This is a genomic window from Thioalkalivibrio sp. ALMg9 (assembly GCF_000380625.1).
Classification (GTDB): Bacteria; Pseudomonadota; Gammaproteobacteria; order Ectothiorhodospirales; family Ectothiorhodospiraceae; genus Thioalkalivibrio; species Thioalkalivibrio versutus.
On the sequence record NZ_AQYC01000007.1, the window covers coordinates 285,075 to 342,745 of the forward strand.

Annotated in this window: 46 protein-coding genes, 1 tRNA gene and 1 pseudogene (1 of these 48 only partly in view); 22 read left to right on the plus strand and 26 right to left on the minus strand. The window is 67.9% G+C overall.

Annotated features, from left to right (window positions below; genetic code table 11):
- Window positions 1-199: 199 nt before the first annotated feature.
- Window positions 200-1,867: an energy-dependent translational throttle protein EttA gene (gene ettA / locus F792_RS0104900; protein WP_018168610.1), complete on the minus strand. Its 1,668-nt coding sequence runs from the start codon at window positions 1,865-1,867 to the stop codon at window positions 200-202.
- 369 nt (window positions 1,868-2,236) lie between these two features.
- Between ettA and F792_RS0104905 the strand changes: the two genes are divergently transcribed.
- Both F792_RS0104905 and F792_RS0104910 read left to right on the plus strand, forming a co-directional pair.
- Window positions 2,237-2,884 (plus strand): biliverdin-producing heme oxygenase, encoded by a 648-nt coding sequence (locus F792_RS0104905; RefSeq protein WP_018168611.1) that lies wholly within the window; start codon window positions 2,237-2,239, stop codon window positions 2,882-2,884.
- Window positions 2,885-2,924: 40 nt separating this feature from the next.
- Entirely contained in the window at window positions 2,925-4,952 is a 2,028-nt protein-coding gene (locus tag F792_RS0104910) for a sensor domain-containing diguanylate cyclase (protein ID WP_018144333.1), read from the plus strand.
- Window positions 4,953-5,013: 61 nt separating this feature from the next.
- Here F792_RS0104910 and F792_RS0104915 read toward each other — a convergent pair whose 3' ends face one another.
- Window positions 5,014-7,722, minus strand: a complete 2,709-nt coding sequence (locus F792_RS0104915) for a cation-transporting P-type ATPase (protein ID WP_018168613.1) — start codon at window positions 7,720-7,722, stop codon at window positions 5,014-5,016.
- A 157-nt stretch (window positions 7,723-7,879) separates the two neighbouring features.
- On the opposite strand from F792_RS0104915, the gene F792_RS0104920 reads away from it, so the two are divergent.
- Window positions 7,880-8,785, plus strand: a complete 906-nt coding sequence (locus F792_RS0104920; protein WP_018168614.1) for an alpha/beta hydrolase — start codon at window positions 7,880-7,882, stop codon at window positions 8,783-8,785.
- An 88-nt stretch (window positions 8,786-8,873) separates the two neighbouring features.
- Here F792_RS0104920 and F792_RS0104925 read toward each other — a convergent pair whose 3' ends face one another.
- The 15 genes from F792_RS0104925 to F792_RS0104995 all read right to left on the minus strand — a co-directional run bounded on the left by F792_RS0104925 (window position 8,874) and on the right by F792_RS0104995 (window position 23,483).
- Window positions 8,874-10,592, minus strand: a complete 1,719-nt coding sequence (locus F792_RS0104925) for a complex I subunit 5 family protein (RefSeq protein WP_018168615.1) — start codon at window positions 10,590-10,592, stop codon at window positions 8,874-8,876.
- On the minus strand, window positions 10,589-12,109 hold the full coding sequence (locus F792_RS0104930; RefSeq protein ID WP_018168616.1) for a complex I subunit 5 family protein: 1,521 nt from the start codon (window positions 12,107-12,109) through the stop codon (window positions 10,589-10,591). The genes F792_RS0104925 and F792_RS0104930 overlap by 4 nt, the downstream gene beginning before the upstream one ends.
- Entirely contained in the window at window positions 12,109-13,593 is a 1,485-nt protein-coding gene (locus F792_RS0104935) for a complex I subunit 5 family protein (protein WP_018168617.1), read from the minus strand. Before F792_RS0104935 ends, F792_RS0104930 begins: the two co-directional genes overlap by 1 nt.
- On the minus strand, window positions 13,590-14,012 hold the full coding sequence (locus F792_RS0104940; RefSeq protein WP_018168618.1) for a cation:proton antiporter subunit C: 423 nt from the start codon (window positions 14,010-14,012) through the stop codon (window positions 13,590-13,592). The genes F792_RS0104935 and F792_RS0104940 overlap by 4 nt, the downstream gene beginning before the upstream one ends.
- Window positions 14,009-15,004: a hydrogenase subunit MbhD domain-containing protein gene (locus tag F792_RS0104945; protein WP_018168619.1), complete on the minus strand. Its 996-nt coding sequence runs from the start codon at window positions 15,002-15,004 to the stop codon at window positions 14,009-14,011. Before F792_RS0104945 ends, F792_RS0104940 begins: the two co-directional genes overlap by 4 nt.
- Window positions 15,001-15,297, minus strand: coding sequence for a monovalent cation/H(+) antiporter subunit G (locus tag F792_RS0104950; protein ID WP_018168620.1), 297 nt, complete (start codon window positions 15,295-15,297; stop codon window positions 15,001-15,003). Before F792_RS0104950 ends, F792_RS0104945 begins: the two co-directional genes overlap by 4 nt.
- Window positions 15,287-15,613 (minus strand): monovalent cation/H+ antiporter complex subunit F, encoded by a 327-nt coding sequence (locus F792_RS0104955; protein WP_018168621.1) that lies wholly within the window; start codon window positions 15,611-15,613, stop codon window positions 15,287-15,289. Before F792_RS0104955 ends, F792_RS0104950 begins: the two co-directional genes overlap by 11 nt.
- Window positions 15,610-16,173 (minus strand): Na+/H+ antiporter subunit E, encoded by a 564-nt coding sequence (locus F792_RS0104960; RefSeq protein ID WP_026305897.1) that lies wholly within the window; start codon window positions 16,171-16,173, stop codon window positions 15,610-15,612. The genes F792_RS0104955 and F792_RS0104960 overlap by 4 nt, the downstream gene beginning before the upstream one ends.
- Window positions 16,174-16,216: 43 nt before the next feature.
- Window positions 16,217-16,786 (minus strand): invasion associated locus B family protein, encoded by a 570-nt coding sequence (locus F792_RS0104965; RefSeq protein WP_026305898.1) that lies wholly within the window; start codon window positions 16,784-16,786, stop codon window positions 16,217-16,219.
- A gap of 102 nt (window positions 16,787-16,888) precedes the next feature.
- The gene (locus tag F792_RS0104970; protein WP_018168624.1) at window positions 16,889-18,400 is read right to left on the minus strand and encodes a glycosyltransferase family 39 protein; all 1,512 of its coding nucleotides are present in this window, start codon (window positions 18,398-18,400) and stop codon (window positions 16,889-16,891) included.
- Window positions 18,397-19,077 carry an HAD-IB family hydrolase gene (locus F792_RS0104975; RefSeq protein WP_018168625.1) on the minus strand — a complete coding sequence of 227 codons (681 nt, stop codon included), beginning with the start codon at window positions 19,075-19,077 and terminating at the stop codon, window positions 18,397-18,399. Before F792_RS0104975 ends, F792_RS0104970 begins: the two co-directional genes overlap by 4 nt.
- 286 nt (window positions 19,078-19,363) lie before the next feature.
- A complete protein-coding gene (locus F792_RS0104980) occupies window positions 19,364-20,116 on the minus strand; it encodes an SDR family oxidoreductase (RefSeq protein WP_018168626.1) in 753 nt (250 codons plus the stop codon).
- Window positions 20,117-20,121: 5 nt separating this feature from the next.
- Window positions 20,122-21,420: an FAD-binding oxidoreductase gene (locus tag F792_RS0104985; protein ID WP_018168627.1), complete on the minus strand. Its 1,299-nt coding sequence runs from the start codon at window positions 21,418-21,420 to the stop codon at window positions 20,122-20,124.
- A 213-nt stretch (window positions 21,421-21,633) separates the two neighbouring features.
- Complete coding sequence (locus F792_RS0104990) at window positions 21,634-22,608, minus strand: lysylphosphatidylglycerol synthase transmembrane domain-containing protein (RefSeq protein WP_018168628.1); 975 nt, start codon at window positions 22,606-22,608, stop codon at window positions 21,634-21,636.
- A complete protein-coding gene (locus F792_RS0104995) occupies window positions 22,605-23,483 on the minus strand; it encodes a decaprenyl-phosphate phosphoribosyltransferase (RefSeq protein WP_018168629.1) in 879 nt (292 codons plus the stop codon). Before F792_RS0104995 ends, F792_RS0104990 begins: the two co-directional genes overlap by 4 nt.
- Window positions 23,484-23,606: 123 nt before the next feature.
- Here F792_RS0104995 and F792_RS0105000 point away from each other — a divergent pair, with 123 nt between their 5' ends.
- The 4 genes from F792_RS0105000 to F792_RS0105015 are packed head-to-tail and all read left to right on the plus strand — an operon-like array spanning window position 23,607 to window position 26,494.
- A complete protein-coding gene (locus F792_RS0105000; RefSeq protein WP_018168630.1) occupies window positions 23,607-24,119 on the plus strand; it encodes a hypothetical protein in 513 nt (170 codons plus the stop codon).
- A 39-nt stretch (window positions 24,120-24,158) separates the two neighbouring features.
- A complete protein-coding gene (locus F792_RS0105005; RefSeq protein ID WP_018168631.1) occupies window positions 24,159-25,049 on the plus strand; it encodes a DMT family transporter in 891 nt (296 codons plus the stop codon).
- 56 nt (window positions 25,050-25,105) lie between these two features.
- Window positions 25,106-25,495 (plus strand): hypothetical protein, encoded by a 390-nt coding sequence (locus tag F792_RS0105010; RefSeq protein ID WP_018168632.1) that lies wholly within the window; start codon window positions 25,106-25,108, stop codon window positions 25,493-25,495.
- A 33-nt stretch (window positions 25,496-25,528) separates the two neighbouring features.
- A complete protein-coding gene (locus F792_RS0105015) occupies window positions 25,529-26,494 on the plus strand; it encodes an arsenic resistance protein (protein WP_018168633.1) in 966 nt (321 codons plus the stop codon).
- A gap of 259 nt (window positions 26,495-26,753) precedes the next feature.
- On the opposite strand, the gene fdxA is transcribed toward F792_RS0105015, so the two are convergent.
- The gene (gene fdxA, locus F792_RS0105020) at window positions 26,754-27,077 is read right to left on the minus strand and encodes a ferredoxin FdxA (RefSeq protein WP_018168634.1); all 324 of its coding nucleotides are present in this window, start codon (window positions 27,075-27,077) and stop codon (window positions 26,754-26,756) included.
- A 166-nt stretch (window positions 27,078-27,243) separates the two neighbouring features.
- Here fdxA and F792_RS15080 point away from each other — a divergent pair.
- Window positions 27,244-27,872 (plus strand): annotated as a pseudogene (locus F792_RS15080) (TolC family protein).
- 15 nt (window positions 27,873-27,887) lie between these two features.
- Here F792_RS15080 and mutS read toward each other — a convergent pair.
- Window positions 27,888-30,485: a DNA mismatch repair protein MutS gene (gene mutS / locus F792_RS0105030; RefSeq protein ID WP_018168636.1), complete on the minus strand. Its 2,598-nt coding sequence runs from the start codon at window positions 30,483-30,485 to the stop codon at window positions 27,888-27,890.
- A 582-nt stretch (window positions 30,486-31,067) separates the two neighbouring features.
- Here mutS and F792_RS0105035 point away from each other — a divergent pair.
- The 9 genes from F792_RS0105035 to F792_RS0105075 all read left to right on the plus strand — a co-directional run bounded on the left by F792_RS0105035 (window position 31,068) and on the right by F792_RS0105075 (window position 42,570).
- Window positions 31,068-31,370: a PilZ domain-containing protein gene (locus F792_RS0105035; protein WP_018144308.1), complete on the plus strand. Its 303-nt coding sequence runs from the start codon at window positions 31,068-31,070 to the stop codon at window positions 31,368-31,370.
- Between the two features lie 7 nt (window positions 31,371-31,377).
- The gene (locus F792_RS0105040) at window positions 31,378-31,902 is read left to right on the plus strand and encodes a CinA family protein (protein ID WP_018168637.1); all 525 of its coding nucleotides are present in this window, start codon (window positions 31,378-31,380) and stop codon (window positions 31,900-31,902) included.
- 717 nt (window positions 31,903-32,619) lie between these two features.
- Window positions 32,620-35,940, plus strand: coding sequence for a mechanosensitive ion channel domain-containing protein (locus F792_RS0105045; protein WP_026305900.1), 3,321 nt, complete (start codon window positions 32,620-32,622; stop codon window positions 35,938-35,940).
- A 228-nt stretch (window positions 35,941-36,168) separates the two neighbouring features.
- Window positions 36,169-37,215: a recombinase RecA gene (gene recA, locus F792_RS0105050; RefSeq protein WP_018144305.1), complete on the plus strand. Its 1,047-nt coding sequence runs from the start codon at window positions 36,169-36,171 to the stop codon at window positions 37,213-37,215.
- Window positions 37,190-37,669 (plus strand): regulatory protein RecX, encoded by a 480-nt coding sequence (locus F792_RS0105055; RefSeq protein WP_026313031.1) that lies wholly within the window; start codon window positions 37,190-37,192, stop codon window positions 37,667-37,669. The genes recA and F792_RS0105055 overlap by 26 nt, the downstream gene beginning before the upstream one ends.
- Window positions 37,670-37,915: 246 nt before the next feature.
- Window positions 37,916-40,525 (plus strand): alanine--tRNA ligase, encoded by a 2,610-nt coding sequence (gene alaS, locus F792_RS0105060; protein ID WP_018168640.1) that lies wholly within the window; start codon window positions 37,916-37,918, stop codon window positions 40,523-40,525.
- 291 nt (window positions 40,526-40,816) lie between these two features.
- Entirely contained in the window at window positions 40,817-42,061 is a 1,245-nt protein-coding gene (locus F792_RS0105065; protein ID WP_018168641.1) for an aspartate kinase, read from the plus strand.
- Window positions 42,062-42,129: 68 nt separating this feature from the next.
- A complete protein-coding gene (gene csrA, locus F792_RS0105070; RefSeq protein WP_018144301.1) occupies window positions 42,130-42,384 on the plus strand; it encodes a carbon storage regulator CsrA in 255 nt (84 codons plus the stop codon).
- A gap of 95 nt (window positions 42,385-42,479) precedes the next feature.
- Window positions 42,480-42,570: transfer RNA gene (locus F792_RS0105075), tRNA-Ser, on the plus strand.
- A gap of 350 nt (window positions 42,571-42,920) precedes the next feature.
- On the opposite strand, the gene cydC is transcribed toward F792_RS0105075, so the two are convergent.
- From cydC to F792_RS0105090, 3 genes are read right to left on the minus strand one after another with little or no spacing between them, the layout of a single operon-like run.
- Window positions 42,921-44,606: a thiol reductant ABC exporter subunit CydC gene (cydC, locus tag F792_RS0105080; RefSeq protein ID WP_018168642.1), complete on the minus strand. Its 1,686-nt coding sequence runs from the start codon at window positions 44,604-44,606 to the stop codon at window positions 42,921-42,923.
- On the minus strand, window positions 44,599-46,326 hold the full coding sequence (gene cydD / locus F792_RS0105085) for a thiol reductant ABC exporter subunit CydD (RefSeq protein WP_026305901.1): 1,728 nt from the start codon (window positions 46,324-46,326) through the stop codon (window positions 44,599-44,601). Before cydD ends, cydC begins: the two co-directional genes overlap by 8 nt.
- 3 nt (window positions 46,327-46,329) lie before the next feature.
- Window positions 46,330-47,715 carry an NAD(P)/FAD-dependent oxidoreductase gene (locus tag F792_RS0105090; protein ID WP_018168644.1) on the minus strand — a complete coding sequence of 462 codons (1,386 nt, stop codon included), beginning with the start codon at window positions 47,713-47,715 and terminating at the stop codon, window positions 46,330-46,332.
- A gap of 368 nt (window positions 47,716-48,083) precedes the next feature.
- Here F792_RS0105090 and F792_RS0105095 point away from each other — a divergent pair, with 368 nt between their 5' ends.
- From F792_RS0105095 to F792_RS0105115, 5 genes are all read left to right on the plus strand, one after another.
- Complete coding sequence (locus F792_RS0105095) at window positions 48,084-49,490, plus strand: cytochrome ubiquinol oxidase subunit I (protein ID WP_018168645.1); 1,407 nt, start codon at window positions 48,084-48,086, stop codon at window positions 49,488-49,490.
- Between the two features lie 3 nt (window positions 49,491-49,493).
- Entirely contained in the window at window positions 49,494-50,498 is a 1,005-nt protein-coding gene (cydB, locus tag F792_RS0105100; protein WP_018168646.1) for a cytochrome d ubiquinol oxidase subunit II, read from the plus strand.
- 103 nt (window positions 50,499-50,601) lie between these two features.
- Complete coding sequence (locus tag F792_RS0105105; RefSeq protein ID WP_018168647.1) at window positions 50,602-52,083, plus strand: sigma-54-dependent Fis family transcriptional regulator; 1,482 nt, start codon at window positions 50,602-50,604, stop codon at window positions 52,081-52,083.
- A 176-nt stretch (window positions 52,084-52,259) separates the two neighbouring features.
- Window positions 52,260-52,916: a hypothetical protein gene (locus tag F792_RS0105110; RefSeq protein ID WP_018168648.1), complete on the plus strand. Its 657-nt coding sequence runs from the start codon at window positions 52,260-52,262 to the stop codon at window positions 52,914-52,916.
- Window positions 52,917-53,100: 184 nt separating this feature from the next.
- Window positions 53,101-53,727, plus strand: a complete 627-nt coding sequence (locus tag F792_RS0105115; RefSeq protein WP_017941735.1) for a peroxiredoxin — start codon at window positions 53,101-53,103, stop codon at window positions 53,725-53,727.
- 124 nt (window positions 53,728-53,851) lie between these two features.
- Here the strand turns inward: F792_RS0105115 and gloA are convergent, their stop codons facing one another.
- From gloA to F792_RS0105135, 4 genes are all read right to left on the minus strand, one after another.
- Window positions 53,852-54,352, minus strand: coding sequence for a lactoylglutathione lyase (gloA, locus tag F792_RS0105120; protein WP_018168649.1), 501 nt, complete (start codon window positions 54,350-54,352; stop codon window positions 53,852-53,854).
- A 715-nt stretch (window positions 54,353-55,067) separates the two neighbouring features.
- On the minus strand, window positions 55,068-55,718 hold the full coding sequence (locus F792_RS0105125) for a hypothetical protein (RefSeq protein ID WP_018168650.1): 651 nt from the start codon (window positions 55,716-55,718) through the stop codon (window positions 55,068-55,070).
- A gap of 628 nt (window positions 55,719-56,346) precedes the next feature.
- Entirely contained in the window at window positions 56,347-57,102 is a 756-nt protein-coding gene (gene aat, locus F792_RS0105130; protein ID WP_018168651.1) for a leucyl/phenylalanyl-tRNA--protein transferase, read from the minus strand.
- Between the two features lie 216 nt (window positions 57,103-57,318).
- Window positions 57,319-57,671: the 3' end of a GNAT family N-acetyltransferase gene (locus F792_RS0105135; protein ID WP_018168652.1), read on the minus strand. Its footprint extends 925 nt past the window's final position; the window shows 353 of its 1,278 coding nt (coding positions 926-1,278); its start codon lies beyond the right edge, outside the window — the gene reads right to left on this strand; it ends in the stop codon at window positions 57,319-57,321.

Genomic DNA, 57,671 nt, shown 5'->3' on the forward strand with positions numbered 1-57,671 from the left:
GGAGCCGGTACCCAGATCGTCCCACAAGCCGCTCGAGCCCGCTCGCCGTGGTGTTGGATTGGGCGGTGAGCTTCGAGCCGATTGCCTGCCCCCCTGGTTTGCCGTGGTGGCCCTTTGCGAGCCGGGACGCTTTCAAGGGTTCGCGTAGGTGAAGGGCAGAAACCAAAAGGCCCGGCGGGTGCCGGGCCTTCGGGGTGGATCAGGAGGCGAGTCGCTTGTACTTGACCCGGTGCGGCTGGTCGGCCGCGGCGCCCAGGCGCTTGTGGCGGTCTTCCTCGTACTCCTGGTAGTTGCCGTCGAAGAACACCACGTTGCCGTCTTCCTCGAACGCGAGGATATGCGTGGCGATGCGGTCGAGGAACCAGCGATCATGCGAGATCACGATCACGGAGCCGGGGAAGTCCAGCAGCGCCTCTTCCAGCGCGCGCAGGGTCTCCACGTCCAGGTCGTTGGTCGGTTCGTCGAGCAGCAGGAAGTTGCCGCCGCTTTGCAGCAGCTTGGCCAGGTGCACGCGGTTGCGCTCCCCACCGGAGAGATCCTTCATGCGCTTTTGCTGGTCGGTGCCCTTGAAGTTGAAGCGGCCGACGTAGGCGCGTGACGGCATCTGGAAGTTGCCGACCTGGATGATGTCCTGGCCGTTGGAGATCTCCTCCCAGACGGTCTTCTCGTCCTGCAGGGCATCGCGGCTCTGGTCGACATAGGCCAGCTGCACGGTTTCGCCCAGCTCGATGGTCCCTTCGTCCGGTTGTTCCTGGCCGGCGATCATGCGGAACAGGGTGGTCTTGCCCACGCCGTTCGGGCCGATCACACCGATCAGCGCACCGCGCGGAACGGAGAGAGACAGGCCCTGGTAGAGCACGCGATCGCCGAAGTGCTTGGACAGGTTGTCCACCTCCAGCACCTTGTCGCCCAGACGCGGGCCCGGCGGGATGTAGATCTCCTTGGTCTCGGAGCGCTTCTGGTAGTCGGTGGAGGCGATCTCCTCGAAGCGCTTCAGGCGGGCCTTGCTCTTGGCACCACGGCCCTTCGGGTTGGAGCGCACCCACTCCAGTTCGGACTCCATCGCCTTCACGCGGGCCGCCTCGGATTTTTCTTCCTGCTTCAGGCGCTTTTCCTTCTGTTCCAGCCACTGCGAGTAGTTGCCCTGGAACGGGATGCCCTGGCCACGGTCCAGCTCGAGGATCCAGCCGGCCACATTGTCGAGGAAGTAGCGGTCATGGGTCACCGCAACCACGGTGCCCTGGAACTCCTGCAGGAAGCGCTCCAGCCAGGCCACGGATTCGGCGTCCAGGTGGTTGGTCGGCTCATCGAGGATCAGCATGTCCGGGTTGGACAGCAACAGCCGGCACAGCGCCACACGGCGGCGTTCCCCCCCGGAGAGGTTCTTCACGTCGGCATCCCACGGCGGCAGGCGCAGGGCGTCGGCAGCCACCTCCAGCTTTCGCTCCAGGTTGTGGCCGTCGGCGGCCTCGATCTTCGCCTCCAGCTCGCCCTGCTTCGCGGCCAGGGCGTCGAAGTCGGCCTCCGGCTCGGCATAGGCGGCATACACCTGATCCAGCTCGGCCAGGGCTTCCTTGACCGGGGCCACGGCCTCTTCCACGTTGCCGCGGACATCCTTGTTCTCGTCGAGCTGCGGCTCCTGCGACAGGTAGCCGATGTGGATGCCCGGCTGCGGGCGCGCCTCGCCGACAATGTCGGTATCCACGCCTGCCATGATGCGCAGCAGGGTAGATTTGCCCGCGCCGTTGTAGCCCAGCACGCCAATCTTGGCGCCCGGGAAGAAATTCAGGTTGATGTCCTTGAGGATGTACTTCTTCGGCGGGACGATCTTGCCCACGCCGTTCATGGTGAAGATGTACTGCGCCATGGTGCTCCTGCGACGAATTCGGTTTGGATGAGGGGGCTGGCCACTCGTGGCCCGCGCTGGGTCGGCACTTTACCATCCCAAGGGGGTCAGGGGCGTGTCTCGCGGACTGCCAGGGTTCCACCGCGGGCGGTCCCCGCAACTCCGCGATCCTTGTGGGTGTGTGTCGAATGAAGCGATCAAGGCGTTCAACGAGCGGGCGGGGGGACTGGCACGCCCTGGAAAGCTCGGGCCGTCCCATGAATCGGGGAGCGCAGCGGCCCTGCGACGGTGCCACATGCGACTGCGCCTCCTTTCTGCCACCCGGGACTGGACCCGGAGGCATCAAGCCGGGGCTCGAGGAATATCGGCGCGAAAGCCCCAATACTCGGAATGCTGGACGGCACAGGCTCAGCGCAAGCTGCTACCATTCATGCAATGAGAAGGTATCAAAGGGGGCGCGCGCACCAGGCCTTGCGCAGGGGCACGGTGCCCGCGCACAAGGCGCTGGATCAGCACCGGTTGATGCAGCGGCTGACCGGTAGCGAGCTTACCCGCGAGCAGTACGCGGAATCGCTTGCGGCCATGTGCCGACCGCATGCCCGACTGGAGCGGCGGGTTCATGCAAGCCGCCATCATGCGGAGTCGGGATTTGAGCTGTTACCACGTCTCGCGCGATTGGAAGCGGACCTGGTCGCGTTGGGCCAGCCCGTCCCTCCGGTCTCGCAGACGCCGCCGGACCTTTCGGATGGACGTGCGGCCTGGTGGGGCCGGGTTTATGTACTGGAGGGATCGCGTCAGGGCAGTGCGGTGATTGCCCGGTGCATTCGTTCCAACCTGGGCGATACGGTGCCTTGCCGTTTTTTCGGTGAGACCATCGTGCCCGACGACTTTGGTCGCTTGCTGGCGACGCTCGAGCGCGAGCTGGAAGTCGAGGACGCTCTCGCGCAGGCTGTAGCAGGCGCCCGAGAGGCGTTCGCCGACTACAAGGCCGAGCTGGATGCCTTCGACAGCAGGAAACGCGCTGTCGAAATGCGATAAATTCATTGCCCGCTGTCACTCCGCGAAGGAGATGAAGGATATGGACGAGCCGGAACTGGATGCCGCGCTCGAGGCTTGCGACCGTGAGCCGGTGCATATCCCGGGAGCGATTCAGCCGCATGGTGCGCTGGTTGCCATGGACGAGCAGCTCCAGGAGGTTCGCCAGGTCAGCGCCAACCTCGAAGCCATCCTCGGTGTGGCGCCGGCCGATGCCCTTGCCATGACACCCGAGCGGATGTTCACTCGCCGCTGGCTCGATCAGATCCGCATCCAGCTCGATTCACGGAACCGTTACGGTGCGCTGATCGTGTCGCTGCGTAGCCGTGGCCGGTCGCAGCGTTTTCGCCTGCTGTCGTATCGCAGTGGTGCGCGCGTGGTGGTCGAACTCGAACCGATTTCCGGCAATCCCGAACGCTGGCTGTTCGGCGCGATGGCCGACTGGCAGACCGAGCTGTCCGGACACACGACCCGTGACGGGCTGCTGCGCGCGCTTACCGCCCTGGTGCGCGAACTGGCCGGCTACGATCGGGTGATGATCTATCGGTTCGACGAGGACTGGAACGGCAGCGTCGTCGCCGAAAGCCTGGCCGACGGTGCCGACACCTACCTGGGTCACCACTTTCCGGCCAGCGACATTCCCGCCCAGGTGCGGCAGCTCTACAGCATCATGCGGGTGCGCGACATCCCGGATGCTTCGGCGGCAGCCGTGCCGCTCGTCCCGACAAGCGACCCGGCCGACGCTTCTCCCCTCGATCTTTCGTGCGGCATCCTGCGGGCGGTCGCACCGATCCATGTCACCTACCTGGCCAACATGGGCGTGGTCGCCTCGATGTCGATCGCCCTGCACCTCGATGGACGGTTGTGGGGGTTGCTGGCCTGCCATGCAGCGGCACGCAATATCCTGTCGCCGGCGTTGCGTGATGCCCTGCGCGCCATGGTGCAGACCACCTGTGTTCAGCTCGAATTGGTCCAGGCCCGCGAGGAGGCCGCGCTGATTCAACGGGCCAACGACAGTCGTGACGTCCTGGTCGATCAGCGTGGGGAGTTTCCCGAACCGGAAGAACTGCTGGCAAGCCACGGCAAGGAATGGTTGCGGATCTTCCGGGCCAGTGGCGCGGTTCTGGCCGCCGGTGATCAGAGCGCCGGCGTGGGCACGGTGCCGGATGCGGAATCGATCGACGGGATCGTCGCCTGGTTGAACAGGCATCACTCCGGCGATCTGGCCTGGTCATCGCGAGAACTCGGCCGGACCGAACTGGGAAGGTTCTGCGAACCCGCCCGGGCCTCGGGCTTGCTGGCGGTACCGCTGCCGATCCGGAACCCGCGTGACGCCTGGCTGCTGTTCTTTCGATCAGAGAAGGCCGAAACGCGCATCTGGGCGGGCAACCCCGAAAAGACACTCGACCGACAAAGTGGGCGAATTTCGCCGCGCGAGAGCTTCGCCTCCTGGAAGGAAATCGTGCGCGGACAGAGTGTCCCGTGGCAATCGGCGGAGCTGCGTGCGGCGACCGACCTGGCCAGCGATCTGGCCGTGCTGATCGCGGCCGGCGAAATCAGTCAGCTTAACCAGCGGCTCGAGCGCCTGGCCACCCGTGACCATCTCACCGGCCTGTGGAACCGCTACCGCATGGAGGAGGCGATCGACCAGGAGGTCGCCGTGGCCGAACGCTACGGGCGACCTTGCGCGCTGGTCATGTTCGATATCGACCATTTCAAGCGCTTCAACGATACCTGGGGTCACGATGCCGGTGATGAAGTGCTGGTCACGGTGGCGCGGACCGTCTCGACCTTCATGCGCGATGCCGATCTTGCGGGTCGCTGGGGCGGTGAAGAATTCCTCGTACTGGCTGCCAATACCGGTCTCGAGGGTGCAACCCGCCTGGCAGAACGGTTGCGCGCGGCGATCGCGGGCCTGGAGATCCGTGACTACGGCAGTGTGACCGCCAGTTTCGGCGTGGCGGTATACCGGGAGGGTGATCAGAGACGCGGAATCGTCAAGCGTGCTGATCTGGGTCTGTATGCCGCCAAGGAGGGCGGGCGCAACCGGGTAGAAGTCAGCGCGGGTTGAAGCCGCGATCCCTCCAGATCGGATTTCCCCTGGTTATGGCGTTCCTGCGCAGCACCGGGATTTACTGGTGCGGGTTGAAGCCGCGGCGGCGCAGGAAGGCCTTTTCCAGCTCGACGAGGGTGAACAGGACGATCCCGAACACGAGGATGCGGCCCCATTCCTCCAGGCCGATGGCGGTGGTGCCGAACAGGAACTGCAGCGGTGGGGCGTAGGTAAACATGCCCTGTAGCAGGATCAGGGCGCCGACGGCGATCAGCACGGGGCGGCTGCCGAACAGGCCCTCGCGATTGCAGGACGGTTCCAGGATGTAGCGGCTGTTGAACAGGAAGAACAACTGGCCCATGACCAGGGTGTTGATCGCCACGGTGCGGGCGAATTCGTCGGCCACGCCCTGTTGTTCCAGCCACAGGAAGTGGCCGAAGGTGCCGGCGACCAGCAGTGCCGAGACGAACCCCACGCGCCAGATCAGGAAGCCGGACAGCAGGGGGGTGCGCGGCGGGCGTGGAGGGCGCTGCATCACGCCGGGTTCGGTCGGTTCGAAGGCCAGCGCCAGCGCCAGGGTCACGGCGGTGACCATGTTCACCCACAGCACCTGCACCGGGGTCAGCGGCAGCGTCAGGCCGAGCAGGATGGCGGCGACGATGGTGAAGGCCTGGCCGCCGTTGGTGGGCAGCAGAAACAGGATGGCCTTCTTCAGGTTGTCGTAGACCGTGCGGCCTTCTTCCACCGCGTTGGCGATGGAAGCGAAGTTGTCGTCGGCCAGCACCATCTCGGAGGCCTCGCGCGCGGCCTCGGTGCCCTTGATGCCCATGGCGATCCCGACATCCGCGCGTTTGAGCGCCGGGGCGTCGTTGACGCCGTCGCCGGTCATCGCCACCACCTCGTGATGGCTCTGGATGGCGCGCACCAGGCGCAGCTTGTGCTCGGGCGTGGCGCGGGCGAACACGTCCACGTGGCGGACCTGCTCCTCCAGCTCTTCGTCGGTGGCGTTCTCCAGTTCGTGGCCTACCACCACGCCGCCCTCGGTGCGGATGCCCAGTTCGTCGGCGATGGCGCGCGCGGTGACGCCGTGATCGCCGGTGATCATCTTTACGCGGATGCCGGCTTCCTGGCAGTGGGCCACTGCCTTGATGGCCTCTTCGCGGGGCGGGTCGATGATGCCGCAGACGGCGACCAGGGTGAGACCGCCATCCTCGATGTCGGCAAACTCCAACTCCCGGCGATGATCCTCCATGCTCCGCGTGGCCAGGGCGAGCAGGCGCTGGCCGCGCGCGGCGACGCCGTCCATCCACTGCTGCCAGTGTTCGGCGTCCAGGGGCTCTTCGCCGTCGGCGGTGCGCTGGGTGCTGCAGACGGCCAGCACGCGTTCCGGCGCGCCCTTCAGGAAGACGAATGCCCCGCCTTCGTGATCGTGATGCAGGGTCGCCATGAACTTGTAGGACGACTCGAAGGGGATCACGTCGTCGCGTACATAGCGCTCGTTGACCTCCTTCGGGTCCAGCCCGCCCTTCATCGCCGCAGTGATCAGCGCCCCCTCGGTGGGGTCCCCCTCCATGGTCCAGGCGTCGTCCTTCGGGTAGACCTCGGCATCGTTGCACAGCAGGATGCCGCGCAGGATCTCCGCGAGCAGCGGGTCGGATTCCGGATCGGCCTCCTGGCCGTCGCGGGTAATCCCGCCGTGCGGCTCGTAGCCGACCCCGGTCAGTTCGTACTCCGCCGCGGTGGTGACGATGCTCTTCACCGTCATCTCGTTGCGGGTCAGGGTGCCGGTCTTGTCCGAGCAGATGGTGGTGACCGAGCCGAGGGTCTCCACCGCCGGCAGGCGGCGGATGATCGCGTGGCGCGCGGCCATGCGCTGTACCCCGATCGCCAGGGTGATGGTCATGATCGCGGGCAGGCCCTCGGGGATGGCCGCGACCGCGAGGCTGACCGCCGCGAGGAAGGTCTCCACCAGGTCGTAGTCGCGCACCCAGAAGCCAAAGGCGAAGGTGGCCGCGGCCAGTATGCCGATCGCCACCGACAGCCAGCGGCCGAACTGCGCGATCTGGCGCAGCAGCGGCGTCGTCAGGGTCTCCACCTCGCCGATCAGGGTGGAGATGCGTCCGATCTCCGTATCGGCCCCGGTGCCGATCACCACGCCGCGCCCCTGGCCGAAGGCGACGAGTGTGCCGGAATACGCCATCGAGACGCGGTCGCCGAGGTCGGCCTCTGGCTCCACCGGGGCGGTCTGCTTCTCGCTGGCGACCGATTCGCCGGTCAGCGCGGCCTCGTCGATGCGCATGTTGTGCGCCCCGGTCAGGCGCAGGTCCGCCGGGACGCGGTCTCCCGCCTGCAGGTAGACGATGTCGCCGGGGACCAGCTCTTCCGCAGGGATACTCCGGCGCTGGCCGTCGCGCAGCACCTGCGCCTTCGGCGAGAGCATCTGGCGGATCGCGTCCAGCGCCTTCTCCGCCTTGCCCTCCTGGATGTGGCCGATGATCGCGTTGATCAGTACCACCCCCAGGATCACGCCGGTATCCAGCCAGTGCCCGAGGAAAGCGGTGCCGATGGCCGCGGCGATCAGTACGTAGATCAGCACGTTGTGAAACTGCAGCAGGAAACGCCGGATGGGTCCGGTGCGTGCGGTTTCCGGCAGGCGATTGGGGCCGACGTCCTGCAGCCTATGTTCGGCATCCGGAGACTTGAGCCCGTGCTCGTCCACCTCCAGGCGCTTGAGGACCTCGTCGGTCTTCAGGGCGTGCCAGTCGAGGGATGGGTCACGATTGCTCATGCGTCTACCGTCAAGGTGGCGGCGGCGGGGCCGTTCCAGATTTGTCTATCATGCGCTGCGCAGGCCGCGCTGTCAGGACTACGCCCACGCGTTCGGGCGGAATTTTCCCACCGCTACTGAGTCTATTGGATCACGCTAACCACCCAGGAGGTTCCCCATGTCCCGTTGGATCGCCACGGCCGCCCTTGCGGCCGCAGCATTGTTGGTGGCCCCGGCCGCTCAAGCCGCGGAGAAGGTCACGCTGGAACACGATGATTTGACCCTGGTCGGGCATATGAAGGAAGGCATGGGGGCGAGCCCCTCCGATGGTGTGGTGCTGATGCTGCACGGCACCCTGGCGCACGGGCGCATGGAGGTGATGGCGGGGGTGCAGGACCTGCTGGCCGAGCACGGACTGAACTCCCTGTCGATCAACCTGAGCTACGGGATCGATGCACGTGAAGGGATGTTCGAGTGTGACGCCCCGGTGCGTCACGGGGTCGACGATCACCTGCAGGAGGTCAGCCTGTGGCACGAGTGGCTGCAGGACGAAGGCTACGGCCCGGTCACCCTGTTCGGGCACTCCCGTGGGGCCAATCAGGTCGCCCGCTACCTGACCGAGCACGACCCGGACGGCATCCGCGCCCTGGTGCTGGTGGCGGCTTCCACCTTTGACGAGGATGAGGCTGCGGCGGATTTCGAGGAGCAAAGCGGCCTGCCGCTGCAGGTGATGCTGGATCGTGCCCGCGAACTGCAGCGCATGAACCAGGAAGAGACCCTGATGGAGGACGTGCGCTTCCTCTATTGCGAGGAGCTGGACGTGACCCCGCGCGCCTTCCTTGGCTACTACGAACCGACTCGCCAGAACGACACCCCCTCGGTGATCCGCGGGATGCAGATCCCGACGCTGGTGATCGTGGGCTCCGAGGACGACGTGGTCCCGGATCTTCCGCAGAAGGTCGAGGCGGTGAAGGACAGCGGCGACATCACCCTGATGACCGTGGACGGTGCCGATCACTTCTTCCGCGACTTCTTCGCGGATGACGTGGCCGATTTCACCGCGGACTTCATCGATCAGAACTGATCGGTAAGCCCTCAAGAACAAGTCGGCGCTAGTGCAAGGCCGGCCCGGGAATTCCCCGGGCCGGCCTTTTTCGTGCCCGTGTTAGGGGCTATTCGACCAGCAGCGTCAGGTAGAGCCCGAGCATCGCGGCGGAGAACAGCAACCCGATGGTCTCCCATCGGGTCAGGACGCGTTCGGCGTCTTCCAGGCGCTGGCGCAGTTTCAGGCGCAGTAGCCGGAGGCGTGCCGGCATCCGGCGCGGCCGGGGTGGTGGCAGGGCCAGGTTTCGGTGTGTACGCCGGGCGCCGCTCCAGGCGGCCTCGGCCAGGGCGGCCAGATCGCCCTCCGGCACGCGCGGGGTCTCGCCGTCACGGATCAGCTGGTAGGCGATGCCGGCGAGGACGAGCCCGAGGGCGATCGGCCACAGCAGGGCCAGGCCATAGAGGTCCCGAGGCTCGACGGGCAGGCCGCCGGGCCCGACGGCCAGGACCCCGAACGGGAGCAACAACCCCGTCAGTGCAAGTGCGCCCCAGGCCCACCACCGGTGCCGGTCAAGTCCGTTGGCGGGTGCCTGCAGCCCGGCCTGCCAGCACCACAGGAAACGCAGCAGCAGCACGGTGGTGCCTGCCGCGGCGAGGGTCAGCAGCAACTCCGTATGGGCCAGCCAGCCGGGCAGGGCGTCGGGGGCCAGCGGGCCCTTTAGCGTGTTCTTGGCCAGCGCGCCGCTGGTGAACGGCAGCCCGGCCAGGGCCAGGGCCGGCAACAGGGTGAACAGGGCAAACGCGGCCCGGGCCAGGGGCGTACCCGGCCACTGGTTCTGCATCCCGGCCGTCAGGAACAGCGCGCCCTTCGCCAGGCCGTGGTGAACGGCGTACAGCGTGACAGCGGCCAGTAGCCAACCGCGCGCCTCCGGCAGCAACAGGGCCAGGCCAATGCCGACCGTCATCAGCCCCATCTGCGAGATGCTGGAGTAGGCGAGGATGGTCTTCGGTCGTACCTGCAGGACGCCCACCAGGACCCCGAGGAAGGCCGCTGCCAGGCCCAGCAGGACCAGGGTCTCGCCCAGCACTGCATGCCCGGTGGCGTCTAGCGGCAGCAACCGCATCCAGCCCAGCAGCCCGGCCTTGATCATCGCCCCGGACAACACGGCGCTGGCCGGTACGGGGGCCGCCGGGTGGGCCAGAGGCAGCCAGAAGTGCAGCGGCAGCATGCCGGCCTTGATCCCCAGGCCTACGACCAGCAGTGCGAGCGCCCAGCCCTCGGGGCGGGCGGCTGCCACCGCCGCCAGGCTGGATTGCCCTGCGGCGTGGACGGCCAGGAGCAGGCCCGCGAGCAGCAGGACCTCGCCCAGTACCGCGAGGATCAGGTACACCCGCCCGGCGCGCCACGCCTCCGGCTTTCCGGAGTGGACCACCAGCCCGTAGGCGGAGAGGCTCATCAGGGAGAAAAACAGGTAGAACGATGCCGCGTCCTGCGCGAGGACCAGGCCCAGATTCCCGGCCAGGGCCAGCAGCCAGAACACGTAAAAGCGCTCGCGCCGGGCGTCGTCACGCCGCTCGCCGAGGGCGAATAGTCCGGCTGCCAGCCAAAGGCCTGCAGTCAGGGCCAGAAACGCCCGCCCGGTTGGGTCGACGGCCAGGTGGGTCCCCATCAGCAGGCTATCGAAGGTCGCCTCCAGCCCGGTCGGGGCCAGGGCGGCGAGCAGCAGCCCGGGGAGCGCGGCCCAGGGGACCAGGCGGTTCAGCCGCGCCTGCCCCGGGTGCAGGCCGATAAATACCGCCAGCAGTAACGGCAGCAGTGGGACGGCGAGCAGGAGGATGCTGCTCACAGCCCGAACTCCGGCAGCGAATAGTCGCGCCGCACGATCAGGCTGACCCAGCCCAGCGGGCTCAGCCCCAGCCCGGCGAAGAGTCCCACCAGCAGGCCCAGCGCAGCGGTGAAGACCACCGGAAACAGCAGCATCCAGTGGGTCTCGAAGCGGGTCGGCCCGGCATGCGCCTGCAGTGGTTCGTGCCACGGCTCGCGGCGCTCACCGAGCCAGCCACGGATCACCGGCGGCAGGAAATAGGCGGCGTTCAGCAGGCTGCTGAGGACCAGCACGCCCAGCACCCAGGGCATGCCGGCCTCCAGCGCCCCCAGCCCGAGGTGCCACTTGGTCACGAATCCCGCCAGCGGTGGCAGGCCGATCATGCCCAGCGCCCCGAGGGTGAAGGCGAGCATGGTCAGCGGCATGCGCCGGCCGACCCCGTCGAGCTCGCTGATGCGGTGGATGCCGAGGGTCTCGGCGAAGTTGCCGGCGCAGAAGAACAGGGTGATCTTGGTGATGCCCTGGTGCACCAGGTGCACCAGTCCGCCGATGATCCCCAGCGGCCCGGCCAGCGCTACGCCGAGGATGATGTAGGAGACCTGGCTGATGGTGGAGAAGGCCAGGCGCTGTTTCAGGTCGTCCGTGCGCAGGGCCTGGATGGAACCGTAGACAATGGTGATCGCCGCCACCACCAAAAGCCCGGCGGTCAGGCCCAGTTCGATGGCCAGCTCGGTTCCATAGACGTCGTTGACGACGCGGATGATGCCGAAGGCGCCGGCCTTGACCACGGCCACGGCGTGCAGCAGCGCGCTCACCGGCGCCGGCGCGATCATCGCGATGGGCAGCCACGAATGCAGCGGCACCAGCGCCGCCTTTACCCCGAAGCCGATCATCAGCAGCACGAACAGGATCTGGAGGGTGGTCGCGTGCGTCTCCGCGAGACCGTCCAGGTACCCGCCCGGGGTGAAGCCCTCGGCTCCGGCCAGGAGCGTGAGCCAGACAATCGCCGTGAACAGCACCAGTCCGCTGGTCAGCGTGTAGGCGAGATAGAGCCGTCCGGCCCGCAGCGCCGCCGGCGTACCGCGATGGACCACCAGCGGCCAGGTCGCCAGCGTCAGGATCTCGTAGAAGATCAGGAAGGTGATCAGGTTGCCGGACAGGGCAATGCCGACCGTCGCACTGACGCACAAGGAGAAAAACCCGAAGAAGCGGCTGCGCCGGGGCGAACCCTCCAGGTAGCCGATCGCGTAGACGGTGGTCACGAACCACAGCACGGCCGAAAGACTCGCGAACAGCAGCGACAACGCATCGGCGGCCAGGACCAGGTCGATGCCCGGCATCAGCGGCAGGCTGAAGCGGTATTCGTCGCCGCGCAGCACCCCGGCCAGCAGGACTCCGACCAGTGCCAGCTTGGTGCCGGCGCCACCCAGGTTCAGCGCGGTACGCAGGCCCTGGCGATGCTCGGGCAGAAAAAAGATCGCGATCCCCGGCCCGAGGGAGCTGAACAGGATCGCGAGCAGCAGCCAGCCGCCGTCCATCAGGGGGCCCCCGGCGTCAGCGCGAGCGTGTTGAGGGTCAGCGTCCCGGCCAGCCCGGCGAGCGCCGCGACAGTCGCCAGGCCCAGCGGTACCCAGTCCATCCACGGCGAGACCGCCTCGCCGGCATCTTCGTGTCCGCGGTGAAAGGCCGGGGCCACCATCCGCAATATGTAGGCCGCCGCGAGCAGGCCGCCGCCGGCGATCGCCAGCACCCACAGCACGCCGATCACGCTGCCGGCCAGTACTGTGCCCAGACCGGCCTCCAGCAGCAGGTACTTGGCGATGAAGCCGCCAGTGAACGGCAGCCCCATCAGGCTGACGCCGGCCAGCCCCAGGGCGAAGACCGTGCGCGGCCGCGCCCGCAGTACATCGCCGAGATCGGCCAGCCGATCATGCCCGGCGGCGTGCTGCAGCGTGCCGGCCGCCAGGAAGACCGAGGCCTTGGCCAGCGCGTGGACGACCGCGAAGAACACCACCACCCGCCAGGCACCCGGATCCACCAGCATCAGCGGGAAGGCCACCAGCAGATAACCGAACTGGGCCACGGTGGAATAGGCCACAATCGATTTGAGGCGGCCGGCGCGCAGGGCCTGCAGCGAGCCCCAGACCAGCGCCGCCACGCCGAGCATCCCGACGAGGATGCCGAAGGCCGGGGTGGCCAGCGGGGCGAACACGCCCATCCACAGACGCAGGATCAGATAGAACGACCCGGTGACCACCAGTCCTGAGAGCACCGCGCTGACCGGCGCCGGGGCCGAACCGTGGGCCGGCGCCAGCCAGACATGCAGCGGGAACAGCGCAGCCTTGAGCATGAGCCCGGCGGTCATCAGTACGGCCGCCATGCGTTCGGTCGGGCCCGCCTCGGTGCGCGTCTCCAGCAGCAGCAGGTCGAGGACCCCGTGCTCTCCGAACAGCAGCACCACCCCCATCAGGAAGCTCAGCGAGCCGAGGATGTTGACCAGCAGATAGCGCACCGCGCCGGAGACCGCGGCGGCCGTTCCGGTGAAGGCGACCAATGCCACTGCCGACAGCGAGACCACCTCCAGCGTGATGTACAGGTTGAAGGCATCGCCGGAGAGAAACAGCATGTTCAGGCCGGCCCACAGCCAGAGCCACAAGGGCCAGAATTGGCGCCGCTCGATGCGATCATGCACATAGCCCAGGCTGTAGAGGCTGGTCGCAAGCCCCACGACGGCCGTCAGCACCAGCAGGGTCATGGACAGCCCGTCCAGATGCAGCATCAGGCCCAGTGGCGCCTCCCAGCCCCCCAGTGCCACCCGTGTGGCCGCGGCCTCCGGATCCGGTCCGGCGTTCAGGAACAGCGCGCTCAGACCGAGCACCCAGACCGTGATCGCGAGCGCCCCCAGCAGGCCGACGCGATGGGCCTGGCGCGGCCAGGCCGTCGCCAATACGGCCACTACCAGCGACAGCGCGACCAGCCCGGCGATCGCCGCCGGGAGCCACTCGGCATTTGCCGGGGTCACGAGGGCCGATCCTCGTCCGAGGCGGCGGGGCCGCCGTCGGCGTGATGTTCGCCGCGCGAGATGTCTTCCACCGGGGCGTCGTCGTCCGGGGGCCCGGGGAGCATCGCTGCATGGCCCGTCAGCCGCGTCAGGTGCACCACCAAAGCCAGGGCGAAGGCGGTCGCGCTGACCGCGACCACAATGCCGGTCAGGGTCAGGGCCTGTGCCACCGGGTCCGGCGGGCCCTCGCCGCGGGCGGCCACACCCAGCAGCACCATGAACACGCCCGAGCCCATGATGTTCAGGGCCAGGATGCGCAGGACCAGATGGTGCCGGCGGATCAGCCCGTACAGCCCCAGGGCAAACAGGATGGCCCCAGCGGTGGGGTACAACAGGCCCGGTGCCAGCGTGTGGGCCAGTGTTTCGGCCAGGCCGTTCATGCGTCGTCCCCGGCCGGGCGCCCGGCCACGAACAGGGCCACCAGGGCCAGTGCGATGGACAGCGTCGCCGCGACCTCGATCAGGAGGATCAGCGGGTAGGCCCAGGCGTCCGCATAGCCGAGAAAGCCGTGTCCGGCCACGAGGCCGTACAGCCCCACCAGCAGGAACAGGGCGACGCCGGCGGTCAGGCCCAGGCGCAGTGGCACCCCCGGCGCCATTGGCAGCTGGTGCGGTCGCGCCAGGACCAGCAGGATCCCGGCCGCGCCGAGGATGGCCCCGGCCTGGAAGGCCCCGCCGGGGGCGTGGCTCCCGGCCCACAGCACGTACACCCCGGTGACGATCGCGACCGGGACCAGCAGGCGCAGGGTGCCGGGCAGGATCGGGCCCGGGGCCGGACGCGCCGGGATCAGGTCATGTCGCCCCAGCGACCACGCGCCCAGCAGTGCGATCAGGACAATCGCCAGCTCGAGGAAGGTGTCGTAGGCGCGGAAGTTCAGCAGCACCGCGGTGATCGGGTGATCGACGCCCGAGACGTCCATGTGCGCATCCACTACCGGCTCCAGCCCGGTGGACTGCGGCTGGTGCCACAGCGCGGTGACCAGCAGGCCGCCGACCACCAGGGCAAAGGTCAAAGCGGGCAGGAAGGTCCGGCGTTCGGGCGGCGGGTCGTGCAGCGCCCGCAGCAGGGCATGCGGCCCGGTGGGGTCGGGCGGGGGCGTATGCGGGCGGCCACTGCGACGTTCCGCCATGATGCTGCGCAGGCGTTCCAGCGTGACCAGAAGCAGGGCACCGGTGATGCCCGCGCCGATCGCGGCCTCGGCGAGCGCGATGTCCGGGGCCTCCAGCCGCACCCAGGCCAGCGCCAGCAGCAATCCGAATGTAATGAACAGCACCACGGCCCGGAACAGGTCGGTACTCGCCAGGCAGCGCCAGGCCACCCCGACGATGCCGGCCAGCAGGACCAGATCGAAGAGGACCAGCAGCCCGTTCATCGATCCGACTCGAACTCCCCGTGGGTCCAGGTTCGTTGCGCCACCATGTGCGCGGCGGTGGTCCCCGCGGCCAGGACCAGAAGCCAGATCAGCAGCAGCTTGAGGATGTCCGCCGGACCGCTGGCCTGGAACATCAGTCCGAGTACCACCAGCCCGAGCCCGACGTTGTCGGCCTTGGTCAACGCATGCAGGCGCGAGTAGACGTCGGGGAAGCGCAGCAGCCCGGCGGTGCCGGCGGCGAAGAACACGAGCCCCGCCAGGATTAGGACCACGGTCAGGGTATTAGCGATCATCGTTCGGCTCCTCCGGCTCGGCGGATTCCGCGTGCTGGCGGTGGATCGGGGTATCCGGTGGTTCCGGCAGGCCGTGCTGGCGGACGAAGGCCACGGCCGCGACCACCGCCAGCAGCGCAAAGACCAGCGCCACATCCACCAGGGCGGATTCCTCCAGTGCCAGCGACAGCAGCAGCAGGATCGTCACCCCGGTGGTGCCGAATAGTTGCGCGGCCAGCATCCGGTCCCCGGAACCCGGCCCGCGCAGTACCCGAACGAGACCCAGCAGGATGGTGCCCAGCAGGAACAGCGCCGTGGCCAGGTAGAAGACGCTCACGAGGTTTTCCCGTTGCGTTTGTCGCGGTGGTCACGCGGGTCGCGGAAGGCGGCCCGGATGCGTCGTTCCAGAGCGATCAGCGCCGCCCGGGTGTCGGCGTCGCGATCCAGCACATGCAGGGTCAACAACCGGCCCTCCAGCCGAATGCTGAGCGTGCCGGGCAACAGGCTAATGACCGCCATGAACAGGGTCAGCGGCGGCCCATGGGCCAGTTCGGTTCGGTAGGTGACGAACGCCGGATGGATTGGCAGGCGCGGATCCAGGGCGCGGCGCGCGACATCCAGGCCGCCCAGAAACGAGTTGCGAAGAAAAAAGCCCAGCAGGCCGGGCAGGGCGCGCAGGCGTAACGGGAGCGGCCGGCCGGTCGGCAGCAGCAGGCTGGCGCTACCGGCCAGAACGATCGCCAGCAGGGCCAGCGGTTCCAGCAGGGCCTCGTGGCCCGCGAGCACCCACCACAGCAGCGCGGCCGCGGCCGCAGTCCCGATCGCCCGCCTGCCACGTGACCGCGCGCGGCCGGGGAAGCCGGGGCTCGGTTGCGAGGAGCGAGACGCGGGCGTCATCGAGTCGCTGCCTGGCGGAGGTGTCGAGGTGATCCTGGCGCTCTTATCTCAGTTCGTTGCTGGCGTCGGTGAACCCCATCAAGGACACGTCAAAGACGAACGGTTGCTCCTGGTGCAGGGCGCGGAAGGCCACGGTCAGGGCCTGCCCGCCTCGCAGCGCGCTCATCTGACTGTCATTCAGTTCGCGTCCGGCGACACAGCCCTGCTGCACGCAGGTCACGTAGCCGGCGTCCATTTCCTCGCCCGCGTCATCGACCTGCATGCGGATACCGGGTCGCAGATCCACGCCCAGCGGCACCAGCACCTCGATCACATGCTGGTCACCTTCACGGCGGATGGTGGCCTGCAGAAAGAGTCCCTGCGCCTGTTCGTCCTGAATCTGCAGGGTCTGCTGCATCTGGCAGCGCTCGCCGTTCGGGGTGTCGATGCAGGCGACCTCCCAGTCCTGGTAGACGGTGGTTTCCGGCTCCTGCTGCACGGGCTGCTGCGGTTGGCCGGGTTGTCCCATGTCCTGCGCCGCCCCCGGGGCGGCGAGGCCCGTGAGCAACAGCGCAACAATGGCAACGAAAGGGCTGCGGCGGACGTGTCGAAAAGACTGGATGGCCATAGGCATGATCAGGGTGGTCTCCGATGTTGAAACGTGGTCCTACTCTAGCGCGCCAGGCAAGGGACTGCTTTGAACCGGTCTCGGTTCCGGTGGTGCCCGCGTAGCCTCTCATGGCCCGGTGGTATAGCGCTCGACGAAGTCGCAGCGGCCCTCGGGCAGCCAGTCCGGGAGGTCGTAGTAACGTTCGAGTACCGGTTGCAGGATCTGGTCGTGGTAGGCGGCGTAGTCGAAGCCGCGGCCCTCGGCGAGGGTCCAGGCGACGCCGCGGATGGTCACTTCGCGTACGCGCACCTCGTCGAAGAAGGGCTCCACCTGCGCCGGATCCAGCTCGCCGCGGGTGGGGACGTAGAGCAGGTTGGCACCGTCCAGCGCGCGGAAGTCGGTAAGCAGGTCGTCCTGGCGGCCATAGTGCGAGCCGGGGCCGAAAACCCCGACCTCGCGGCCGGCGTAGTAGCCCAGTACCGCCGAGCGCGAGTAGCTGCGGGTGAAGACGTGCCAGTCCGCGTCGTATTCGCCCACCACCCCGGCCACCGATTCCGGGGCCAGGTAGAACACGGCGTCGGCGTAGCGGTCCTGGCCCTTCAGCCATTCCACCGGCATCAGCGCGAGGGTCAGGATCGCGACGGCGTGCAGCATCGCCAGGGCCCCGGAGAGCCAGACGCCGAGCGTCAGCGAGCGTCGGGCCAGGAACAGCGCGGGCAGCAGCAGGAAGGGCGCGAAGGCGGCGAGCCAGTGCAGCCCGATGCTCTTGAACGGGGCGAGCAGGGCAAACAGGATCAGCGGGATCAGCCCGGCGGAGAGGAACACGCCCAGTTGGTACTCGCGGATGCCGGCGGCCAGGGCGCGCCACTGGCGGGCGTAGAACCACAGCAGCCAGGGCGTGAACAGATAGACGAGCAGGATCGCGTAGGTCAGCCAGTTGCCCGGGTCGAAGCCGCCGTCGCCATGCCGGTTCACGACGTTGAACATCACGTTGTACCAGCAGTTGTCCCAGTTCCAGTACAGATTGAGGGCGACCGCCGGCACCACGCCGAGGATGATCAGTAAGAGGCCGCGCCAGTGCTGCCGCGCGAACAGCAGGATGTGCAGCCCCAGCGCGATGCCCAGGAGCACCGCGAAGTACTTGGACAGGAACGCCAGCCCCAGGGCCAGCCCGGCGAGCAGGAAATAGGCCGCGCGCCCGGTGCGCAGCGCCAGCCAGGCGAGGCCGGTGGCGAGCAGGGCGAACAGGATCAGCGGGGTGTCCGTCGCGGTGATGACCGCGATGAAGAACAGCGGCATGAACAGCGCCAGCAGCGAGACCAGGCGCGCCCGGACCGGATCGGTATGTCGCCACCAGAGAAAGACCGCAAGCGCCGGGGCCATGGAGGCGAAGATGCCCAGGGCGCGGATCGCCAGCGGATGGTCCGACAGGGGCAGGATGGCGCCGAGCCACCAGCCGATCATCGGCGGGTGGTCGTAATAGCCCAGATCCGGGTTATGGCCCCAGATGAGGAAATAGGCCTCGTCGCCGGTGATCGGCAGCGCCCATGCCATGCCGATCTTGACCAGCAGGACGGCCAGCAGGATCGCGCCGTAGTGGCGCGCGAGCCACGGCCACGCGGTGGGTGTCGGTCTCACTCGGGAGTGTCCTCCAGGGCGGGTCCGTGGACGCGCCGGAAGCGGCCCCGACGCAGCCGGTAGCCGCTGCGGGCCAGCTCCAGCATTGGCTGGTCGGCGTCGCTGTCGCCGTAGGCCGCGACCAGGTCCACCGGCTCCTCCGGGCGCAGGGTCGCCAGCCAGGCGGCGATGGCGGCCGGCTTGGCCGCGCCCCGGCAGTTGGTACCGTCGAGGCGTCCGGTCACGCGTTCGCTGTCATCGACCGCCAGGCGCGAGCTGACTACGCCGGCAAGGCCGTGGCGCTCGGCCCAGGGCTGCAGCCAGAGATCCAGCGAGGCGGACACCAGCACGCAGTCATGGCCCGCGGCCTGGTGGGCCTGGAGCGCGCGCATGCCCGCCGGGCGCAGCAGCCGGTCCAGGCGGCCCTCGGCGAACTCGCGGCCCTTTGCCTGCAGGTGGGCGAGGGTCTCGCCGGCCAGCATGCGGGTTAGCACGGCCTCCTTCGCGTCCTGGTTGGAGAGGCGCTTCAGCGCCAGGCCGGTCAGGGCGGGGAGGCAGTCCGGCAGGCGTCGCAGGAATTCCACTGTCCCCAGTGCGTGGCGCAGGAAGGGGAACAGGCTGTCGCGCCGGGTCAGGGTGCCATCAAAATCGAACAGCACGATCTGCCGCGCGGGGCCGGGCCGGGTGGGGGCGGACATGGCTAGGGAAACACTGATCCATGTACACGCTCGCGCTCGAGTCGCTTTTGCGTGCGAACAAGGCGCGGTGACTGCCGTGCAGTCATTCTGCACAAGGGAACCGCAACGCCGTTCCCACGCAAAAGCGGCCGAGCCCCTGCATTCAATCGCTTGTGGGGTTGGCACCCCAGGTTCCCCGATCCTGCGTTGCGGCCCTTGCCGGTAGAACCACTACCGGCTGCGCACCGCGCCTGGTCTCGGCAAACCTGGGGTTCCAACGCGAGTGTGTACATGGATCAGTGTTTCCCTAGAGCTTGAGGCGCTTGAACAGGTATTCGGGGATCAGGCGGATGATGGTCATGATGACCCACCACTTGCCGGGCAGGTAGGCCACGTCGCGGCCACGGTGCATGGCGCGGACGATGCCCCGGGCGACCGTTTCCGGTTCGGCCCACAGGGCGCCGGCGCGGTTGAAGCCCTCGGTCATCGGGGTGCGCACGAAGCCGGGCTTGAGCGTGACTACGTCCACGCCGCTGAAGAACAGCCGGTTGCGCAGCCCCTGCAGGTAGATCGCGAGCATGCCCTTGGCCGTGCCATAGGCGTAGTTGCTCTGGCGCCCGCGGTCGCCGGCGACCGAGCCGATGGCGGCGATCACGCCCCGGCCGCGGGCCTCGAAGTCCGGCGCGATGCGGGCAAGCAGGGCGATGGCGCTGGTGCCGTTCACGTGGATCGCTTGCAGGGTCTCGTCGACCGAGGCGTTGCAGGCCGCCTGGTCGGGCAGGGTGCCCCAGGCCAGCAGCACGCTGTCCACCTCGCCCAGGGCCTCCTGCGCCTGTTGCCAGATGGCCGCGTGGCCGTCGATGTCGGCGAGATCCGCCGTGGCGCCGAGGATGCGGGCGCCGTCCGGGTCGTCGCCACGCACCCGCAGGTCGGCCAGCAGGGCCTCCAGCGCCTCGCCGTCGCGAGCCACGCAGAACAGCCGGGCACCGGTGTCCACCAACTCCCGCGCCACCGCGGAGGTAATGGCCGAGGTGGCACCAAAGAGGACAACGTTCTTCATTGGGTTCATGCAGTCACCCTGCGCCAGAAGCCGGAGGAGAATTCGGGGTCCACATACTCGGCGAAGGCCTCCCAGCGGGGGAACCCCTGGCGGAAGACGTCGGCCGGCATGCGTGCGTCCTTCGCAGGGTACAGGGCACCGCCGGCCTCCTGCACGATCGCGTCCAGGCGCGCGAACAGGCGTTCGGTGTCGCGGCCCTTTTCCGGGAAGTCCAGCGCGAGCGTGGCACCCGGGCGCGGGAAGGACAGCAGGCCCGGCGCGGCGCGGTCGCCGAAGGTCTTGAGCACCGCGAGGAACGAGCCCTGGCCACTGGCGGCGATGGCATCCAGCAGGGCCTGTACGCCGTCCTTTGAAGCCGCCGGCGGCAGCACGCACTGGTACTGGTAGAACCCGTTGTGACCGTAGATCCGGTTCCAGTGCCGGATCGCGTCCAGCGGGAACAGCCACGGCAGGTGATGGACCGCGCGCGGGGTCGCGTGCACCGGCTGGCGGTAGTAGAGGTGGTTGAACGCGCGCAGGGTCAGGCGGTTGACCAGCGACACCGGCGGGTCCAGCGGGATGCTGCGGCGGTGTTCGTGCCAGGCGTCCTTGCGCGGCGCGGTGGTCGCATGGCGCCCGCCGCTGTAGATGCCGCGACCGACCCGGCCGCCGGCTCCCGGGTTCAGGCAGTCGATCCAGGCCACGGTGTAGGGCCACTCGCGCTCGGACTGGGTGTTCAGTTCCCAGAATGCGTCCAGCGAGTCGAAGCGCTGCGACCAGGCGCGCATCCAGGCGCTGCGGATCGGGGCCAGTTGCAGGGTCACGGTCTCGATCAGGCCGGTCAGGCCCAGGCCGCCGACGGTCGCGGCGAACCAGTCGGGTGTGTTCTCGGGGGTGACCTCCAGCACCTGGCCATCGGAACGACGCAGGGTCAGGGCGCGTACATGGTCGCCGAAGCTGCCGGCCTGGTGGTGGTTCTTGCCGTGCACGTCATTGGCGATCGCACCCCCCAGGGTAACGAAGCGCGTGCCGGGCACCACCGGCGTAAACCAGCCGCGTGGCACGGCAAAGCGCAGCAGCGCATCCAGCGATACCCCGGCCTCGGCCGTGAGCTCTCCAGTGGCGGCGTCGAAGGCCACGAAGCGATCCAGCCCCGGCGTGTGCAGCAGCGAGGCCTGGGGATTCAGGCAGACGTCCCCATAGCTGCGCCCCAGCCCGTGGGCGAGCAGGGGGCGTGGCACGTCGGGCAATGCCCGCCCGCGGCGACCGAGCGCGACCTCGGCCGCGTGTTCCACCCGAGGGATGCGGTTCCAGCTGGCGGTCATGCCATGGCCTCCGCGCGCCCAATGTCCCCGTCATTGCGAGGCCGCTGCGCGGCCGCGGCACAAAGGCGCGTAGCGCGTTGAACGACCGCAGGCCGGCCCGACGGGCGAGCGCAGCGAGTTATCGCCGTCTCCTGCCCCCAACGCCCGGAACAGCTTCGGGAGATTGCCGCGGCCCCTGCGGGGCCTCGCAATGACGGGATTGGCGCGGCGAGCCTAGCCATGGTGCGGGTCCGGGAGTTCGCGGCCGCGGGCCTCGGGGTTGGTGCCCAGCGCGATCAGGCCGAGGATCACCGCGAACCACAGCGTGGTGAAGCGGATCAGCATGGTCGCCGCGACCGCATCGGCCGGTGGCATGTCGGCCCATAGCAGCAGGGCGATCATCACCGCCTCGGTGCCGCCGAGCCCCCCCGGCAGGAAGCTCAATGCGCCCGCCAGCATGGCCAGGGCGAACACGAACGCGGCAAAGGCGAACGTGGCCTCGAAGCCCATGGCATTCAGGATCCACCAGAAGGCCAGGGCCTCCGCGCTCCAGGCGATCACGCTGAGCACGGTGGCGCCGGCCAGCAGGGCGGGCCGGTGGCAGCGCCGCGCCTGCAGCAGGACGGTAACCAGATGGTGCAGGGTGCGCCACAGACGCTGCCCCGGGCGGTCGCTCACGGTTTGCAGCCACGCCAGCGGCCGGCGCCAGGCGAGCACCACCAGCGCGGCCAGGATGCAGGCGGCACCGATCAGGATCAGCCAGGTGCCCTGCGCGACCAGGGTTAGCCCCAGCATGGACAGCAGCACCACCGCGATCAGGTCGGACAGGCGTTCGGAGACGAATGCCGCGAAGCTGTCGGGGTAGGGTACGTGGCGGCGTTTCAGCAGCACCCCGCGCAGGGCCTCTCCGGCCTTTCCGGGGGTGGTGGTCAGGGCAAAGCCGGCCACGTAGATGTGCAGGCTGGCGCGGGTCGGGACGGCATGGCCCAGGGTGCGCAGGTACAGCTGCCAGCGGGTGAAACGCAGGCTGTAGTTCAACAGTGACAGCGCCAGGGCCAGCAGCAGTCCGCCGAAGCCCACCAGCTTGAGGGCGCGCCAGACCTCGTCCGCACCGGCCCACAGGGCGACCCCGAGATACAGGGCGACGGCCACGATGACCGAGAACATCACCGCGCGCAGGCGCCAGCCGGAGAGCCGTACCGTGCTCATGCGAGCACGGCGATGGTGACCCCCAGCCACACCGCAACAGTGGCCAGCAGGTGGGGGTCGGTGACCAGGTCGCGCGAGGTGTCGTTGCCGCCGCCGCGGGCGTGCAGCAGGAACAGGTAGCGGAAGATGCCGTAGATCACGAACGGCAGGGTGTAGATCAGCCCGTCGGTGCCGTGCAGGGCCATGGTCTCCGCGCTGACGGTGTACAGGCCATAGGCGAGTACCGTGCAGGCGGCGCTGATGGAGGTGAACTGATCGAGCAGGCTGAGGCTGTAGTCGTCGAGTACGCGCCGCGGCCGATCGGCGTTGCCGCGGCGTTCGATGGTGTCGTCGGCCAGCTCCGCGCGGCGCTTGGCGAAGCCAAGAAACAGCGTCAGCATCAGGCCGCACAGCAGCAGCCACTGCGAGGGTTCGATGCCCAGGCCCAGGGTGCCGGCGAGGATGCGCAGCATGAAGCCGGCCGCGATGCTGAATACATCAAGGATCACGATGTGCTTCAGCGACCAGGAATAGGCCACGTTCAGCACCAGGTAGGTCAGGATCAGCGCGATGACCCAGGTACTGACCATCGCCGCGAGGACCAGCGCGAGGATCGCCGCGGTGGCGAAGATCGCCCAGGCGGTGGGTACGCTGATCGCACCGCTGGCGATGGGGCGGTCGCGCTTGGTCGGATGCTGGCGGTCGGCCTCGACATCGACGATGTCGTTCAGCACGTACACCGCGCTGGCGATCGCGCAGAAGGCGAGGAAGGCGAGACTGGCCGCCAGCACCGTGCCGGGTTCGCCCCACTCGTGCGCGAACACCACACCGAGGAACACGAACCCGTTCTTGATGTACTGGTGCGGGCGCAGCAGTTTGATCAGCGAATACAGCATGCAGGCGTCGGTCGTGAAGGTCGTTGCAGTCTACTGACGCACTCGATGCGTTACCATCGGCGGCGCTAAAGCGCGCCCGTGCTGCGCGTTCGATTCCATGTTTCGACTCGCTGGAGAACTGTCATGTCCCGTATCGCCCGATCCTTTCTGCCCGCCATCCTGCTGGCCGCGGCCGGGCTTGTCGCCGGTTGCATGTCCGGCGGTGGCCCGGAGCCCGAGTTCGCCGAGGGCCAGCCCTTTCCCGAGCGCACCCTGAACGACCAGCACGGCAATCCGGTGGAGCTGCCGGGCGATGCCCGCGTGATCCTGAAGACCGTGGAGGCCGCGCCGGCCGGTGTGGCCAATGCGGTGCTGGATGGCATGGGCGCCGAGGCGCGCGATGCGCTGGGCATCATCTACATCGCCGATATCCACGAGATGCCGGCGCAACCGATGCAGAACGTGGTGCTGCCGCGGATGCAGGCGCGGGACTATTCCATCGTGGTGACCTCCAGCGAGGCCGATGCCGGCTTCCTGCCGCATCAGCGCGAGCAGGTGACCGTGATCCTGCTGGACACCGAGGGTGTGGTGACCGGCGTCGGCCATGCCGGTGGCGAAGAGGCCCTGAAGGACATGCTCGACGGCGCGCACGAGTAAGCCCGCGCATGATGGGTTCGAACCGCGGCAGGGTCTGAGTTGGCGTTCTTTCTGGGCCTGCTGACGGCCCTGGGGTTTGGCGCCGGCGATTTCTTCGGCGGGCTGGCCTCGCGACGCATTCCGGCGCTGGTGGTGGCCTGCTATTCGCAGATCCTTGCGACCGCAGCCCTGTTGGTGATCGCCCTTCCGCTGGCGGGTCTGCCTGGAGCGCAGGCCCTGATCTGGGGTGGGGCCGCGGGGCTTGCCCTGGCGCTGGGCCTGCTGGCGTATTACCACGGCCTGGCCCAGGGTTCGATGGGGCTGGTCGCTGCGGTGACCGGGGTGATCTCGGCGCTGGTGCCGCTGCTGGTCGGACTCGCGCTGGGTGAACAGCCGGGGCTGCTGGCGTTGCTCGGGATCGCCGCGATCGTGATCGCGATCGGGATGATCTCTGGCGGGGCGCGCAAGGCGAGTCCGCGCAACCTGGATGAACCGGTACGTGGCCTGATGGCGCTGGCGAGGGGGGAGCATCCGGTTCGTGGCCTGCTCGACGCGGCGATCGCAGGGGCCTGCTTCGGTCTGATATTCGTGTTCCTCAACGAGGCCGAGGCCGGCTCGCCGCTGTGGCCGGTAGTCGCGACCTCGGCAGTGGGTGCCCTGGCCCTTCTGGTGGTGATGCTGATCCGCCGTCCGCAGCTGGGGATGAGCCGCTCGACCCTGGTGTTGCTGTCGCTGGCAGGTCTGTTACAGGCGGCGGCCACTCTGGCCTTCGTGGTCGCGGTGCGCATGGGCCTGTTGTCGATCATCGCGGTGGCCGGGGCGCTGTCCCCGGCGCCGACGGCGCTGATGGCGCGATTGTTCCAGGCCGAGCGCATGTCACGGGTGCAACTGGCCGGGTTCTTCTTTGCCCTTGTCGGTATCCTGCTCATCGTGCTGGGCGGGCCCGGATAGGCATCGGGCGAGTCTGATAAGTTGGTCCCCGTCATTCACGCCACAGGAGGTGCGAAGTGTCCGAAGATCCGAAACCGGAAGTTGTGCGCAGCGACGTGAGCGAGCCCACGCTCGGCCCGCGCAAGGATGCCACCATGGTCACCGTGGTATACGTGCTTTATCTGGTCAGCTTCCTGACCGCGCTGACCGCCATCGCCGGTCTGATCATCGCCTATATCAAGCGCGGCGAGGCCGATACCGTCAGCGTCTCCCACTTCACCTACCAGATCCGCACGTTCTGGATCGGGCTGTTGTTTGCCGTGCTCGGGGTCATCACGACGCCGATCGGCATCGGCTTCGTGATCTTCCTCGCCCTGGTGATCTGGCTGCTGGTGCGCTGCATCAAGGGCCTGCTGGCCAACAACGACAACCGCGCTATCGAGCAACCTGAAACCTGGCTCTGGTAAACGCCTTGTGTCGTGCCGGAGCCGCGTTCGCGGATGCGTGAGCGGCTGGAGCAGTATCAGGTACTGATCTACCTGGTGACGATCGCCCTAGGGCTTTTCCTGGGGGTGGCCGCGCCAGGGGCCAGCGAGTGGCTGGAGGTGGTGCTCTGGCCCGTACTCGGGGTGCTGCTGTACGCCACCTTCACGCAGACGCCGCTGCTCCACCTGGGCGAGGCGTTCCGCGAGCCGCGTTTGCTGCTGGCCGCGGTGATCGGCAACTTCGTGGTGATCCCGCCGCTGGTCTGGACGATCCTCCAGGTGGCACCGGGCGATCCGGCGATCCTGCTGGGGATCGCCCTCGTGCTGCTGGTGCCCTGCACCGACTGGTTCATCACCTTTACCCATCTCGGCGGCGGCGATACCCGCCGGGCCATCGCCTTCTCACCCATTTCGCTCCTGCTGCAGCTGGCGCTGCTGCCGCTTTATCTGTGGCTGTTCTTTGGCGGTGAGTTCACCCTGGCGCTGGTTGGCGAGGACGTGCTGAAGGCCTTCGCGGGGTTGATCCTGGTCCCGCTGATCCTTGCCTATCTGACCGAACGCTGGGCCAACGACGACCCCGGCCGCGGACACCTGATCTCGGGCCTGGCCTGGCTGCCGGTCCCGTTGCTGGCCGTGGTGGTGTTCATCATTGCGGCCTCGCAGATCAACACGGTGCTCGACGGAGTCGGTGTGCTGTTGCCGCTGCTGCTGATCTTTGCCGGTTTCCTGGTGGTCGCGGCCCTGCTGGCGCGGGCCCTGGCCCAGGTGTTCGGCCTGCCGATAGCCGAAGGGCGGGTGCTCGCCTTCAGCCTCGGGTCGCGCAACTCCTTCGTGGTCCTGCCCATCGCGCTCGCCCTGCCGCAGGGGCTGGAACTCGCCGTGGTCGTGGTGGTGTTCCAGTCCCTGGTCGAGCTGATCGGAATGATGGTGTACCTGTGGTGGATTCCCTGCCACCTGTTCCCCGATCGCCCTGCCGCCTGAGGCGGCACTTCCGAGCCCCGGATCGTCGTCCGGCCTTCTCGTGCTGGGTCGATCATCCATTGCGTGCAGGGCCGCTCGCGGGACGATGCGGCCGTCAGCGGAGGCGGCCGCGCGGCAAGCACTTCCTGGCGCGGGTGCGTAGGAGGGCGGGTGGGCGTTGCGCGGGGCCAGCGGAGGAGCCGCTCCCCGTGTGGTGGCGCAGCTCCTGACTGTGAGCTGCGCCCAGGCTGGCGGCTGGCTGGGACCGGTCTTGCCGGGGTTAGCGTTCCAGGTACTGGAGTTTGCCTTCCACGCCGTCCCAATCCTCGGCGTCGGCCGGCGGGTCCTTGCGCGCGGTGATGACCGGCCAGGTGCGGGCGAGTTCGGCGTTCAGTTCGATGAACTGGAGCTGGTCTTCGGGGACGTCGTCCTCCGGCACGATGGCTTCGGCCGGACATTCCGGCTCGCACAGGGTGCAGTCGATGCATTCGTCGGGGTCGATGGCCAGGAAGTTCGGTCCTTCATGGAAGCAGTCGACCGGGCAGACCTCGACGCAATCGGTGTACTTGCACTTGATGCAGTTATCGAGAACGATGAAAGCCATGCTTGTCTCCCTTTGAATTCAGTCAGTTGACCGGGATTTTTGAGGCCCGGTCATGGTCGCGGCGGCACGTGTCCCTGGCCCTGCCGACAGGATATGGCGGCATTGTAACGCCTCCACCACCGGAGTCGTGAATCCCGGGCGCGGGCCGGCGTCATTTCGGGATCCGATGGGCTGCAACAGCCTTTACGGGATGGGTCGGTGGCGTCCCCGTGTGGCCCTCGTGCTGGCGGGCTGTGCGGTGGGGCCGGACTGCGAGCGCCCGGAGGTCGCCCTCCCGGAGGCGTGGCCGGGGGCGGTTGGCGAGCAGATGGACAAGGACTCCGCCGATGCCGAGTTCTGGTGGGAGAGGTTCGAGGACCCGCGGCTCGACCGCCTGGTGCGCGACGCCCTGGAGAACGACCTCGACGCTGGGATCGCCGCGGCCCGTGTGGTGCAGGCGCGGGCCGAATGGTTGCCGAGCCTGAATCTGGCGGCCCTGTTTGGGCAGGAGGCGAGCGGGTGGAGGCACGCCAGCGCGAGATGCGTGCCCGGATCGAGGTCCTTGACCTGGCGGAGCGGCGCTATCTCGGCGGCTTCGTGGGCTATCTGGAGGTGCTGGACGCGCGTCGCGCCCTGCTGGATGCGAGCCTGACCCTGACCGAGGCCTCGCGCGATCGGCTGGCGGCCACCGCGACGCTATTCCGTGCGCTGGGTGGCGGCTGGGACAGCGCGGCGATCCCGTCGGATGTGCTGGAAGATGGTGATCCGGACGATGCCGAGGAAGAGGCGGTCACGCCCGCGGATCCGGACGACTGACCCTCGACGCAGCGGCTACTTTTCGCGCAGGGCGTCTTTCATCCGATAGAGGGCATCCAGGGCCTCGCGAGGGGACATGTCGTCCGGATCCAGCGTGTCGAACAGGGCCTTCAGGGCGCGTGCCTCCGCTTCGTACGGCTCGGGTTCGGGTACGGCCACGTTGGCCGGGTCGGGCTTGGGCGTGAACAGCCCCAGTTGCGGCGAGTCGCTCTCGGCGGCGCGGTCCTCGAGCTCGCGCAGGTGCTGGCGCGCGAGCTTCAGGACATCGGCCGGTACCCCGGCCAGTTGCGCTACCTGCAGGCCGTAACTCTGATTGGCCGGCCCCTCGCGGACCTGGTGCAGGAACACGATGCTGTGCTCGTGTTCCATGGCATCGGTATGCACGTTGGCGACCGCGGGCTCGCGTTCGGCCAGCGCCGTCAGCTCGAAGTAGTGCGTGGCGAACAGGGTCAGGGCGCGATTGTGGCGCGTCAGGCGTTCGGCGCAGGCGAGCGCCAGGGCGAGGCCGTCGAAGGTGCTTGTGCCGCGGCCGATCTCGTCCATCAGCACCAGGCTCTCGGGGCCCGCGTTGTGCAGGATGTTGGCGGCCTCGGTCATCTCCACCATGAAGGTGGAGCGCCCGGAGGTCAGGTCGTCGGAGGCCCCGATGCGGGTGAAGATCCGGTCCACCGGCCCGATCTGCGCGCGCGCGGCTGGCACGAAGCTGCCCATGCAGGCCAGCAGCACGATCAGCGCGGTCTGGCGCATGTAGGTGGACTTGCCGCCCATGTTGGGGCCGGTGATGACCAGCAGCCTGCGCTCTTCGGGGTCCAGCTCGGTGTCGTTGGCGACGAAGGGCGCATCCAGGCCGGCCTCCACTACCGGGTGGCGGCCCTGTTCGATGCGGATGCCGGGCGTGTCGACCAGTTCCGGGCAGTGCCAGTCCAGGCGCCTGGCCCGCTCGGCCAGGCAGGCCAGGGCATCCAGTTCGGCGAGCGCGTCCGCAATCACGCGCAGACGCGGGGCGCGACCCTGGAGCTCGGCGATCAGGCCATCGAACAGGGCGCGTTCGCGGGCCATGGCCTGCTCGCGGGCGGAGAGGATCTCGTCCTCGAAGCGCTTGAGTTCCTCGGTGGTGTAGCGCTCGGCGTTCTTCAGCGTCTGGCGGCGCATGAAGCGCCCGGGCAGCTCCGCCGAGCGCGTGCGCGAGACCTCGATGTAGTAGCCGTGCACCCGGTTGTAGGCGACCTTCAGCGTGGGGATGGCGGTGGCCTCGCGCTCGCGCGCCTCGATCTCGCGCAGGAACGAGTCGGCATCGTTCTCCAGTGCGCGCAGGCGATCCAGCTCGGCATCGAAGCCGGCGCGGATCATGCCGCCGTCGGTGACGCGCAGCGGTGGCTCCTCGACCAGGGCGGCGGCCAGGGTCGCGCTCAGTTCGTCTTCCGGGGCCAGGGCGTCGTACAGCGCCTGCAGGGAGGCCGCGCTGGCGGCCAGCGGGGTCAGGGCCTGGTGCAGGGGCGGCAGGCGTTCGAGGCTCGCGAGCAGGGCGGTCAGGTCGCGCGGCCGGGCGCTGCCGAGGACGATACGCGACAGGATGCGTTCGACATCCGCGCTGCCAGAGAGGGCGTCACGCAGGGAGGTTGTCGCCCCTGACTCCAGCAATGCCGTAATCGCGGTCTGGCGCTCGCGGATGATGGCGCGGTCGCGCAGTGGCTGGTGCAGCCATTGCAGCAGCCGGCGCGAACCCATCGCCGAGCGGGTGGTGTCCAGCAGGGCCAGCAGCGATCCGTGGCGTTCGCCACCCAGAGTGCGGGTCAGCTCCAGGTTGCGGCGGGTGGCCGGGTCCAGCACCAGCATCTGGCTGCGCAGTTCGTGCGCCAGGCCGGTGATGTGCGCGAGGTCGCCGCGATGGCGGTTCTGCACGTAGGCGAGCAGGGCGCCGGCCGCGGCGATGCCGAGATCCAGGCCGTCGCAGCCAAAGCCGGAGAGATCCCGGGTGCCAAAGTGGGTGGTCAGGACCCGGCGGGCGGAGACACCGTCGAAATGCCAGTCCGCGTGGCGCTGCGGGGCGAAGCCCTCGATCCCGGGGATGGGCGCGGCCTGGTCGGGGATCAGGCATTCCACCGGGTCCAGCCGTGCCAGCTCGGCGGCCAGTTCGGTCGCGTCGCGCACCTCCAGCAGGCGGAACTGGCCGGAGGCGAACTCCAGGCTGGCAATCCCGTAGCCCTCCTTGCGGCCCTTGATCGCGGCCGAGCCGGCGGGGCACACCGCGACCATCCGGTTGATGCTGCGGGCCTCCAGCAGGGCCTCTTCGGTGACCGTGCCGGGGGTGACAATGCGCACGACCTCGCGCTTGACCGGGCCCTTCTGTTCTCCGACCGCGCCGGTCTGCTCGCAGATGGCCACGCTCTCGCCCAGCTTCAGCAGGCGCGCGAGATAGCTCTCCAGCGTGTGCACCGGGATCCCGGCCATGGGGATCGGCTGTCCGGCCGATTCGCCACGCCGGGTCAGGGTGATATCGAGCAGTCCCGCGGCGCGCTCGGCGTCATCATGGAACAGCTCGTAGAAATCACCCATGCGGTAGAGCAGCAGCGTATCCGGGTACTCGGCCTTGATACCGAGGTACTGCTGCATCATCGGGGTGTGTGCGGAAAGTGGCGTCTTGTCAGTCACTTGTTAGCGGCTGTCCAAAAAATCGGGATTTGCAATCAGACATTTGTCCAATGCTCGGTGGTTCGCCGCGCACGGTATCACGCGCGCGGCGGCATCGGTTGGCACCCCCCCCCCCGGTGCTCCCGTGCGGGCTCCGTACCCCAACGAGAAACGCCCCGGCCTCTCAGGGGGAGAAGGCACGGGGCGCCGAGCACACAGGGGGGTGGTGCTCTTCAGTCACGCTATCCGGCGCACATCAGGACCGCAAGCAGGCCAACTAACGTTCCACACCCCTGCTTATAACGCCCTCGTAACGCCCTCGAGTAGCGGGGTAGACACTCGCGCGGCTGGCATCGTTGTGTGGTGCGGTCTGCCGCCGATTTGCCCGGCTAATGCTGCATCTCATCGGAGTATGGGCGGCGGTGCTCATCGGTTCGCCGGCGCTCGATCCGGGCAGACGCGCAGTATACGGATGCAGTGCCCGACATGGCAGGTGGGTCAGGTGCGGCAGTTGTGCCACACTCGGGACAGCGCAAGCGACGCGATGTCAGGGAGGAGGCGAGCATGATCGGGGAAGAGGATCGGCGCGATCACCGGCGGATGCAGGTCAGCACGGCGGCGCGCGTCACCTGGCGCTCCAGTGGCGAGTCCATCAGCGTGCAGTTGGAGGACCTCTCCGCCATGGGTTGCGCCTTTGTGGCGCAGCGCGAGACCGATGCCGGTGTGGGCATTACGGTCTCGGTGCCAAGCCCGGACGGTCGCCTGGAGGGTCTTGAGCGCCACGGCCGCGTGGTGCGCTGCGCCCCCGTCGAGGGCGCATCCGGCAACGGCTGGCGGGTTGCGGTCGCCTTCGATCCGGAGGGATGATCGCGCCATGACGGCAGAATCGAGCACCACCCTCCTGACCCTCCGCGAGTCCGACGCCCCGAGCCTGTCGGCCCTGGTTTATGATCTGAGCGAGCGCCTGATGGCGAAGGGCGAACGCCTGTGCACCGTGGAATCCTGCACCGGCGGCGGCATCGCGCAGGCGATGACGGATATTCCGGGTAGCTCGCAGTGGTTCGAATGCGGCTGGGTGGCGTACTCGAACGCCGCCAAGACCGCGATGGTTGGCGTGCCGCCCGAGTTGATCGAGGAACACGGCGCCGTCAGCGAGGCGGTGGCCCGTGCAATGGTCGAGGGTGGGCTGGCCCGCAGCGGGGCGAATCACGCGCTCTCGGTCACCGGAATCGCCGGGCCCGGGGGCGGGACCGACGCCAAGCCGGTCGGCACGGTTTGCTTCGGTTGGCAACAGCGAGGCCAGGATGCCCGTGTCGAGACCTGCCATTTCGATGGCGAACGCCACGAGATCCGCCTGCAGTCCATGCTGCATGCCCTGAGCGAACTGCTGGCGCACTAGGGAAACCCTGATCAAGGGACCCGTTCGCGCGCGAGTCGATCTTGCGTGCGAACAAGGCGCGGTGACCGCCGTGCAGTCACTCGGCACAAGGGAGTCGTAACGCCTGCGGGCCGCGCCTGGAGTCTCCTGGGCACACGGGCCCCGCCAATGAAAACGCCCCGGCCTCTGGAGGCACGGGGCGTCGAGCACACAGGGGAGGAGGTGCTCGCAGGAAACGCTATTCGTCCCCTTTGATCCTCGCAAGCCAACTGGCTCACAGACCCCGAATTTCGTCCTGAACCCCGCGCCGGAACGTGTGCGGGGCCACGCCTGGGTGGGCCGCGTTCGGGGCGGGGGTGCCCGATTGCGCGGGTGTGTGCCGGCGTCCGTTCCGCAGCGTCGGGGTTGCATGGCCGCCGGGATCGCGGTCGGGGATACCGCTGCGGGATTAACGCAGTCACAGAACCGGGCAGGCGAACCGGGGCGACGCGGTATACGGTATATGTTGTGCATACGGAGGTCGTATGCCCCGGAACGCGCGGAGTATGCCGGGCGGGGCGGGATCGCAAGTCGACGGCGGGCGGGTTCGCGGACAGGTAGATCATGAGAAGGATCGACGGATGCAACAAGTGCCGCCGGACGTGGCGGCTCGCGTTTCTTGGGATCGCCCTGTTGTTGTGGTTGGTGGCCGGTCCACTGGCCGGGGCGGACGCGGATCCGGAGTCATCCTCGCCGGTGGTGGTCAGCCCGGCGGAAGTGGCGGCCCTGGAGACCGATCTGGCCGTTTTCCGCGACCGTCTCCCCGAGCTTCTGGAAGCCGTGGATACCCAGCCGGCGGAGGAGTGGCTGGAGGCCAGTCCGCTGGACGAGCTCGAGGCGCGCAGCGCTGACGAGGACCGGGCGGAAGCGGAACGGGCACTGTGGGAGGAGGCCCGCGAGTACGAGCAGGCGGCCGTGGAGCGAGTGCGGGGAGCGCTGGACCGTGCGACCACCGCCCGGGAGGTGCCGGAGCGTCTGGGCGAGTTGGAACAGGGTCTGGACGGGGTCGGGGCATTCCCGGCCGGGCTGGGCGAAGAGGTCTCGATCCGCCGCATCGAGGATGAGCTGGAACGGGTGGGGCGCGACCGCGAGCGACTGGAAGCGGAACTCGATGACCAGCGCATCCAGCACGCGCAAATGGAAGAGCAGGCGGAGGTTCAGGCGGAGACCCTGGAACGCCTGCGCCGGGAGCGTCAGGAGCTGGAGGACGGGCCACAGCCGCTGCCCGAGGAGGTCGAATGGACGGAGGCTCACGCAGCCGTGCAGGAGGCCCGGGCGCGACAGGCGGATGCTCGCCTGCTTGCGGCGCAGCTGGATGCCGTTTCGCTGCCGCCGCGGATGCAGGCGCGGGGCCTGCTGATCCGCGGTCTGGAGCTGGAGGCGCGCTGGCAGAGTGTCCTGCAGAGTCGGCTGGAGGTCCGGTTGACCGAACTGTCCAGCGAGGAACTGCAGGAGCTGCGAGCGGAGCTGCGTACCCTGCTGGAGCGTCAGCCGGAAGCGCAGCTGCACCATGCGGAGGAAATCGAGGAATTGCATGCGGCGTTCGACCGCATCGCAGAGGCCCAGGAACAGACCCGCACCCTGCAGTATGAGCGTGACCGGCTGGTCCGGGTCGAGCGGGAACTGGCGCAATCCCTGTCCCATGTCCACGAGCGTCTGGAGATCAGTGGCCTGACCGAGGCGCTGGGTGGGGTCTTCCTGGAGGAGCAGCGACGCCTGCGCGATCTTGACCAGGTCCGTTTCCAGCTACGTGATCTGGAGCGGGAGTTGGCGCAGTCGCAGTTACGGACCATCAGCCTGCGCGAGCGTCTGGCTGCGCTGCCGGCGGACCCGGTGGCGGAATGGGAACCCGCGGCCCGTGCGGCCTTGCGCGAGCTTCGCCGGCAGACACTGAATGCGGAGCTGCATGCCGAGGAGGCGCGGACCGAACAACTGCGCCAGGCCGACCTGCGGCTGCGTGCGGTCGTCGATCTGGTGGCGGAGCTCGACCGGATCCTGCAAGAAGCGTTGCTCTGGTGGCCGAGCCATTCCCCGGTCGGGGTCGCGTGGCTCGAGCGGGCGCCGGCCGCGACCCTGGCGCTGCTGGACCCCGCCGCCTGGGCGGAGTTGCGGGAGACATTCCTGCGCCAGACGCTGCACCGGCCATGGTTCATCGGGTTCATTCTGCTGGTGGCGGGGTTGCTGTATCTCGCCGGGCGCAATGTCCACCGGCATCTGGAGCGTCTCGCCGAAACGACTCGTCACCGCTATACGGACAGTATTGCGGTCACCATCCGGGCCCTGGGGTGGAGTCTTCTGCGCGTTTTACCCGTGCCGTTTCTGCTGCTGACTCTCGCATTCCAGTTGCATGCGGTCCCGGAGCCGGGTTTTGCGGTGGAGGTCCTGTCCCTGGCACTGATCACGGTTTCGGTGTGGTGGACGGCGGGTCACCTCCTGCTGCTCTTCATCAGCCGCCATGGGGTCGGGACCGTGCATTTCGGCTGGCCCGAGCCATTGCTGACGCGTCTGTATCGTCACCTGCACTGGTTTCTTCCGGTGCAGACCCTGCTGTTCCTGTTCGTGGCCCTGGCCTTCGGGCACCCGAGCGACGAGGTATTCGATCTTTATGGCCGTCTGGCACTCCTGGCGGTCATCCTGAATTTTGCGATGGTGGCCTGGCTGCTTCTGGCGCCGGTCCCGGACGGTTCGAAAGGCGGCACGCTGGACGAGCGCCGCCGGTTATTGCTGCGGGGGCTCGTGATCGTGATGGTGGTGGGCCTGGCGACCCTTGCCCTGGCCGGTTATCTGTACACCGTGGCCGAGCTCCTGCGGCACCTGATCGGGACGGTGCTGGTGCTGATTGTTGTCGGTCTTGGTTACAGCCTGGCGGCCCGGTGGCTGGTCCTGGGAGAGATGCGGCTGGCGCTGCTCCGGAACCGTGAGCGGCGCGAGCAGGAGGCAGTCACCGAGGGCGGCAGCGGCGGCGAAACTGGGCTGGACGTCCCCGAGCCGCAGCTGAGCATGGAGGACGTCAATCTGCAAAGCCGCACGCTGCTGCGGGTGGCGGCGCTGGGCGGTACGGTAGTGGGGCTGTTGTGGGTGTGGTCGGACATCCTGCCGGCCCTGGCCTGGCTGGACGGGATCACACTGTGGTCGCGCACGATCGAGATCGGCGAGAGTGAGATCCTCACCAGCGTGTCCCTCCAGGATCTGTTGCTGGCCGGGTTTCTGGGGCTACTGTTTCTGTTGTCGGCGCGCAACTTGCCGGGGCTGGTGGAGATCCTGCTGTCGCGCAGCACGCAGATGGATGCGCCCGGGCGCTACACGTTCACCATGCTCCTGCGCTATCTGCTGGCCGTGGTGGCGGTTATCGTGGTGTTTTCGCTTCTGGGCCTGCGCTGGAGCGAGATCCAGTGGCTGGTGGCGGCGCTGACCGTCGGTCTGGGTTTTGGTCTGCAGGAGGTCGTGGCCAACTTCGTTGCCGGGCTGATCGTGTTGCTGGAGCGCCCGGTCCGGGTGGGCGATACCATCACCGTTGGCGAATACAGCGGGACGGTATCGAAGATCCGGGGCCGTGCTACCACGATCGTTGACTGGGACAACCGGGAGATCGTCGTTCCCAACAAGACGTTCATCTCCGACCATCTGATCAACTGGACTCTGAGCGACACCACCACGCGGCTGGTGATCCCGGTGGGGGTCAGCTATGCGTCCGATGTCGATCTTGTCCGGGAGACCCTGCTGGAGGTGGCCCACGATGACCCGCACGTCCTGGAGGATCCCGAATCGGTGGTGTATTTCCTCCGGTTTGGCGATAACGCGCTGAATTTCGAACTGCGGGTGTTCGTCTGCCAGATGGCGGATCGGCTGGTCACGCTGAGCGGGCTCCACACCGCGATCATCAAGCGTTTCCGCGAACAGGGGATCGAGATCGCTTTGCCGCAGATGGACGTTCACCTGCACGACGACGAAACCCGGAGGCGTCGTGCCGTGCCCCCCGCGGCGGGTCCCGACGAACCCGGAAACCCCATGGATCGGTGACGGGTGCCCGGTTCGTTGGCCCGGGGCCGTGACCCGGGCCAACCCAAGCGTCCCGCCCGCAGGCCAGGCGGCTTGGCTCCGGTGCCGCGGGTGTCTTGTGCAAGTCCTTTGTCCCTGCACGATCACGGGTTGGGTCACTCCCCGCCCTGTGGGATACTGCGGCCCCGTATCCGCCCCGTCTTGGGCAACGGGTCGGAAACCATCGCAGCAAGTATCGGGAGGCATACCGTGGACGACAATCGCAAGAAGGCCCTGACCGCCGCACTCGGGCAGATCGAACGCCAATTCGGCAAGGGCGCGGTCATGCGCATGGGCGATCAGGAGGCGGTGGACGTCCCCGCGATCTCCACGGGCTCCCTGGCACTGGATATCGCGCTCGGCATCGGCGGTGTGCCGCGCGGGCGCGTGGTCGAGATCTACGGGCCGGAGTCCTCGGGCAAGACGACCCTGACCCTGCAGGTGATCGCCGAGGCGCAAAAGGCCGGCGGTACGGCCGCGTTTGTCGACGCCGAACACGCACTGGACCCGACCTACGCCGAGAAGCTGGGCGTGAACGTGGACGACCTGCTGGTCTCGCAGCCGGATACCGGCGAGCAGGCCCTGGAGATCTCCGACATGCTGGTGCGTTCCGGCGCGATCGACGTCGTGGTCGTCGACTCGGTGGCCGCGTTGACGCCCAAGGCCGAGATCGAGGGCGAGATGGGCGACTCCCACGTCGGCCTGCAGGCGCGGCTGATGTCGCAGGCCCTGCGCAAGCTGACTGCCAACATCAAGCGTTCCAACACGCTGGTCATCTTCATCAACCAGATCCGCATGAAGATCGGCGTGATGTTCGGCAGCCCCGAGACCACCACCGGCGGCAACGCGCTCAAGTTCTACTCCTCCGTGCGCATGGACATCCGCCGCATCGGCGCGATCAAGAAGGGCGACGAGGTCATCGGCAACGAGACCCGCGTGAAGGTCGTGAAGAACAAGATGGCGCCCCCGTTCCGCGAGGCCTATTTCGAGATCCTCTACGGCGAGGGCATCTCCCGCGTTGGCGAGATCATCGAGATGGGCGTGAAGGAAGGCCTGATCGACAAGGCCGGCGCCTGGTACAGCTACAACGGCGAGCGCATCGGCCAGGGCAAGGAAAACGCCCGCCAGTACCTCAAGGACAACCCGCACATCGCCGAGGAAGTCGAAAAGACGCTGCGCGAACGCCTGCTGCCCAAGCGCAACAAGGCCACGGTAGAGGACGTACCGGTCGATGCCCCGGTCGAGGAGCAAGGCTGACCCGGCCGACCCCGAGGCTGCGCTTGAGGTGGGCCTGCGGTTGCTGGTTCGGCGTGAACACTCCGGTCTGGAGCTGGCGCGCAAGCTCGGTGAGCGCGGCTTCGAACGGGATGCCGTGGACGCCGCGCTGGAGCGTGCGCGCGAGCTCGACTATCTGAGCGATACCCGTTACGCGGACTTCATGGCCCGCCACCGTACCGAACAGGGTTACGGCGAACAGCGCATCCGCGCCGAACTGGCCCACAACGGCATCGGCAACGACACCGTGAACGCCGCCATCGATGCCCTGGAGATCGACTGGATCGACCAGGCCCGTGGCCAGCTCGAACGCCACTTCCGCCATCCCCCCGAGACCCGCGAGGACGAGGCCCGCTATCTTCGCCACCTCGCGGGTCGTGGATTCCCCGGCGGTGTCGCCCACCAGGCCCTCGCCGCCTGGAAGGACGAACCCTGACCGATTGCTTCGCGACGCTCGCAATGACGTTTTAGTGTCCTGTCATTGCGAGGAGCATCGCGACGAAGCAATCCGTGTCGATGGCCACCGGATCCGGCGGCGGGGCATGTCCCAAACGATCGCTCCGGCCCCTTTTGGGGGCCTCGCAATGACGAGGAAGATGGCCCGAAGACGGGCCCGGCAATACGCGGGTGGGGCGCTTGCGTGATAGCATTCCGGGTTTGACCCCATTGCTATCGGAACCGCATGAAAAGCGCCGACATTCGCCGGAGTTTCCTCGAATTCTTTGAAGGGCACGGACACACGATCGTGCCGTCCAGCCCGCTGGTGCCCGGCAACGACCCCACGTTGCTGTTCACCAACGCGGGCATGGTGCAGTTCAAGGATGTGTTTCTCGGCCGCGAGAAGCGCCCGTACACCCGGGCCGTGTCCAGCCAGCGCTGCGTGCGCGCCGGCGGCAAGCACAACGATCTCGAGAACGTCGGCTACACCGCGCGGCACCACACCTTCTTCGAGATGCTGGGCAATTTCAGTTTCGGTGACTACTTCAAGCGCGACGCGATCCACTACTGCTGGCTGTTCCTGACCGACACCATCGGCCTGCCGCCGGAAAAGCTGTGGGTCACGGTCTACGAGACCGACGATGATGCCTACAAGGTCTGGGCCGACGAGATCAAGGTCCCGGCCGAACGCATCATCCGCATCGGCGACGACCCTGACGGCGGTTCCGACAACTTCTGGCAGATGGGCGAAACCGGCCCCTGCGGCCCCTGCACCGAGGTCTTCTACGACCACGGGCCGGAGGTCGCGGGTGGCCCGCCCGGTTCGCCGGACGAGGACGGCGATCGCTACATCGAGATCTGGAACCTGGTGTTCATGCAGTACGACCGCGATGCGGACGGCACGCTGAACCCGCTGCCGCGCCCGTCCGTGGATACCGGCATGGGCCTGGAACGCCTGGCGGCTGTGCTGCAGGGCGTGCATTCCAACTACGAGATCGATCTGTTCCAGGACCTGATTGCGGCCGCCGCACGGGTAACCGGTGCGACGAAGAAGGATTCCGCCTCGCTGCGCGTGATCGCGGATCACATTCGCTCCATCGCCTTCCTGATTACCGACGGCGTGCTGCCTTCCAACGAAGGGCGTGGCTACGTGCTGCGCCGCATCATCCGCCGCGCCGCGCGCCATGGCTTCAAGGTCGGCGCGCAGGACGCCTTCCTCTACCAGACCGTGGGTGACCTGGTGCGCGCGATGGGCGAGGCCTTCCCGGAGCTGGCCGAGGCGCAGGCCCAGGTCGAGAAGGTCCTGGAAAAGGAAGAGCGCAAGTTCCTGGAGACCCTGGACAAGGGCATGAAGATCCTGGAAGAGGACCTGCGCGATCTCGAGGGCAAGGTGATCCCCGGCGAGACCATCTTCCTGCTCTACGACACCTACGGCTTTCCGGTGGACCTGACCGGCGACATTGCGCGCGAGCGCGATCTGGAGCTGGACATGGAGGGCTTCGAGTCCGCCATGGCCGGCCAGCGTGCACGGGCCCGTGCGGCCAGCCACTTCTCGATGGACGACGGCGGCCTGCCGCAGGTCGATGTCGCGACCGAATTCTCCGGCTACGAGACGGTGGACGACGAGGGCCGCGTGCTGGCGCTGTACCAGAATGGCGAGGCCGTCGATCGCCTGGAAGTCGGTGCCGAGGGGCTGGTGGTACTGGACCGCACGCCGTTCTATGGCGAGTCCGGCGGCCAGGTGGGCGATGTCGGTACGCTCAGCGGTTCCGGCGTGCGCTTCCAGGTCTCCGACACCCGCAAGCAGGGTGCGGCGCACATCCACGTAGGCCAGGTCCGCGCTGGCACACTGGAGCGCGGCCAGACCCTGCAGGCCGCGGTGGAAGGCCCCCGCCGCGAGAACATCCGCCGCCACCACTCGGCCACTCATCTCCTGCACAAGGCGCTGCGCGATCAGCTGGGCGACCACGTGCAACAGAAGGGGTCGCTGGTGGACCCGGATCGTTTGCGCTTCGACTTCACCCATATGGAACCGCTGACCGACGAACAGCTGCGCTCCATCGAGGCCCAGGTGAACGCCGAGATCCTGGCCAACGAGGCCACCGATACCAACGTCATGGACATCGACTCCGCGATGGAGTCCGGCGCGGTCGCGCTGTTCGGCGAGAAGTACGGTGATCGCGTGCGCGTGCTGAAGATCGGCACCTCGGTGGAGCTGTGCGGCGGCACGCACGTGGACCGCACCGGCGACATCGGGTTGTTCCGCATTACCTCCGAGGGTGGGGTGGCCGCCGGCATCCGGCGTATCGAGGCGGTCGCCGGCGAGGTCGCCCTGCGCTGGGTGGACGAGCAGATCGGCCACCTGGACGCGATCGCCGATCGCCTGCGCGCCGGGCGCGGCGAGGCGGCCGACAAGGTTGCCCAGCTGCAGGAGCGTACCCGCGAGCTGGAGAAGCAGGTCACGCAGCTGAAGGGCAAGCTGGCCAGCCAGGCCGGCGACGACCTCGGCTCGCAGGCCAAGGATGTCGACGGCATCCAGGTGCTGGCCGCCAAGGTCGAGGGCGTGGAGCCCAAGGCCCTGCGCGACATGGTCGACCAGCTCAAGCAGAAGCTCGGCAAGGCTGTGGTGGTGCTGGGCACCGCGACGGGCGAGGGCAAGGTCAGCCTGGTGGCCGGTGTGACCAAGGCCGAGACCGGCCAGTTCAAGGCTGGGGATCTGGTGGGCCATGTCGCTACGCAGGTCGACGGCAAGGGCGGCGGCCGCCCGGACATGGCGATGGCCGGCGGCCAGAGTCCGGACAAGCTGGATGCGGCCCTGGCCTCGGTGGAGGCCTGGGTGCGCGAACGCGCCTGACCGCCCCATATCGTCCGATCCCGTCATGGCGAGGCGCGTAGCGCCGTGGCGATCTCCGGGGGTAGCCCCGGTGCTGGAGGGTTCGGCGGGATCCGGTGGTTTTGGACGGAGGCTGCCACGGCCCCGTTGGGGCCTCGCAATGACGGGGCCCTGCGCGGGGTTCGCCGGGGCGGTGGGCTTTAATGCGGCGGCCAGTTGGTGTTTAATGCCCGCTTCTTAAGTAAACGCTAATGGATGGGGTGCGCCCTATCCGGACGGTCGCAAGGACCGGGCACGGAACGGAATCTTGAAATGGCGTTGCTGGTACTCAAATTTGGCGGCACCTCGGTGGGTTCGCCCGAACGCATCCAGGCGGTGGCGGAACGCGCGCTGAAGCTGCGCGAGGAAGGCCATCAGCTGGTGATCGTGGTCTCCGCGATGAGCGGCGAGACCGACCGCCTGCTGGGCCTGGCGCACGCACTGAATCCGCGCGCGGACGGTCGCGAACTGGATGTGCTGCTGTCCACCGGAGAGCAGGTCACCATCGCGCTGCTGTCGATGGCGCTGGAGGCGCGGGGCTGCGATGCGCGTTCCTATACCGGGGCGCAGGTGACGATCCGCACCGACAGCGCGCACAACAAGGCGCGCATCCGTAGCATCGACGATGCCCGGGTGCGCGGCGATCTCAACGCCGGGCGCGTGGTGGTCGTGGCGGGCTTCCAGGGCGTGGACGAGGACGGCGCGATCACCACCCTGGGCCGCGGCGGATCGGATACCACCGCGGTGGCGCTGGCCGCGGCGCTGAAGGCCGACGAATGCCGCATCTATACTGATGTCGACGGCGTCTACACCACCGATCCGCGGTTGGTGCCGACGGCCCGCCGCCTGCAAAGCATCACCTTCGAGGAGATGCTGGAGATGGCCAGCCTGGGCTCCAAGGTGCTGCAGATCCGCGCGGTGGAATTTGCCGGCAAGTACAACGTCCCTTTACGAGTGCTGTCCTCGTTCGAGGAAGGCCCGGGAACCCTGATTACCACGGAGGAGGATGCGCAAGTGGAACAGGCGCTGGTTGCGGGTATCGCGTTCAATCAGAACGAGGCCCAGCTGACGGTTCAGGGCGTCCCCGATCAGCCGGGGGTCGCGCATCGCATCCTTGGCCCGATCGCGGACGCCAATATCGAGGTGGACATGATCGTGCAGAACGTCGGGGCGGATAATTCCACCGACTTCACGTTCACCGTCCATCGCAATGACTACGACAAGGCCCTGGAGATCCTGCAGGCGGCCGCGAAAGCGCTGGGCGCCCGCGAGGTGTCCGGGGATACGCACATCGTGAAGATCTCGGTGGTCGGGGTCGGTATGCGTTCGCACGCGGGCATCGCCAGCAAGATGTTCGAGGCCCTGTCGCGCGAAACCATCAACATCCGGATGATCTCTACCTCGGAGATCAAGATCTCCGTGGTCGTAGATGAGAAGTACCTCGAACTTGCAGTGCGTGCATTGCACGATGCGTTTGAACTCGAACAGACCCCAGTCGGTCAACAGGAGGACGGTTAAGGATGACAGACCGTAAAACGGTTACCGGACGACCGACTCCGTCCGACACAGGCACTGCGGAGAAGAGCATGCTCATTTTGACTCGGCGTGTGGGCGAGACCCTCATGATCGGCGATGATGTGTCCGTCACCGTCCTGGGGGTCAAGGGCAATCAAGTCCGCATCGGCATCAACGCACCCCAGGACGTCGCGGTCCATCGCGAGGAAATCTTTCAGCGCATTCAGCGTGAAGCGAACGTCGCCAGTGGTGAGGGCGGCGGCGAGAACTCCAGTGGCGGTGGTACTGGGGCGGGTGGTGCCGCGGCAGGCGCACGCGACGACTGAACCTCCCGTAAGGAAAGCGAAAGGCCCGGAGGCTGCGATCAGCCTTCCGGGCCTTTCATTTGAAGGCCCAAGGCCTTATCCTGTGCCGCGTTTCCGGAGAGTTGGCCGAGTGGTCGAAGGCGCTCCCCTGCTAAGGGAGTATGGGTCAAAAGCCCATCGAGGGTTCGAATCCCTCACTCTCCGCCAAATCCTGCGAAGGGGCCCGAGTGGCCCCTTTCGCATGTCTGGCCCCCGAGAGTTCCGGGATTCGAACCCGAGATATAAGAACGATGGTTCGACCGGTGGCGCGTAGCGACACCGGAACGCCGCAGCGTAGCGAAGGCGGCCCGAAGGGCGACCGGCGCAGCCGGGCGTAATCCTCACTCTCCGCCAAATCCTGCGAAGTGGCCCGAGTGGCCCCTTTCGCACGTCTGGCCACGGCGTTCGCCCCCCAGCCCGTCCCCCATTGCTTCGTGATCCGAACCTGTTTGTGCGGCCACCGAAAGTCGGGTGCCGGTGTGTCGGGCACGTTTCGCTGCGAGGTCCCGTCGCCGGCCTCAGCTCCGGCCGAGCGGTTTCGCGAGCTCGACGCGCGGCCAGCGGGCCGGCAGTTGTCCCGGGGCATGGGTGACGAGGATGCACTGACGGTCCTGCAGCCAGGGCAGCAGCCGTTCCACCACTCGTTGTTGCGTGGGGGTATCCAGACCGGAAAACGGCTCGTCGAGCAGGACGACCGGCCGGTCCTGAAGGACGACCGCCGCCAGGGCGAGACGGCGGCGCTGACCGCCGGAGAGGGACGCGCCGCCCTCGCCGATGCGGTAGTCCAGACCTTCGTCGGTGCCGCGCACGGCCTCGGCGAGATCGACTTGTTCCAGGGCCTCCCACAGTGCGGCATCGCTCAACGACCTGTGCGCCGGGGACAGGATGCTTCGGAGGGTCGTGTCCGGCAGTTGCAGGCCCTGGGGCAGGTAGCTGATGTGGCGGTACCGGGCATCGGTGGGGATCCTTGCCAGATCGTCGTGGCCGAGCGCTACGGTACCGGCCAGGGGCGGGAGTTCCCCGGCGAGGGTGTCCACCAGTGTGCTCTTGCCGTGCCCGCTGGCCCCGCTGATCACCAGGGGATAGCCACGCGCGGGTTCGAGGTCCAGGGGACCGAGCAACGGGCGCTCGCGGCGAAAGCCGATGGTCAGGCCGTGTGCGTGTAGCGCAGGGGCCTCGTCAGGCGGGGTCGGGTCCACGGACTCGGCGGTTGCGGGGGTATGGGTGGCGGCCACCTCCAGATGCTGCACCCGCCCGGCGGCTTCCAGGCTCTCGCCGGCACGCCACCATGCACCGGGCAGGCTGCCCAGAACCTCGCCCAGGCCCAGGGTCATCAGCGGCAGCAACACCGCGACCGGAGCGTCGAGCATTCCGTCACGGTACCAGCCCAGTGCCAGCACCAGCATCACCAGGGCGGAGGCGCCGACCACGGCCTGCACGATCTGCTCGGAGCCGACCCCGAACGCCTCCTGCGTCCGTTGCCGGCGCGCGTAGTCGTCGTTTTCCCGGCGCAGGCGGGCCTCGTACTCGCGGGCACGGTCGTAGGCCAGCAACTCGGCCAGGCCGCCAATGAAGTCAAACAGTCCGACGCGCTCGCCGGCCCGGGCCTGCACCAGCGCGTGGCTGCGGCGCTGCCCGGCAAGGGCGAGCACGGCGGAGACCGCGAGCGTCGCGACACCGGAGGCGGCGAGTACGACCGCGGCGGGCCAGGGTGCCAGCCAGACGGCGATACCCAGCGTGACCACCAGGCTGAGCGCCGCCGCGATCATGGGGCCGACCACCCGCAGGGGCATCGCATCGAGAGTGTCGATGTCGCCGGTCAGGCGGGTCTGCAGGTCGCCGCTGCGGTAGGCGCGAATGCGTTCCATGGGCAGCGCGGCGAGGCCGCGAAAGCTGCGGCCGCGCAGGTCGGCCAGGCTGCGCAGCACCGCCTCGTGGCTGACCAGGCGTTCGAAGTAGCGCGCCAGGGTGCGACTGATCGCGGCGGTGCGGATGCCGCCGGAGGGCACGTAGAGGTCGAGTGTGGCCAGCAGGCCCGCGCCGGCCAGGGCGGTGGCGGTAATGAACCAGCCGGACAATGCCAGCAGGGCGATGCCGGCGATCCAGGTCAGCGCCAGCAGTCCCCAGGCACCCCAGTACCAGCCCCGGCGCTGGCGGAATACGCGGTGCAGAAAGGCCAGTTCCGCGCGGGTAGCGTTACGCATGGCGCGCCCCCGGTGTCGCCGGCGCCAGGTCCAGGCGTTGCAAGCAGCGCTCGTGAATGGCGGCATGATGACTCGCGATCACCAGCGTCAGGCCACGGGCCTCGGCCAGCCGAAACAGCGTGTCGAGCAAGGCCTGTTCGGTGTCCGGGTCGAGCGCGCTGGTGGGTTCGTCGAGTAGCCAGAGCCGATGCCCCGAGAGCAGGGCGCGCGCCACCGCGACCCGCTGGGCCTGACCGCCGGAGAGCCCGCGCCGGGCCTCGCCGATGGCGGTATCCAGGCCGTCGGGCAGCTCGGGTGCGTCGAGCGGCAGGCCGGCCTGTTGCAGTGCCGTAGCCATCTCCGCGTCGCCGATCGTGTCGCGGCGGGCGAGCTGCAGGTTATCGCGCAGGCTGCCGTGGAACAGATGGGCGTCCTGGTCGATCCAGGCGAACTGCCGGGCCTGGGGATGGCGCTGCACCGTGCCCGTGGTGGGGGTGAGAAAGCCGGCACACACCGCGAGCAGGGTGGATTTGCCACTGCCACTGGGCCCGGTCAGCGCGAGATGCGCCCCGGCGTGAACGGCCAGGTCGAGATCCGCCAGTGCCGGCGTGCGCTGACCCGGGTAGTGCACGGTGACTCCCTTCAGTTGCAGCCAGGGGACCACTGCGCCCTCGTCGGGGGCCGCGGTGGCCTCTGGGGAGTGCTCGGGCCCAACGGGGCCCGTGGGCGACGCCAGGGCGGGGGCAAGGGTCTCGGCGGCGGCCAGGGCGCCGGCGCGGTCATGGTAGCTCTGGGCAAACTGGCGCAGCGGAAGGAAATACTCCGGCGCCAGCAGCAGGATGAACAGGCCGGTGAACAGGGTGATGTCGCCGGCCGGGCCGTAGTCGATGGCGCCGAACAGGGCGAAGCCGATGTAGATCGCGACCATGCCGATCGCGACCGCGCTGAAGAATTCCATGATCGCCGAGGACAGGAACGCGACCCGCAGGGTGCGCATGGTCAGGCGCCGTTGCTGGTGACTGCGCTCGACGACCTCGGCCTCGGCTGCGGCGATCGCGCGCGCTCGGCGCAGCCAGTCCAGGGTGCGGATGCGGTCGAGAAAGTGCCCCGCCAGTCGGTTCTCCTCCTCCTGCTGACGCCGGTGGATCTGTTCCGCGCCCATGCCAACGATCGCCATGAACGCCGGGATCAGCGGGGCGGCGAACAGCAGCAGCAGGGCGGCGAGCCAGTCCAGCCAGAGCGCCGCGACCAGGATGGCCAGCGGCGTCAGGATGACGGCCTGGCGCGCCGGCAGGTAACGGGCGTAGTAGCCGGTCAGGTCCTCCACCCGCGTCTGGAACTGCTCCGCCCAGGCGCCCGCGGTGGTCTGCCCAGCCAGTCGCGCCGGTCCAGCCTGCCGGGCCTGGCGCAGGAGATCGGCGCGCAGCTCCTGCTTCACCGCAAAGGCGAGCCGGTGACCGGCCAGGTCCCGCAGGGCCTGGGCGGCATAGCGCAGGGCGAGCAACACGAGGCCCGCGAGCAGGATCCCGGGCAGGTACGGGGCCTCGGGGGCGAACAGGGTGCCGTGGACCGCCCAGGCCACGAGCCCCGCCAGGGCAATGGTGGCCAATGTCGCCACCAGCGTGCTGGCCGCACTTAGCACAAGCCAGCGGCGGTGCGGCTGCTGGCGCGCGCGCAGCCATGGGCCCGGCGAGGTCCGGGCGTCTGTCGCCTCCGCGTCTGTTCCTGGCACTTGCGTCATCGACTAGCGCAAGTAGCGCCCGCGCAGCATGTTGAAATACAGCGGCTTGATCATGTGGACCTTCAGGCGCCACCACATCCAGCTCGGGGCGCCCTGGTCCAGGAAGGCGAAGGTCGGGACCTCCTCCAGGCTGTAGTCGAACTCGACCAGGGCCGCCTTGCCGACCTCGGTGATCAGCGGGCAGGAGGTATAGCCGTCGAACTGGCGCGACGGCTCGCGATCCTGGATCACGTCCACCAGGTTGTCGGGCATCACTGCGCCATGCGAGCGCACGGTGGAGGCGGTCTTGCCGATCGCGGTCGCGACGACGTCACCGGCACCGAAGATGTTTGGGTAGTCCGTGTGCTGCAGCGTGCGGTCATCCACCGCCAGCCAGCCGCCGGCCGCCAGGGGGCCGTCCTCGACTGCCAGCCCGGCCTCGCGGACGAAGTCGTGCGCGCGCATCGGCGGCGTTACGTGGAGGTAGTCGTAGTCCACGGTCTCGCGGCCGCCATCGCGGGTCTGGAACTGGGCCTGGCGGGCGTCGACATCCACCGCCAGCAAGGCGCCGCCGTCGTTTACGCTCACGCCGCGTTCTGCGTACAGGTCGCGCACCATGTGGTCGAAGCGCTGCACGCTGAACAGGGTGTCCGACCCGGTGTGATAGTGGAAGTCGGCGCCGGCGCGCTGCCCGGCGGTACGCAGCAGGTCGTCGGCGATGAAGGTCGCCTTGATCGGCGCGCCGGCACACTTGATCGGCGTGCTGGGGATGGTAAAGCGGGCCACCCCGCCGTGCTCGCCGAAGGCGTGGATCTGCTCGTAGGCGTCCCGCGCGGCCTCGGCGCTGGCGTACAGGCTGGTCAGCCCGGGACGGCCGATATCCTCGCGCCGCAGCCCCTCGATCGCCTCGTAATCCAGGTGCAGCCCGGTCGCGACCACCAGGAAGTCGTAGTCCAGCCGGTCGCCGTCGGTGGTCTCGACGCGCTGCGACTCGGGATCAATGGCTGCCACCGCGGACCGGACCCATTCCACCCCGCGCGGGATGTAGCGTTCGTTGCGGCGCTGGACCTCGCCCACCGAGTAGACGCCCGCGGCCACCAGGGTCCAGCCGGGCTGGTAATGATGGATCTCGCTTGGCTCGACAATCGTGATCCGGGCCCCGTCTAGCAGGTCGCGCAGGCGGGCGGCCATGGTCATGCCCGCGGCACCTCCGCCCAGCACCACGATGCGGGCCTGGCTGGAGACCGCCGCGCGGGCCGGGGCGGCCTGTACGCTGGTCGCCGACACCAGACCGGCGGCGCCGGCGATCTTCAGGAAATCGCGCCGGGACAGGCCCCGCAGCGTCTCGTCGGCTTGACGGGCCAGGGCCTTTTCAATCTCGGGATGCTTCGGGTCTTCGGGATGATGCATGGCTCTCTCCGCGTATCCGTCTGCCGCGCCGGAGACCGGGCGGGTCAGTTGCGATGGTCGCGCCGTCGACCGGGCGCTTCGTGTGACGGATTGCTTACAAGTTACATGCCAACACCGGCAGGCCGCTCCACTGGGCCTCGTGTGCCGGTATGGGCGGGGCCAGGCTGCCAAATATGGCAGTCATTCGAGACTTAGCTGACAAATATGGCAGAAACGGGCCGATGGTTGCTTGCGCCCGCCAGGCGGGAAAACACGGTTTGTAGCGTGCAGCCAGCGGTCGTGGTGCGGACAGGCAGTCTGGCACGGTACTTGTTAGGAGGTTCACCGATACGTCATGTCGGCGTGCCCCTGACTACGGAGGAAAGGCCATGGAGCTCGACCCCATACTGCTATCGCGAATCCAGTTCGCGTTTGTCGTTTCGTTCCACGCGATCTTCCCGGTCTTCACGATCGGGCTGGCTTCGTTTATTGCGTTTCTGGAATTCCGCGCCTGGAAGACCGGCGAAACGATCTATACCCAGATCTCGAAGTTCTGGATCAAGATCTTCGCGGTGGTGTTCGGCATGGGGGTGGTCTCCGGGCTGGTCATGTCGTTCCAGTTCGGCACCAACTGGAGCGCGTTCTCCTACGCCACGGCCAATTTCCTCGGGCCCGTACTGTCCTACGAGGTGCTGACCGCGTTCTTCCTGGAGGCGGCCTTCCTCGGCGTGCTGCTGTTCGGACGCGACCGGGTCCCGCAGGGGGTGCATCTGTTCGCGGCGCTGATGGTGGCGCTGGGCACGTTCATCTCGTCGTTCTGGATCCTGGTGGCCAACAGCTGGATGCAGACGCCGGTGGGCTTCGAACTGCAGGACGGCGTGTTCCACGTCACGTCCTGGATCACGGCGATCTTCAACCCGAGTTTCTGGCCGCGCTTCTTCCACATGGGGCTGGCCTCGTTGCTCACGGCGGGCTTTGTGGTCGCCGGGGTCTCCGCCTGGTACCTGCTGCGTCAGCGCGACGTGGTCATGAACCGCAAGGCCCTGGGCACCACGATGTGGGTTCTGCTGTTCGCGGCCCCGGCGCAGCTGGTGGTCGGGGATATCCACGGCCTCAATACCTTCGTGCATCAGCCGACCAAGGTGGCGGCGATGGAAGGCGTGTGGGAGACCGAACGCGGCGCACCGCTGCTGCTGTTCGCCATCCCGGACTCGGCCAACGAGACCAATCACTTCGAGATCGGCATCCCGAAGATGGCGAGCTTCATCCTGACCCACGAGATGGATGGCGAGGTGCCGGGTCTGCTGGAGGTCCCCGCGGAGGAACGCCCGCCGGTGGGCATCACCTTCTGGTCGTTCCGCATCATGGTCGCGATCGGCATGGTGATGATCCTGTTCGCCCTGGCTGGTGCCTGGCTGCGCTTCCGCCGCCGGATGTATGCCTCCCCGCGGTTCCTCAGGGGGCTGTCCTGGATGATCCCGGCGCCGTTCATTGCGGTGGTCGCGGGCTGGTTCGTGACCGAGACCGGGCGCGCGCCCTGGCTGGTGTACGGCGTGATGAACCACGCCGAGGGCATTACTCCGGCGCTGACCGGCGGCATGGCCCTGTTCACGCTGATCGGCTACGTCGCGGTCTACGCGGCGGTGTTCACCGGGGGCGTCTACTACCTGGTCCGCATCGTACGCCAGGGCCCGGAACCGGCCGATGCCACGCATGCAGCGGCGCACGCCAAGCGGCCCCTGTCGGCCGCCGATACCTGGATCGATGACGCCGCGGCCAGCGGTGAAAGGAGCTAAGTCATGGAAACCACGATTGATATCACGCTGATCTGGGTCGTCATCATCGCCGTGGGCGTGATCGCCTACGTGCTGATGGACGGGTTCGACCTCGGGGTGGGGATCCTCTTCCCCTTCGCCCCGGGGGAGACCTCGCGCGACGTGATGATGAACTCGGTCGCCCCGGTATGGGACGGCAACGAGACCTGGCTGATCCTCGGGGGTGCCGGGCTGCTGGCGGCCTTCCCGCTGGTCTACTCGGTGTTCCTGCCGGCGCTCTATATCGGGGTCTTCCTGATGCTGGCGGGGCTGATCTTCCGCGGTGTCGCGTTCGAATTCCGCTTCAAGGCGCATCGCTCCAAGTGGTTGTGGAATGCCGCGTTCGCGATCGGCTCGGCGGTGGCGGCCTTCGCCCAGGGCGCGGTCGTGGGTGCCTACATCCAGGGCTTCGAGATGGACGGGTTCAGTTTTGCCGGCGGACCGCTGGACTGGCTGACGCCCTTCACCGTGCTCACCGGGATCGGGCTGCTGGCGGGCTATGCCCTGCTGGGGGCCACCTGGCTGATCGTCAAGACCGAGGGCGAGACGCAGGCCTTTGCCTACCGCGTCGCGCCCTGGATGCTGGCGGCCGTGCTGCTGGTGTTCGGCGCGGTGAGTCTCATCACCCCGTTCATCGATCCGAAGGTGATGGAGCGCTGGATGGGAACCTGGCAGTACCTCTGGGTGCTCCCGGCCCTGGCGCTGTTCTCTTCCTGGATTCTGATTCGCGCGGTGCGCCGGCGCGACGAGGGGATCCCGTTCGTCGCCACGATTGCCCTGTTCATCACGACCTACCTGGGCCTGCTGGTGAGCAAGTGGCCGTACGTGGTGCCGCCGGACTACACCTTCTGGGACGCCGCCTCGTCGCCGGATGCGCAGCTGTTCATCCTGGTGGGCGCGCTGTTCGTGATCCCGATCATTCTGGGCTACACCGCGTGGACCTACTGGGTCTTCCGCGGGAAGGTGACCCCGGAGACCGGCTATCACTAGGTGTGTCCGGGCGCGCGCGAGCACGCCGGTGGGTCGCGGCCGACCCGCCGGCGCCGTCCGGAGAACGGGTTTTAATGCTGTCGCAACCTATGGGAGTGACTCCATGCCGTTGAACATCACTCGACTGAACGTGTCTATTGGGCAGCGCGACGGTGACGTTACGAGCATCGGAAGCGCATTCCTGGACCCCCTTGTGCGAGGCGAAGTGACGAGCATCACGAAGAAGGCGCCGGAACCGCAGGACACGCATGTCGAGACCCTGCGGCAGGTACTGGAGGTGTTCCGGGAGCCGGCGATCCTGCTGTCGCCGGACTACCGCATCCTGGCCGCCAATGGCGCCTACCAGCGTGTCTACGGGACCGATCGCGACGGCTCGGGTCGCACCTGTTTCGAGGCCTCGCATGGCTTCCGCCGCCCCTGTGACGAGGCGGGCGAATCCTGTCCCCTGCGGGCGGCCCTGAGCAGTGGCCACCGCGAACGCGTCCTGCATGTGCACCACACCGAGGCCGGGCGCGAGCACGTGGATGTCGAGTTGTTGCCGATCCGGGGCGAGGGCGGCGAGATACGCTACCTGATCGAACGGCTGCACCACATGCCCGTCTCGACGCCGCAGGCGGGTAGCGGCGGGCTGGTCGGACGCTCGAAGGCCTTCAATGCCATGCTGGGGCTGATCAGCCGGGTGGCGCCGAGCAATGCCTCGGCCCTGCTGCTCGGCGAGTCGGGAACCGGCAAGGAACTGATTGCCCGGGCGATTCACGAGGCGAGTCCGCGCCAGCAGTTGCCTTTCGTACCCGTGGAATGCTCCGGGCTGACCGAAACCCTGTTCGAAAGCGAGCTGTTCGGACATGAGCGGGGGGCCTTCACCGGTGCGACCTCGGCCAAGGCTGGCCTGGTGGAGGCCGCAGCCGGCGGCACCCTGTTTCTCGACGAGGTGGGGGATATCCCGCTGAGCCAGCAGGTCAAGCTGCTGCGCCTGCTGGAGACCCATGCCTATCGTCGGGTCGGGGGGATCGAGTCGCGGCGGGCGGATTTCCGCCTGGTTTGTGCGACCCACCGTGACCTCGAGTCGATGGTGCGGGCCGGCGATTTCCGCGAGGACCTCTACTACCGCATCAATACCTTTCCGATCGAAGTGCCCCCGCTGCGCGAGCGACCCGAGGACATCCCTTTGCTGGTGGAGGCCTTCAGCGAGCGTCTGGACCTGGCCGTGCCGCCGCGTCTCAAAGACGAGGCCCTGAAGATCCTCGGGCAATACCCCTTCCCCGGCAACGTGCGCGAGCTGCGCAACATCCTCGAGCGCGCGGCATTGCTGGCGGACGGCGAGGCGATCCGTCCGGAGCACCTGCCGGATCGGGTCCGGGAAGGAGGGCGGGCCCCGGGCGGAGGGGAGGCCGGTGGCCTGGATGGCTTGCTCCATCCGCAGTCCCTGCGCCCCCTGGAAGAGATCGAACGCGAATACCTGCGGCATGCCGCCGCAGTGTATCCGGGCGATCGCCGGGCGCTGGCGAAAACCCTGGGGATTAGCGAACGCAGCCTGTATCGGCGCCTGCGCCAGCTCGAAGGCGAGGGCGGCGAAGGCCACTGAGACGGCCCACCAGGACGAGGCGGGTTGTGCCCCGCCCGTCCGTGATGGAACGGGGTCCGGGGGAGCGGCCGGGCGACGTGTCACGAGCCCGTCATGAGCGACGGGGACGCTGAAGTACCGCCACAAGAATTAGCAAATCACCAAGTACCGATAGAAAAACCGAACTGGAGCCTGTCATGAAAAAGACCGCAATCACGCTGTCTCTCTCCGCCGCCCTCCTGGCGACCCCGATGCTGGCCTCGGCCGAGCCGCTGTCGTTCGGCGAGCAGCAGACCATCCGCTCGATGGCCAGTGCCGGCATCGGCCAGGCCATCGTCAACCAGATGGGGGCCGGGTCGATGGCCGTGATCAACAACCCGTCGCCGATCTGCGGCGCCCTGGCCGGCGGGCTGGGTGCGTCGATGCTGTCGGCCGATCCGCACGCGGGATTCCGCATCGCCACCCTGCGCTCCGCTGACGACGCCGCGGCCGCGGTGCGCGTGACTGCGGACAAGGACGTGGCCTATCTGGCACTGGGTGGCGAGCTGGACCGCGAGGAGAACGTCGCCCTGGCCCACGCCTATCTGCAGGAACTCGCGGCCTCCGAATGGGACGGCACGTTGGTGCTGCATATCTCCTCGTGGATGCAAAAGCAGGTCCAGGCTGTCGCGGAGGCCGACGAGGCCGTGGCCGACTACCTGGAAGGGCTGCGGATGGTAGCGCTCCAGCCCGACCTGGATGCGGGTCAGGCGGTGATGCTGGGCGTGAACTTCGACGGGGAGAGCTTCACGACCGAGGAGATGGGTCGCCAGGACATGCGCGAGGACTTGGTGGAGCTGTTCCGCCGCATGTGAGTGGGCGCGCGGTGGGCCGGATGGGCGCAACGCCTGTCCGGCTCGCTGTTAGAAAAAGACTATTGGCCTGGTAAAGAATTAGTAATTCACTAAATACGGAATTGCATATAAAGTAATCCGTACATGGAGGCAACGCCCCATGAGATACCGAATCAATCTCTAAACCGAAAGAAAGGAGTACATCATGGCACTGCGTTTGGGCGATACCGCACCGAATTTCCAGATTGACACCACCAAGGGCAAGATCGATTTCCACGAGTGGATCGGCGACTCCTGGTGCTTCTTCTTCAGCCACCCGGCCGACTTCACCCCGGTGTGCACCACCGAGATGGGTCGTACCGCGCAGCTGGCCAAGCAGTTCGCGGACCGCAACACCAAGCCGCTGGGTCTGTCGACGGATACCGTCGAGGAACACAACAAGTGGATTGAAGACGTCAACGACACCCAGGACACCACGCTGGAGTTCCCGATCGTCGCGGATGCCGACAAGAAGATCTCGGAGCTCTACGAGATGATCCACCCGGGCGAGAGCGAGACCGCCGCCGTGCGTTCGGTCTACATCATCGACCCGAACAAGAAGATCCGTCTGATGATGACCTACCCGATGTCGGTGGGCCGCAACTTCGACGAGATCCTGCGCGTGATCGATGCGCTGCAGACCGGTGACAAGCATGGCATCGCAACCCCGGCTGACTGGACCCCGGGTGCTCGCGTGATCATCCCGCCGACGGTCAGCAACGAGGACGCGCAGAAGAAATTCCCGCAGGGCTTCGAGGAGATCCGCTCCTACCTGCGCTACACCAAGGTCTGATCCGGACCAACCAGCAGCCTCGCCCGGCTACGGGCGGGGCCGTTCTCCCCAGGTGGGAGCAGGGGCCGCAAGGCCCCTTTTTTGTGTCTGTCGGTTACGCCTGGATACGGCGAACCGCTCGTCTTCAGCGGCCCAGCCCGGTCAGGCGGGCGGGTTCGAGGATCTCGATCCAGTAGCCGTCGAGGTCCTTCACGAAGGCGATGTCCTTCAGGCCGCCTTCGTCGGGGCGCTTCACGAACTCGACGTTGTTCTGGTCGAACCAGCGCACGGCGGCGTCCAGGTCCGGGACCGAGAAGCAGATGTGGCCGAAACCCTGAGGTTCCTCGTTGCCGTCGTGGTAGTGGAAGTCCGCGTCGTTCTCGGTGCCGTAGTTGTAGGTCAGCTCAAGGATGCCGCGCTGGCTGAACATCCAGCGGGTGGCCTCGCCGGCGTCCTTCGGCGGCTGCGGTTCGTCCTCGCCAAGCTGCGCGAGGAAGTAGAGCGTGAACTCGAACTCCGGGAAGTCCAGGGTCTTCACCAGCTCCATGCCGAACACGCGCTGGTAGAAGTCCAGCGCCTTCTGTGGGTCCTTCACGCGCAGCATGGTGTGGTTGAAGCGAAAGCCTGCGGTGGGATTGTCGCTCATGGTGCGTCCTTGTCTCGGCCAAAGGGGGTGTCCCGGAAGACTGGAACACAGGCGGCGAGGTTCCCTCAAGTGCGCCCGTCACGCGTTGCGCTCGGAGCGAGGGGCTCCGGCACCGCGAGTCGCACAGGTAGCGTCGCTGGCTTCAGGGAGTGCCGCGGCGCCGGTGGCTGCGTCGGGAGATCGCCACGGCGCTGCGCGCCTCGCGATGACGGGATTTGTGACGCGCCCGGCCAGTTCATTGTCCGTCACTGCGAGGAGGCGCAGCCGACGTGGCTGTCTGTTGGGGGTACTCTCCGGCGGCGAGGCAGCGTTGGGAGATCGCTTCGCTTCGCTCGCGATGACGGGAGGCGTGGCCTTGGTGGGGCGGTTGGGGCTGTGTCACCGCGAGGAGGTGCAGCCGACGCCGGCAGTCTGTTGAGGATGCCCCGACGCCGGAGGCGGCGTTGGCCGATTGCTTCGCGATGCGCGCAATGACGGGATGGTGGAGCGGCCGGGAACACACATCCCCGTCACTGCGAGGAGGCGGAGCCGACGTGGCAGTCTGTCGGGGTTACCCCGGCGCCGGGGACGCGTGGGGTGCTCGCTTCGCGGCGCTCGCGATGACGGGATGCTGGACTTGGGGCGCGTGTCCGCGTCCAAAAGCACCGTCATCCCGGAAACCGCGCAGCGGTTATCCGGGATCTCCCGGGGCAGGTGCTGGTGTTCGTCGGTTCGGCTACTGCCGGCAGAACGGCCAGACCTGGTAGAAACGCCGGCAGCGGAACTCGGATTCGCAGCTCTGTAGCTGGGACTCGTAGCGGTCGGCGCGCTGCGCCACCTGGCGGGCCGCGGCCCGGACCTGCGGCTTGTTCTGGTAGCTGCCGCGGTTATAGCCGCCCTGGCCCTCGTGGTAGGCGAGGTAGAGGTGTTCCGAGTTGTACAACGACACGCCGGTCATGCGCTGGGTGCGGGCGTTGTACCAGCCGATGAAGTCGGTCGCGTGCTTCATGTGCGAACGTCGCGCGAAGCGGCTTCCGGCATCGTCCTGGTACTCGCCCCAGACCGGGTCCTGGGCCTGGGCATAGCCCCGGGCGGAGGAGGGGCGGCTCCACGGGATGAAGCCGAGCAGGCGCTCGCGGTCCGGGCGCACGTGGCTGCGGAAGGAGGACTCCTGCTGGATGAACGACATCTGGGTCGCGATCGGCGTGCCCCATTCCTGCTTGGAATCCCGCGCATGATCGTACCAGCGCGGCTGCTCGCGGAAGATCTCGCAGATGTTGCTCTGGTCATCGGGCGGGGAGGGCGACAGCATGGAACACCCGGCGGTGATGGCTGCCAGCGCCAGCAGCAGCCCGGCCCGCAAAATGGCGACGACCGCCCGCCGCATCTTCCTTGATTCTGCCTTGTCCACCCGAATCTCCCGCCCGGTTCCCCAATGGCCCGCGAGTATAAAGCACTCGCGACGAGGGCAACGGGCGCGCCGTGCGCCGAGTCTGCTTCCGGAGCTTGCCTCGGCCCCTGCGGGGCTGCGCAACGACAGGGTCGCGTCACCCGCCATCGCGAGCGGCTTTAAGCGATCTCCCGACGCGGTCCCCGGACCGGGGTGGCCCCCGAAAGACTGCCACGTCGGCTGCGCCTCCTCGCAATGACGGGAGCGGGGAGGCGCGGTCCCGGCGCGCCCTACATGCCCGTCATCGCGAGGCGTGCAGCGCTGCGGCGATCTCCGTCCGGGGCCACCGGAATCGGCCGTCGTGCGCGGTGTCAGGGTTCATCGAATCCGGCCGTCTGTGTGGGAGTGGCCCTGCCCGAGAGGGGCCAGGCCGGATCTCCCGGTAGGAGCTTGCTTGCAGGCGAAGCCACGCCATTGTCGGACGCGGGCAGGGGCGTTCGCCTGCAAGCAGGCTCCTACCGGCGTGTTCCAGCGGGGGGCAAGGGTACAGATCGTACGCCCTGGTTCGACCGGTTCGTTCGCGATGTCGCGGACGCGGGCAGGGGCTTCGCCTGCGAGCAGGCTCCTATCGGGGGGTGGTCCAGTCGGGGTCGAGGGGGCTCAGGGTCGGGTCGGTCCGCCATGGGCCTGGCTCGACCGGATCGCGGGCGATTTCGCGGATGCGGTCGATGAACGCCTGGCGGGGCAGGGTGATGGCCCCGAGGTTGCGCAGGTGGGCGGTCTCCATTTGTACGTCGACCAGCGGCCAGCCCCAGGCGACCAGGTGGCGACACAACCAGGCCAGCGCCATCTTGGAGCCATCCCGCTCGCGCGAGAACATCGATTCGCCGCAGAACAGCCGCCCGACCGCGACGCCATAAAGCCCGCCGATCAGGCGCGGGCCGTCCCACACCTCCACCGAATGCGCGTGGCCCGAGCGGTGCAGCGCGATATAGGCCTGCTGCATGCTGGTGGTGATCCAGGTGCCATCGGCGTAGTCGCGAGGGCCGGCGCAGGCCTCGATGACGGCCTCGAAGGCGCGATCGAAGCTCACCGTGTAACCGCGATTGCGGATCGCCTTCTTGAGGCTGCGATGCAGGCGGAAGTGGCCCGGCTCCAGGACCGCGCGCGGGTCCGGGCTCCACCAGAGGATTGGCTGCCCGGCCTCGAACCAGGGGAATACGCCGGAGCGATAGGCATTCAGCAGACGCGGCACGGAGAGATCGCCCCCGGCGGCCAGCAGCCCGTTGGGCTCGGGCAACGCCTGCGCCGGGTCCGGAAACGGCGCCTCCGGATGCTCCGGATCGAGCCAGGGCAGGGTGATCTGGGGGCCGGAGGTCATGGGGCGAGCCCCCAACGGCCAGAGTCCAGCGCGGGCAGGGGCTTCGCGGGCCAGCCCGCTCCCACAGGGCGATCCGGGATCCCCGGGTGCGGAGAAGGTCCAGTCGGTGAGCCTGTTGCCTGGGTCGGGAGATCCCGGATCTTCGCTGCGCTACGGCCGGGATGACGAGGTGGGGCGCTACGGCCGGGATGACGGCCGCAGCGAGCCGGGCTCGGGTTAGCGGTCGGGCACATCATCGGAATGGGCCTGGCGATAGGGCGAGTGTTCGTGCAGGCGTTCGCACTGGGCGCGCATCATCTGGGCCTCGCGCTCGCAGAAGTCGCGCACGGGCTGCTCGAAGCCCTCGGTCAGGATCATGTGCGCGGAGTAGGTGGGTGTGGGCAGGAAGCCGCGCGGGATCTTGTGCTCGCCCTGGGCACCGGGCTCGAAGCGGGCCAGCCCCTCGCGGATGCAGAACTCGATGCCCTGGTAGTAGCAGGTCTCGAAGTGCAGGTCGGCCAGCTCCTCGGTGCAGCCCCAGAAGCGCCCGTACAGGGTGTCGTGGCTGCGATAGCAAAGCGCCGCGGCGA

Excerpts from the sequence above, each read along its gene's own strand:
- fdxA (WP_018168634.1), bottom strand. The coding sequence starts at position 27,077 with ATGGCTTTCATCGTTCTCGATAACTGCATCAAGTGCAAGTACACCGAT.
- F792_RS0104905 (WP_018168611.1), top strand. The coding sequence starts at position 2,237 with ATGCTGGACGGCACAGGCTCAGCGCAAGCTGCTACCATTCATGCAATG.
- F792_RS0105000 (WP_018168630.1), top strand. The coding sequence starts at position 23,607 with ATGTCCCGTATCGCCCGATCCTTTCTGCCCGCCATCCTGCTGGCCGCG.
- F792_RS0105015 (WP_018168633.1), top strand. The coding sequence starts at position 25,529 with ATGCGTGAGCGGCTGGAGCAGTATCAGGTACTGATCTACCTGGTGACG.
- F792_RS0105055 (WP_026313031.1), top strand. The coding sequence starts at position 37,190 with ATGCCCCGGTCGAGGAGCAAGGCTGACCCGGCCGACCCCGAGGCTGCG.
- F792_RS0104990 (WP_018168628.1), bottom strand. The coding sequence starts at position 22,608 with ATGAGCACGGTACGGCTCTCCGGCTGGCGCCTGCGCGCGGTGATGTTC.
- F792_RS0104920 (WP_018168614.1), top strand. The coding sequence starts at position 7,880 with ATGTCCCGTTGGATCGCCACGGCCGCCCTTGCGGCCGCAGCATTGTTG.
- F792_RS0105125 (WP_018168650.1), bottom strand. The coding sequence starts at position 55,718 with ATGCGGCGGGCGGTCGTCGCCATTTTGCGGGCCGGGCTGCTGCTGGCG.
- F792_RS0105110 (WP_018168648.1), top strand. The coding sequence starts at position 52,260 with ATGAAAAAGACCGCAATCACGCTGTCTCTCTCCGCCGCCCTCCTGGCG.
- F792_RS0105105 (WP_018168647.1), top strand. The coding sequence starts at position 50,602 with ATGCCGTTGAACATCACTCGACTGAACGTGTCTATTGGGCAGCGCGAC.
- aat (WP_018168651.1), bottom strand. The coding sequence starts at position 57,102 with ATGACCTCCGGCCCCCAGATCACCCTGCCCTGGCTCGATCCGGAGCAT.
- gloA (WP_018168649.1), bottom strand. The coding sequence starts at position 54,352 with ATGAGCGACAATCCCACCGCAGGCTTTCGCTTCAACCACACCATGCTG.
- F792_RS0104945 (WP_018168619.1), bottom strand. The coding sequence starts at position 15,004 with ATGAACGGGCTGCTGGTCCTCTTCGATCTGGTCCTGCTGGCCGGCATC.
- F792_RS0105040 (WP_018168637.1), top strand. The coding sequence starts at position 31,378 with ATGACGGCAGAATCGAGCACCACCCTCCTGACCCTCCGCGAGTCCGAC.
- F792_RS0105090 (WP_018168644.1), bottom strand. The coding sequence starts at position 47,715 with ATGCATCATCCCGAAGACCCGAAGCATCCCGAGATTGAAAAGGCCCTG.
- F792_RS0105035 (WP_018144308.1), top strand. The coding sequence starts at position 31,068 with ATGATCGGGGAAGAGGATCGGCGCGATCACCGGCGGATGCAGGTCAGC.
- F792_RS0105115 (WP_017941735.1), top strand. The coding sequence starts at position 53,101 with ATGGCACTGCGTTTGGGCGATACCGCACCGAATTTCCAGATTGACACC.
- F792_RS0104980 (WP_018168626.1), bottom strand. The coding sequence starts at position 20,116 with ATGAAGAACGTTGTCCTCTTTGGTGCCACCTCGGCCATTACCTCCGCG.
- F792_RS0104930 (WP_018168616.1), bottom strand. The coding sequence starts at position 12,109 with ATGGACGGCGGCTGGCTGCTGCTCGCGATCCTGTTCAGCTCCCTCGGG.
- F792_RS0104960 (WP_026305897.1), bottom strand. The coding sequence starts at position 16,173 with ATGACGCCCGCGTCTCGCTCCTCGCAACCGAGCCCCGGCTTCCCCGGC.
- F792_RS0104985 (WP_018168627.1), bottom strand. The coding sequence starts at position 21,420 with ATGACCGCCAGCTGGAACCGCATCCCTCGGGTGGAACACGCGGCCGAG.
- cydD (WP_026305901.1), bottom strand. The coding sequence starts at position 46,326 with ATGACGCAAGTGCCAGGAACAGACGCGGAGGCGACAGACGCCCGGACC.
- F792_RS0104950 (WP_018168620.1), bottom strand. The coding sequence starts at position 15,297 with ATGATCGCTAATACCCTGACCGTGGTCCTAATCCTGGCGGGGCTCGTG.
- csrA (WP_018144301.1), top strand. The coding sequence starts at position 42,130 with ATGCTCATTTTGACTCGGCGTGTGGGCGAGACCCTCATGATCGGCGAT.
- F792_RS0104915 (WP_018168613.1), bottom strand. The coding sequence starts at position 7,722 with ATGAGCAATCGTGACCCATCCCTCGACTGGCACGCCCTGAAGACCGAC.
- F792_RS0105065 (WP_018168641.1), top strand. The coding sequence starts at position 40,817 with ATGGCGTTGCTGGTACTCAAATTTGGCGGCACCTCGGTGGGTTCGCCC.
- F792_RS0104965 (WP_026305898.1), bottom strand. The coding sequence starts at position 16,786 with ATGCCTATGGCCATCCAGTCTTTTCGACACGTCCGCCGCAGCCCTTTC.
- ettA (WP_018168610.1), bottom strand. The coding sequence starts at position 1,867 with ATGGCGCAGTACATCTTCACCATGAACGGCGTGGGCAAGATCGTCCCG.
- cydC (WP_018168642.1), bottom strand. The coding sequence starts at position 44,606 with ATGCGTAACGCTACCCGCGCGGAACTGGCCTTTCTGCACCGCGTATTC.
- F792_RS0104975 (WP_018168625.1), bottom strand. The coding sequence starts at position 19,077 with ATGTCCGCCCCCACCCGGCCCGGCCCCGCGCGGCAGATCGTGCTGTTC.
- alaS (WP_018168640.1), top strand. The coding sequence starts at position 37,916 with ATGAAAAGCGCCGACATTCGCCGGAGTTTCCTCGAATTCTTTGAAGGG.
- cydB (WP_018168646.1), top strand. The coding sequence starts at position 49,494 with ATGGAAACCACGATTGATATCACGCTGATCTGGGTCGTCATCATCGCC.
- F792_RS0104940 (WP_018168618.1), bottom strand. The coding sequence starts at position 14,012 with ATGAACGGCCTGGCCGAAACACTGGCCCACACGCTGGCACCGGGCCTG.
- mutS (WP_018168636.1), bottom strand. The coding sequence starts at position 30,485 with ATGCAGCAGTACCTCGGTATCAAGGCCGAGTACCCGGATACGCTGCTG.
- F792_RS0105095 (WP_018168645.1), top strand. The coding sequence starts at position 48,084 with ATGGAGCTCGACCCCATACTGCTATCGCGAATCCAGTTCGCGTTTGTC.
- F792_RS0104995 (WP_018168629.1), bottom strand. The coding sequence starts at position 23,483 with ATGCTGTATTCGCTGATCAAACTGCTGCGCCCGCACCAGTACATCAAG.
- F792_RS0104910 (WP_018144333.1), top strand. The coding sequence starts at position 2,925 with ATGGACGAGCCGGAACTGGATGCCGCGCTCGAGGCTTGCGACCGTGAG.